The following is a 56,505-nucleotide window of genomic DNA, read 5'->3' on the forward strand; positions in this document are numbered from 1 at the left end:
CTGAAATAAACTGTGACAACCGAAGTTGTCTTGGTCACTTCACCAGACATTGAAAATCAACAAAATTGTTTGATGTTCGATGCTGCGAGTGCCCACACAGATTGCTTGATTCAAATTGTTAAAGAGCGATGCAACAGTGTGTTGCTGCGGGAGTGGAATTCTACTCAACCGCCTTCTCGAGTCAAGCCTTATTTTCAAAGGCTTTTCGAGGTTACCGACGAGGTTGTTTGCGTTGCCGCTTGCCCTGTCGATGGAGGCGCATTATAGGGAGCTGAAACTTTCTGGCAAGCAGATAATTGCAAAAAGATGGCTTTCACCAACCGTTCGCTCATAAAGCCACCAATGCGCGTATTAAGCGAACGAAATCAGCCCGCGACAGGCGCTGAAATAGCAAAATCGTGCAGATTGTCATAAACGGTATCAGCCAGCGTATTGCCCTCATCGGTCACTGCCTTGCCGGTGCGCACCATCACCTTGTGTCCGACCCCGGCATTGATGGCCGCTTTCAGGTCGGAAGGCTTGTCACCCACCATATAAGAATGTGCCATGTCGATGCCCAGCTCCTGCTGTGCCAACAGCAGCATACCGGGTGCAGGCTTGCGGCAATCGCAGGGTGCACCATGATCAGGATGATGAGGGCAGAAATAGATACCATCGAGATCCACATCCCGATCGGCCAGTGACCAGTCCATCCACTCCGTCAGGTTCATGAAGTCGTCTTCACTGAAGTAACCGCGGGCGATGCCGGATTGGTTGGTGACCACGATCAGCAGGTAGCCCTTCTTCTTCAACAGTTGCAGGGCTTCGATCACCCCGGGCAGGAAATGGAAGTCGTCTACCTGGCTGACATAACCTGTGTCTTCGTTGATGACACCGTCACGATCCAGAAAAATGGCGGGTTTGCTCACTGTGGACTACCTCAATAAATGATTTTGCAGAGTATCTCATAGGGCATAAGACCCAAAAAGAAAAAGGGGCAGCCGAAGCCACCCCTTTTATGTGTGCAGATAACGAATCGATTAAGCGATTACGCTAGCAACAACACCAGCACCTACGGTACGGCCACCTTCACGGATAGCGAAACGCAGGCCGTCGTCCATTGCGATCGGTGCAATCAGGGTAACAACCATTTTGATGTTGTCGCCTGGCATGACCATCTCTACGCCTTCCGGCAGTTCGATGGTACCGGTCACGTCGGTAGTACGGAAGTAGAACTGCGGACGGTAGCCCTTGAAGAACGGGGTATGACGACCACCTTCTTCTTTGGACAGTACGTACACTTCAGATTCAAACTTGGTGTGCGGCTTGATGGAGCCCGGCTTGGCCAGTACCTGACCACGCTCTACGTCTTCACGCTTCACGCCACGCAGCAGCGCGCCAACGTTCTCACCGGCACGACCTTCGTCCAGCAGTTTGCGGAACATTTCAACACCGGTACAGGTGGTAGAAACGGTGTCTTTGATACCGACGATTTCAACGGTCTCGCCAACTTTAACGATACCGCGCTCTACACGACCGGTAACTACGGTACCACGGCCAGCGATGGAGAAGACGTCTTCGATAGGCATCAGGAACGGCAGGTCAATTGCACGCTCCGGCTCCGGGATGTAGGTATCCAGGTGGTGAGCCAGCTCGATGATCTTCTCTTCCCATGCAGCGTCGCCTTCCAGCGCTTTCAGCGCGGAACCACGTACTACCGGCAGGTCATCACCCGGGAAGTCGTACTCGGTCAGCAGTTCACGAACTTCCATCTCGACCAGTTCGAGCAGCTCTTCGTCGTCTACCATGTCGCACTTGTTCATGAACACGATCATGTACGGGATACCAACCTGGCGACCCAGCAGGATGTGCTCACGAGTTTGCGGCATCGGGCCGTCAGTCGCGGCTACTACCAGGATCGCGCCGTCCATCTGGGCAGCACCGGTGATCATGTTCTTAACGTAGTCGGCGTGACCCGGGCAATCTACGTGGGCGTAGTGGCGGGTAGCAGTGTCGTATTCTACGTGGGAGGTGTTGATGGTGATACCACGCTCACGCTCTTCCGGTGCCTTGTCGATCTGGTCGAAGGCGAAAGCTTTACCACCGAAGTGCTTGGCCAGCACGTTGGTGATGGCGGCGGTCAGGGTGGTTTTACCGTGGTCAACGTGGCCGATGGTGCCGACGTTTACGTGCGGTTTATTACGCTCAAATTTTTCTTTAGACACGACGTAGTCCTTCTAGGTTAAACCCGCCTACCGTCGTAGGCGGGGAATCATAAATTACTTGGATTTGCGCTCTTCGATCACGGCCTGGGCGACGTTAGTCGGGGCATCGTGATACTTGGCGAATTCCATGGCGTAGGAAGCGCGACCCTGGGTAGCGGAACGCAGGGCAGTCGCATAACCGAACATCTCGGCCAGCGGCACGAGAGCACGAACGATCTTGCCGGACGGGCCGTCTTCCATACCTTCGATCAGGCCACGACGACGGTTCAGGTCACCGATGACGTCGCCCATGTAATCTTCCGGAGTCTCAACTTCTACTTTCATGATCGGTTCGAGCAGAACCGGGTTGGCTTTCATGAAGCCAGCCTTAAAGGCCATGGAAGCAGCGATTTTGAACGCCAGTTCGGAGGAGTCGACATCGTGGTAGGAACCGAAGTGCAGACGCACACCCAGATCCATGACCGGATAGCCTGCTAGCGGGCCGGACTTCAGCTGCTCACGGATACCCTTGTCAACACCCGGGATGAACTCACCTGGAATGACGCCGCCCTTGATGTCGTTAACGAACTCGTAGGCTTTGCCTTCTTCCAGCGGGTACATGTCGATCACAACATGACCGTACTGACCACGACCACCGGACTGCTTGGCATGCTTGCCTTCGATGTCCTTGACGGTATTGCGGATGGTTTCACGGTAGGCAACCTGCGGCTTACCTACGTTGGCTTCAACCTTGAACTCGCGACGCATACGGTCAACGATGATGTCCAGGTGCAGCTCACCCATACCGGCGATGATGGTTTGGCCAGATTCTTCGTCAGTCCATACGCGGAAAGACGGATCTTCCTGCGCCAGACGGCCGAGTGCCAGACCCATCTTCTCTTGGTCAGCCTTGGTTTTCGGCTCAACCGCGATGGAGATTACCGGCTCCGGGAATTCCATACGCTCGAGGATGATCGGCGCTTTTTCGTCACACAGGGTGTCACCAGTGGTCACGTCTTTCAGACCGATGGCAGCGGCGATGTCGCCTGCGCGAACTTCTTTGATCTCTTCACGCTTGTTGGCGTGCATCTGAACGATACGGCCAAAACGCTCGCGCTTCTCTTTGACAGAGTTCAGTACGGAGTCACCGGAGTTAACCACACCGGAGTAAACGCGGAAGAAGGTCAGGTTGCCTACGAACGGATCGGTAGCAATCTTGAATGCCAGAGCAGAGAACGGCTCGTCATCGGAAGCGTGACGCTCGTCCTTGGTCTCGCCATCCAGCTTCAGACCGTCGATGGCTGCTACGTCGGTCGGAGCCGGCAGATAGTCAACCACGGCATCCAGCATGGCCTGTACGCCCTTGTTCTTGAACGCAGAGCCACAGGTAACCAGGATGATTTCGTTGTTCAGAACACGCTGACGAAGAGCTTTCTTGATCTCTTCTTCGGTCAGTTCTTCACCACCCAAGTATTTTTCCATCAGATCTTCAGACGCTTCAGCAGCGGCTTCAACCAGGTTCATGCGCATTTCTTGCGCTTGTTCCAGCAGCTCGGCCGGGACGTCTTCGTAATCGAAAGACACACCCTGGTCAGCTTCGCTCCAGTTGATGGCTTTCATCTTGACCAGGTCGATAACGCCCTTGAAGTTCTCTTCTGCACCGATGTTCAGTTGCAGGGGAACCGGCACGCCTTTCAGACGGGTCTTGATGTGCTCAACGCAGCGCAGATAGTTGGCGCCGGTACGGTCCATCTTGTTGACGAACGCGATACGGGGAACCTTGTACTTGTTAGCCTGACGCCATACGGTTTCAGACTGTGGCTGTACGCCACCTACGGCACAGTACACCATCACGGCGCCGTCCAGAACACGCATTGAACGCTCTACTTCGATAGTAAAGTCAACGTGGCCCGGGGTATCGATGATGTTGATACGGTGCGGTTGGAACTGTTTACCCATACCGGACCAGAAAGCGGTGGTCGCGGCGGAGGTGATGGTGATACCACGCTCTTGTTCCTGTTCCATCCAGTCCATGGTGGCGGCGCCATCGTGAACTTCACCGATCTTGTGACTTACACCGGTGTAAAACAGAACGCGCTCGGTAGTAGTAGTCTTACCGGCGTCGATGTGAGCAGAGATACCGATGTTACGATAACGCTCAATGGGGGTTGTACGAGCCATTGTCATCCTCTTACTAGGAGCGTACCCCTAGATAACTGAAGGTGCGCAGAGCCTGAAGGCCCTGCGCAGGCGGATTACCAGCGGAAGTGAGCGAAAGCCTTGTTCGCTTCAGCCATACGGTGAACGTCTTCACGTTTCTTGACAGACGAACCCTTATTGTCAGCGGCATCCAGCAGCTCGCCAGCCAAACGCTGAGCCATTGATTTTTCACCACGTTTACGAGCGGCATCAACCAACCAGCGCATTGCCAGGGCATTGCGACGAACCGGACGAACTTCTACCGGTACCTGATAGGTTGCACCACCGACGCGACGAGATTTAACCTCGACCGCCGGACGAATGTTGTCCAGAGCGACTTCGAACAGGGCCAGGTGCTCTTTGCCAGATTTGGTGGCAATGATGTCCAGGGCGCCATAAACGATGGCTTCTGCAACAGATTTCTTACCGTCAACCATTACTACGTTGACAAATTTAGCCAGCAGCTCTGATCCGAACTTGGGATCCGGCAGGATTTTACGCTGACCAACAACACGACGTCTTGGCATTTCAAATTCTCCGTAACTTCAGGGGTTACCCAAAACTAGAAAGTTATCTAACTAGAAACGAATTAACGTTTGGCCTTACTTAACGGAGAACCATTAAGCTTTCGGACGCTTCACGCCATACTTGGAGCGAGCCTGCTTACGGTCTTTAACACCGGCACAGTCCAACGCACCACGAACGGTGTGATAACGAACACCTGGCAAATCCTTGACACGACCGCCACGGATCAGAACAACGGAGTGCTCCTGCAGGTTGTGACCTTCACCACCGATGTAGGAGGTGACTTCGAAGCCGTTGGTCAGACGTACACGGCACACTTTACGCAGTGCAGAGTTAGGCTTCTTGGGGGTGGTGGTGTATACACGGGTGCATACGCCACGCTTCTGAGGGCACGCTTCCAGCGCCGGCACGTTGCTTTTCACAACGAGCTTGATGCGTGGCTTGCGAACCAACTGGTTAATAGTTGCCATCAAAAGGCTCCTGATAATGACTTCATAAACGTGTGAAAAATCCTCCCCGCAGATACGGGGACGCGAAATTTTATGCCCTGTTGTCTAGGGAGTCAAGATTTATACAATTCGTGCGCCAAAAGGGCAAATGACATTCCGCCACTATTGTGATAATCGCCTGAGATAGCTGGTAAAAATCAAATTTAGCCGGCCCAGGTCTGTGGTGATCCCTGCTCGGCGATCAGCTTGATCAGGCCGGCCATGTCGAGTTCCATCCCGATCCTGGGGGACAAGCCCCTCGCCTTCAGGTCTTCCCCCATCACATAGAGCGGGATCCCGCTCAATCGCTCGCACCACTGCGGAGCCGTCGTCGCCACTACGGCGTCCTGCATCAGCACCAGCAGATCCGCGTCCTGACGATAACGCAACACCTGCTCGAGGTCCTGGCTGAGGAAAGGCGAGCTCAATACAAGCTGTATCATGAGTACCTCAAAAGCTGATGTGGGTGGTGAAGTTACCCCACTGGTGGCGGATCTCGGTCGGACTCACCACCGTCACGGGGATCAGCAGATCCTCGGCCGTCAGGCCACGTTCGGCCAGCGACGCCGCACAGACATAGACCTCCTCGATATCGTACAGTTCCAACATCTTGAAGGTCGGGGCGTAGTGGCGCTGCAATATCCCCTGTGGCGACTGCTCCCTGAGCAGTTGCAGCACGCCGTCACCGATGAGGAACAGCGCCAGGGATTCCGTCAACGCAGAGGTGGCCAGCAAGGCATCCAGGCCCTCTCGTCCACTCGCCGTACCGTGGGGGCCACGCCGGCAGATAAACGCTATCTTGGTCATTTCATCCCCCTAGAACTGGACGAAGCGGTCGGCAGTCAGGCTGGCCTCCGCCAGCTGACCCAGCCCGCTTAAGCGAAACGGGGCCTGCAGATTGAACTGGGTCTTGCCGATCCCCTTGGCCTCGGCTTCATCGAGCACCCCGCGGCGCATGGCGGCGGCGACACACACATCGATGGCAATACCCTGCGCCAGGGCCAGATCGCGCCACAGCGCCACCAGGTCGGTCTCATCGCTGGCCGGGGCATGCAGGCCATTGCCGTTATGGACCCCATCCTGATAGAAGAACAAATGGGACAGCTGATGCCCCTGCTCGATGAGGCTCAGGGCGAAGCGATAGGCGGTGCTGGCCGTCTGGGTGCCATAGGCTGGCCCGGTGACCAGCAGGGCAAAATTCAGACTCATGTCCGTACTCCTGCACAGATGTGTATCCATTCTATCTCAAAGACGAAAAAGCCCCTCCTGGGAGGGGCTTTTTCGCTGACGGTGACTCAGACGTAAGCAATGGCTTCGACTTCGACCAGCACATCTTTTGGCAGGCGAGCCACTTCCACGCAGGAGCGCGCCGGCGCAGCGTCACCGAAGTAACGGGCATAGACCTGATTGAAGGCCACGAAGTTGTTCATGTCGCTCAGGAAACAGGTAGTCTTCAACACTTTGCTGGTATCGGCACCCGCCGCCTTCAATACTGCAACCAGGTTCTTCATCACCTGCTCGGCCTGTGCCTCGATACCACCGGCAACTATGTCCATGGTGGCCGGATCGAGCGGGATCTGCCCGGAGGTGAACACCAGATCACCCAGCTTGGTAGCCTGAACATAAGGACCAATTGCGGCAGGCGCCTTGTCGGTTGCAATCACTTCTTTAGCCATTGTTATCTATCCCCTATCTATGGCGCTTACTCGCTCTCTTCTTCACCCTGCTTGCGCTGTCGGATGTAGAGATACACGGTATGTTTGGAAATATTCAGCTTGTCGGCGACCAGGTTGATCGAGTCCTTGATATCAAATATGCCCTTCTCGAACAACTGGGTCACGATAAAACGATTCTTGGCGTTGTTGGCCACGGAGGGATCGCGGTTGATCTCGTCGATGGTGTTGTCCACCGTCTGGGCAACCAGCTCCTCTACGCTGTTGGCGAAGGTCTCCGGCGATTGACGCTCCACTTGCTGGGGCGTCGGGAAGAATTCGGCCACGAACTCATGGAAAGGCGCATTGATGTGCAGGTTGATGCAGATAAGACCTATCACCTGCTTGTCGCGGTTGCGGATGGCGATGGTGCTCGACTTCATGAGCGCACCGGTCCGGCTGCGGGCAAAGTAGCTCTGGGTGTGATCCTGACCCGTGCTCTCTATGTCCTTGAGCATGCGCAGGGCCAGATCGGTGATCGGTGCTCCCAGAGTCCGCCCAGTGTTGAATCCGTTCGCTATCTTGATCACTGACTCATGCAGATTTTCCAGGGAATGCAGCACCACTTCGCAGTGCTTGCCGAACAGATCGGCCAGGCCCTCAATGAGGCCCTCATATGAACGCAACAATTCCCTGTCTTCGTCTGTAAAAGCGCGACCGCTCAGTTGCTCTTCGGGAAGCAGTACTTCCTCGATACCGACAGCCATGTTCTACCCCTGTAATAACCATTCAACTTTCCCGAGTTTTCAATTGCGGGGGATCAATGTCAACTTTTTTTGATTTTTTGCTCTATAACCTTGCACTGGATCATCCCCTGCCCCAGCCCGGTGCAGCGCACTGTTAGCAGTCAGGCAACAAAAAGGGCCCCTTGAAGGAGCCCTTTTTAATCACTGCAGCTGAAGATTACTCTTCGTCAAAACTGCCGGCTGCGTTGAGCAGATCCGCCAGATTTTGCTGAGCCTCATCGGCAGTCACCTGCGGCACACCGACAGCACGGGCTGCGGCGGCACGCTGGTTGATCCGGGCATGGTGGTAGGCAAAGCCGGTACCAGCCGGGATCAGGCGACCCACGATTACGTTCTCTTTCAGGCCACGCAGTTCATCACGCTTGCCGCCAACGGCCGCTTCGGTCAGAACACGAGTGGTTTCCTGGAAGGAAGCCGCGGAGATGAAGGACTCGGTGCTCAGAGATGCCTTGGTAATACCCATCAGGATATGACGGAAGGTGGCCGGAGTCTTACCCTCGGCAACCAGCTTACGGTTGGCAATCTTCACGCGAGCCACTTCAACCTGCTCGCCTTCGATCAGATCGGTGTCGCCAGCGCTCAGGATCTCGCACTTACGCAGCATCTGACGAACGATGACTTCGATGTGCTTGTCGTTGATCTTAACGCCTTGCAGACGGTAAACGTCCTGCACTTCGTTGGCGATGTAGTTGGCGACCGGGCTGATACCGCGCAGACGCAGGATGTCGTGAGCAGACTCAGGGCCATCTGCCAGTACTTCACCCTTCTCAACTTTTTCACCTTCGAACACGTTCAGGTGACGCCACTTCGGAATCATCTCTTCGTAGATGTCGCCACCGTCGGTCGGGGTGATGACCAGACGGCGTTTGCCCTTGGTCTCTTTCCCGAAGGAGATGGTACCGGAGATCTCGGCCAGGATAGCCGGTTCCTTCGGTTGACGTGCTTCGAACAGATCCGCAACGCGCGGCAGACCACCGGTGATGTCCTTGGTACCGCTGGACTCTTGCGGGATACGCGCGACCGCGTCACCCACGCCCACGTTGGCACCATCCTCCAGGTTCACGATCGCCTTGCCCGGCAGGAAGTACTGGGCTGCAACATCGGTACCCGGGATCATGACATCCTTGCCGTTCTGGTCGACCAGCTTCACGGTCGGACGCATCTCTTTACCGGCGCTCGGACGTTCATTGACATCCAGCACGACGATAGAGGAGAGACCGGTCAGCTCGTCGGTCTGACGAGTGATGGTCACACCGTCGATCATGTGTTCGAAGTCCAGACGACCTGCTACTTCGGTGATGATCGGGTGGGTGTGCGGATCCCAGTTGGCGACGGTATCACCGGCACTCACGGCCTGGCCATCTTTCACTTCCAGGACGGAACCGTAAGGCAGCTTGTGGCTTTCCTTGGTACGGCCCATCTCGTCCATGATGGTCAGTTCGGTAGAACGGGAGGTGATAACCAGCTTGTCGGCGCTGTTGGTAACAAACTTGGCGTTCTGCAGCTTGATGCTACCGGTGTTCTTGACCTGGATGCTGCTCTCGGCAGCAGCTCGGGATGCGGCACCACCGATGTGGAAGGTACGCATCGTCAGCTGGGTACCCGGCTCACCGATGGACTGGGCGGCGATAACACCGACAGCCTCACCCTTGTTCACCAGGTGACCACGGGCCAGATCACGGCCGTAGCAGTGAGCACAGTTACCGAAGTCGGTCTCACAGGTGATGGCAGAACGTACCTTCACGCGGTCGACGGAGTTACGCTCCAGCAGGTCACACAGATACTCGTCGAGCAGAGTATTGCGCGCGACCAGGATCTCGCTTTCAGTACCCGGCTTGATCACGTCTTCGGCGACCACACGACCCAGCACGCGCTCACGCAGCGGCTCGACCACGTCACCACCTTCGATCAGCGGAGTCATCCACAGACCTTCGGTCGTACCGCAATCGTCCTCGGTGATCACCATGTCCTGAGCCACGTCAACCAGACGACGAGTCAGGTAACCGGAGTTCGCTGTCTTCAGTGCGGTATCCGCCAGACCCTTACGAGCACCGTGAGTGGAGATGAAGTACTGCAGTACGTTCAGACCTTCACGGAAGTTCGCCACGATCGGCGTTTCGATGATGGAACCATCCGGCTTGGCCATCAGGCCACGCATACCGGCCAGCTGACGGATCTGGGCGGCGGAGCCCCGCGCACCAGAGTCGGCCATCATGAAGATGCTGTTGAAAGAGGCCTGCTCTTCTTCTTCACCCAGGGAGTTGACGTTCCGCTCCTTGGAGAGGTTATCCATCATGGCCTTGGAGACGCGATCGTTCGCGCTGGCCCAGATATCGATAACCTTGTTATAGCGTTCGCCAGCGGTCACCAGACCGGACAGGAACTGGTCCTGGATCTCGGCAACTTCGGCTTCGGCTGCCGCAATGATGTCTTTCTTGGCATCCGGGATGACCATGTCATCGATACCAACGGAAGCACCGGACAGGGCCGCGTAGTGGAAACCGGTATACATCAGCTGGTCAGCGAAGATGACGGTGTCCTTCAGGCCCTGCTTGCGATAGCAGGTGTTCAGCAGACGGGAGATGAGCTTTTTGCCCAGCGCCTTGTTGGATACGGATTTGATCCAGTTCTGCGGATTGGCATCCAGATCGGCCTGCTCGGCGGCAGTCAGCACCTTGGGTTCGTCGATCAGCGCGTATTCCATGCCTTTCGGCAGGATCAGGCTCAGGATCGCACGACCAACGGTGGTGTTCTTCATCTCGGTGTGCGGCAGCAGGGAACCGTCTTCCTGACGCAGGTATTCGGTAATGCGCACTTTCACACGAGCATGCAGATCGGCCAGACCGGCACGATAGACCTTCTCGGCTTCTTTCGGACCGGCCAGCACCATACCTTCGCCCTTGGCGTTGATACGGGCACGGGTCATGTAGTACAGACCCAAGACCACGTCCTGGGAAGGAACGATGATCGGCTCACCGGAGGCAGGCGACAGGATGTTGTTGGTAGACATCATCAGGGCGCGCGCTTCCAGCTGGGCTTCCAGGGTCAGCGGTACGTGGACCGCCATCTGGTCACCATCGAAGTCCGCGTTATAGGCGGCACAAACGAGCGGGTGCAGCTGGATGGCCTTGCCTTCGATCAGGGTCGGTTCAAACGCCTGGATACCCAGACGGTGCAGGGTCGGTGCACGGTTCAGCAGGACCGGGTGTTCGCGGATCACTTCGTCCAGGATATCCCAAACGACGGCTTCTTCGCGCTCCACCATTTTCTTGGCGGCCTTGATGGTGGTCGCCAGACCACGGGATTCCAGCTTGCCATAGATGAAGGGCTTGAACAGTTCCAGCGCCATCTTCTTCGGCAGACCGCACTGATGCAGACGCAGCGTCGGACCTACGGTGATAACGGAACGACCGGAGTAGTCGACACGTTTACCCAGCAAGTTCTGACGGAAACGACCTTGCTTACCCTTGATCATGTCGGCCAGGGATTTCAGCGGGCGCTTGTTGGAGCCAGTGATGGCACGACCACGACGGCCGTTATCCAGCAGGGCATCCACGGACTCTTGCAGCATGCGCTTTTCGTTGCGCACTATGATGTCCGGAGCCGCCAGATCCAGCAGACGCTTCAGGCGGTTGTTACGGTTGATCACGCGACGGTACAGATCGTTCAGATCGGAAGTCGCGAAACGGCCGCCGTCCAGCGGTACCAGCGGACGCAGGTCCGGCGGCAGCACAGGCAGCACTGTCATGATCATCCACTCCGGCTTGTTGCCGGACTGCAGGAAGGCTTCCATCAGCTTCAGACGCTTGGTGGTCTTCTTGCGCTTGGTCTCGGAGTTGGTTTGATCCAGCTCCTCGCGCATGGTCTTGACTTCACCTTCCAGATCGATGGCACGCAGCAATGCAAGGATCGCTTCGGCACCCATCTTGGCGTCGAATTCGTCGCCCCACTCTTCCAGCGCGTCCAGATAGTTCTCTTCGGACAGCATCTGGCTGCGCTCGAGGTTGGTCATGCCGGGTTCGATAACCACATAGGATTCGAAATACAGCACGCGCTCGATGTCACGCAGGGTCATGTCCAGCAGCAGACCGATACGGGACGGCAGGGACTTCAGGAACCAGATGTGGGCAGTCGGGCTGGCCAGCTCGATGTGGCCCATGCGCTCACGACGGACCTTGGTCTGGGTCACTTCTACGCCGCACTTCTCGCAGATCACACCACGGTGTTTCAGGCGCTTGTACTTGCCGCACAGACACTCGTAGTCCTTCACCGGTCCGAAGATACGGGCGCAGAACAGACCATCACGTTCCGGCTTGAAAGTCCGGTAGTTGATGGTCTCAGGCTTTTTGACCTCACCGAATGACCAGGAGCGGATCATGTCAGGAGAGGCCAGACCGATCTTGATACTGTCAAACTCTTCGGTCTTGGTCTGAGCCTTCAAAAACTTGAGTAAGTCTTTCACGTGTTTCCCCTGTCAGGAGTCTAACCTCGGCGCCCTGCTGCCAAAGCAGCAGGGCGCCCACGTCAATTCTCGAACAATAAGAGCGAGCTCTTACTCTTCGTCCAGCTCGATGTTGATACCCAGAGAGCGGATTTCCTTCAACAGTACGTTGAAGGATTCGGGCATGCCCGGCTCCATACGGTGGTCGCCATCCACGATGTTCTTGTACATCTTGGTACGGCCATTCACATCGTCAGACTTGACGGTCAGCATTTCCTGCAGGGTATATGCCGCACCGTAAGCCTCCAGGGCCCACACTTCCATCTCACCGAACCGCTGACCACCGAACTGTGCCTTACCACCCAGCGGCTGCTGGGTAACCAGGCTGTAGGAGCCGGTAGAACGCGCGTGCATCTTGTCGTCTACCAAGTGGTTCAGCTTCAGCATGTACATGTAACCCACGGTGACCTTACGCTCGAAGGCGTTGCCGGTACGACCGTCGAACAGGGAGATCTGACCGGATTCCGGCAGATCGGCCAGCTTCAGCAATGCCTTGATTTCGCGCTCTTTGGCACCATCAAAGACAGGTGTAGCAACCGGCAGACCCTTACGCAGGTTACCCGCAAGGGTACGTACGTCGTCATCAGACAGCTCGGCGATGTTCACTTGCTGGGTGTCTTTCTCGCCCAGGTCATAGACCTGTTGCAGGAAGTCACGCATCTCGTGCAGCTCGCGCTGATCCTTGATCATGCGGTCGATCTTCTCGCCGATACCCTTGGCCGCGAGGCCCAGGTGTACTTCGAGGATCTGACCGATGTTCATACGGGACGGTACGCCCAACGGGTTCAGTACGATGTCGACCGGACGGCCGAACTCGTCATGGGGCATGTCCTCGACCGGACAGATCTTGGAGATAACACCCTTGTTACCGTGACGGCCCGCCATCTTGTCACCCGGTTGGATGCGACGCTTGACTGCCAGGTAAACCTTGACGATTTTCAGTACGCCCGGCGCCAGATCATCACCCTGGATAATCTTGCGACGTTTGTTCTCAAACTTCTTGTCGAAGTCGGCTTTCAGCTCGATGTGCTGTTCGGCGATCTGCTCCAGCTCGATCTGCTTGGCTTCATCTTCGATGGCCAATTCAAACCACTTGGAACGATCCAGCTTGTTCAGACGATCTTCGCTGTAACCGGCGGCCAGCAGCAGGTTGCGGGAACGGCCGAAGATGCCGTCTTCCAGGATCTTGAACTCTTCGGTCAAGTCCTTCTTCGCTTCCTTCAACTGCATCTCTTCGATTTCTTTGGCGCGCTTGTCTTTTTCCACGCCATCGCGGGTAAAGACTTGCACGTCAACCACGGTACCGTACACACCGTTCGGCACACGCAGGGAGGAGTCCTTCACATCGGAGGCCTTCTCACCGAAGATGGCGCGCAGCAGCTTCTCTTCCGGGGTCAGCTGGGTTTCACCCTTGGGTGTTACCTTGCCGACCAGGATGTCGCCGCCCTTCACTTCGGCACCCACGTAGACGATACCGGACTCGTCCAGCTTGGACAGAGCGGCTTCACCCACGTTCGGAATGTCGGCAGTGATCTCTTCCGGACCCAGCTTGGTGTCACGGGAGATACAGGCCAGTTCCTGGATGTGGATGGTGGTCAGGCGATCTTCCTGTACCACGCGCTCATTCACCAGGATCGAGTCTTCGAAGTTGTAGCCGTTCCACGGCATGAAGGCGACACGCAGGTTTTGGCCCAGCGCCAGTTCGCCCAGGTCGGTAGACGGGCCGTCAGCCAGCACGTCACCCGCCATCACCGGCTCACCCAACATCACGCAAGGACGCTGGTTGATACAGGTGTTCTGGTTGGAACGGGTGTACTTGGTCAGGCTGTAGATGTCGATGCCGGCTTCGCCAGGCAGCAGCTCATCTTCATTGACCTTAATCACGATACGGGAGGCGTCGACGTAGTCGATCATGCCGCCACGCTTAGCCACTACGGTAACACCGGAGTCAACGGCCACGGCGCGTTCCATACCGGTACCTACCAGCGGCTTGTCAGCACGCAGAGTCGGTACGGCCTGACGTTGCATGTTCGAACCCATCAGGGCTCGGTTAGCATCATCGTGTTCCAGGAACGGGATCAGGGCCGCTGCCACAGATACGATCTGTTGCGGGCTCACGTCCATGTACTGGATCTGGTCGGCGTTCATAAAGGTGGATTCACCCTTGTGACGGCACGGGATCAACTCGTCTTTCAGACGGCCATCTTCGGTGGTCGCGGCGTTGGCCTGTGCGATCACGTACTTGCCTTCTTCAATGGCTGACAGGTAGTCCACTTCATCGGTGATCACACCATCGATGACCTTGCGGTACGGGGTCTCGAGGAAACCGTACTCGTTGGTGCGGGAATACACGGACAGCGAGTTGATCAGACCGATGTTCGGACCTTCCGGAGTCTCGATGGGGCACAGACGACCGTAGTGAGTCGGGTGTACATCTCGAACTTCGAAGCCGGCACGCTCACGGGTCAGACCGCCCGGGCCCAGCGCGGAAATACGACGCTTGTGGGTCACTTCGGACAGCGGGTTGTTCTGGTCCATGAACTGGGACAGCTGGCTGGAACCGAAGAACTCTTTGACCGCGGCGGAGATCGGCTTGGCGTTGATCAGATCCTGCGGCATCAGGGTGTCCAGGTCGCCCAGGGAGAGACGCTCCTTGACCGCACGCTCGACACGCACCAGACCGACGCGGAACTGGTTTTCTGCCATTTCACCGACAGAACGGATACGACGGTTACCCAGGTGGTCGATATCATCCACCTCGTCATTACCGTTACGGATGTCGATCAGGCGCTTCATTACTTCGACGATGTCGTCTTTGGTCAGCACGCCAACGCCGGTCTCGTCTTCACGACCCAGACGGCGGTTGAACTTCATCCGACCCACGGTAGACAGGTCGTAACGCTCGGAAGAGAAGAACAGGTTCTCGAACAGCTGCTCGGCCGCTTCGCGAGTGGGCGGCTCGCCCGGACGCATCATGCGGTAGATCTCGACCAGAGCTTCCAGGCGGCTGGAGCTGGAGTCGATGCGCAGGGTCTCGGACATGTAGGCACCGTGGTCCAGTTCGTTGGTGAACAGAACCTCGAAGTGCTTGAAGCCGGCTTGGGACAGATTGGCTACCGCTTCCAGGCTCAGAGCCTGGTTGGCAGTCACGACCATTTCACCAGTTTGTGGGTGCGCGTAGTTCTTGGCTGCAACTTTGCCAACAACATACTCTACCGGCACCTCGATCTGGGTGATGGCGTCTTTTTCCAACTGACGGATATGACGGGCAGTGACACGACGACCGGTCTCAACCACCACGGAGCCATTGGCAATGATGTCGAAGGTCGCAGTCTCACCACGCAGGCGCTCGGGCACCAGATCCATCATCAACTTGCCATCTTTGACCTCGAAACCAATGGTCTCAAAGAAGGTGGCCAGGATTTCTTCGGAACTGAAGTCCAGGGCGCGCAGAATAATGGAGGCCGGCAGTTTACGACGACGGTCGATACGGACAAACAGGTTGTCTTTCGCATCGAACTCGAAGTCCAGCCAGGAGCCACGGTAGGGGATAACGCGGGCGTTATACAGTACCTTACCGGATGAATGTGTTTTGCCTTTATCGTGGTCGAAGAAGACGCCCGGGCTGCGGTGCAGCTGGGAGACGATAACCCGTTCGGTACCATTGATGACAAAGGTGCCGTTCTCGGTCATGAGCGGAATTTCGCCCATGTACACTTCTTGTTCCTTGATATCTTTGACGGTGCCGGCAGCTGCTTCACGGTCGTACAGAACCATACGAAGCTTGACACGCAGCGGCGCGGAGTAGGTCACTCCACGGATCTGGCATTCTTTTACGTCAAATACCGGCTCACCCAGGCGATAGCTGACATACTGAAGCTCAGCACTACCGGAGTAACTGGTGATCGGGAAAACGCTACGGAAAGCGGCCTCTAGGCCATATTCACCTTCCGGGTCAGCCTCGATGAACTGCTTGAAGGAGTCCAGCTGAATGGACAACAGATAAGGCGTGTCCAGTACCTGGTCTCGCTTACCGAAGTCCTTACGAATGCGTTTTTTTTCGGTATAAGAGTAAACCATAGGGTTCCTCAGCTCGCTGATAAGTGACCCACTCTGTCCCGCGGGACAGCTCTGTCTCAACACCGTTTTGTGTTGGCCCGGACGATGAGGCGGTCCGGATTGCTGGTGCACCGAGAGTCGTAAACGGTGTGAAATGCTCTCAGTCTACAGCGCAAAAAGGCTGGTGAACAAACATTCACCAGCCCTAGCCTGTTTTATCAGGCTAATCTACATAAATGCAGATTATTTGATCTCAACAGAAGCACCGGCAGCTTCCAGCTCTTTCTTCAGAGCTTCAGCTTCGTCTTTGGAGACGGCTTCTTTCAGGTTGGTCGGAGCGGCTTCTACCAGGTCCTTGGCTTCTTTCAGGCCCAGGCCGGTGGCAGCACGAACGGCCTTGATGACGGCAACTTTGTTGGCGCCAGCAGCAGTCAGAACTACGTCGAACTCGGTCTTCTCTTCTACTGCTTCAGCGGCCGGACCGGCAGCTACAGCAACAGCGGCAGAAACACCGAACTTCTCTTCCATTGCTTCGATCAGCTCAACAACTTCCATTACGGACATGGAAGCAACGGCTTCGATGATTTGGTCTTTAGTGATAGACATGACAAAAATTCCTGATGTTGAATAAACTCAAACAGCCTAAATAGGCGAGAATCAAGCAGCAGCTTGTTTCTGGTCGCGAACAGCAGCGATAGTACGAACCAGCTTGCCAGCAGAGGCTTCCTTCATGGTAGCCATCAACTTCGCAATTGCTTCGTCGTAGGTCGGCAGCGTGGCCAGACGATCAATTTGTGCTGCGGCGATAAACTCACCGTTAAAAGCGCCAGCCTTGATTTCGAACTTTTGGTTCGCTTTGGCAAACTCTTTGAACAGACGAGCGGCAGCGCCCGGGTGTTCGTTAGAGAAAGCAATCAAGGTAGGACCAGTCAATACGTCGTTCAGGCAACCGAATTCGGTGCCCTCTACCGCGCGACGCAGCAGGGTGTTACGCACAACGCGCATGTACACACCGGCTTCACGAGCGGATTTACGCAGGACGGTCATCTTGTCAACAGTCACACCGCGAGAATCGGCTACAACTGCAGACAGAGCGCCTTTGGCAGCTTCGTTGACTTCAGCAACAATTGCCTTTTTGTCTTCGAGTCCCAATGCCATTGGCTTAACTCCTGGATTGAATCTGAGTCTCATGACTCAGTACTGACACATCCCCCCTACCTTCACAACAGAGGGGAACGATGCGGTAGCAGGATTCCAGAAGAGAAAGAAAACTTTCTCGCTGGGTTTCCGGCACCGTCTACGCAGGAAAGATTAAGGCCTTGCAGCCACCTGCGGTCTTGGACGGAGGTCGAAACCCCCAACCAATCAAGGCGCAAAATTATAGATTAAATTTTGCGCCTTGTAAAATCCATCAATTAGCCCTGAGCTTCCAAAGAAGCTTGGTCTACGGCAACACCGGCACCCATGGTGGTGGAGATGCTGACTTTCTTGATGAAGATGCCTTTGGCGGAAGAGGGTTTGCCCTTTTTCAGAGCAACCAGCAGAGCTTCCAAGTTTTCTTTCAGCTGAACTTCGTTGAAAGAAACCTTACCCAGAGTGGTATGGATGATACCATTCTTGTCATTGCGGTAACGAACCTGACCGGCTTTAGCATTCTTCACAGCTTCAGCAACGTTCGGGGTAACGGTACCCACTTTCGGGTTAGGCATCAGGCCGCGCGGGCCCAGGATCTGGCCCAGTTGACCAACAACGCGCATGGCATCCGGGGATGCGATAACGACGTCGAAGTTCATCTCGCCTTTCTTGACCAGCTCGGCCAGGTCATCCATACCAACCAGCTCAGCACCGGCAGCCTTGGCGGCTTCGGCGTTGGCGCCCTGGGTGAATACGGCGACACGGATGTCACGACCGGTACCGTGCGGCAGTACAGTAGCACCACGTACGTTCTGGTCAGATTTACGAGCATCGATACCCAGGTTAACGGCAACGTCAACGCTTTCAACGAACTTGGCGGTAGCCAGTTCTTTCAGCAGGGCAATGGCTTCGTTGATGGAGTACTCTTTGGTACCGTCAACTTTTTCGCGAATAACGCGCATACGCTTGGAAAGTTTTGCCATTGTCTTAATCCTCCACTACCAGGCCCATGGAACGAGCGGAGCCTGCGATGCAACGTACTTTTGCATCCAGATCGGCACCAGTCATATCCGGCTCTTTGGTCTTGGCGATTTCTTGCAGCTGAGCAACAGTCACCTTACCAACCTTGTCTTTGTTCGGCTTGGCGGAACCAGACTGGATACCAGCGGCTTTCTTCAGCAGGAAGGAAGCAGGCGGAGTCTTGGTTTCGAAGGTGAAGGAACGGTCGCTGTAAACGGTGATCACGACCGGAGTCGGTGAACCTTTTTCCAGCTTTTCTGTACGAGCGTTGAACGCCTTACAGAATTCCATGATGTTCACACCGTGCTGACCCAGAGCAGGACCAACGGGAGGGCTGGGGTTAGCACTGCCAGCCTTAACTTGCAGCTTGATATAAGCTGTGACTTTCTTAGCCATTACGAAAATACCTCAAAAATGGGTTCTAGCGCCTCGGAGACATGCTCCTGCAAACGGCTCCCCAACAAATAAAGGGGCAGCGAATTATAGAGATAATCGCTGCCCCTGACAACCGTTAAACGTATAGAGTTTAATCAGCCCTTTTCGACCTGACCAAAATCCAGTTCTACCGGCGTTGAGCGACCGAAGATCAATACGGAGACCTTCACGCGGCTCTTCTCGTAGTCCACTTCTTCAACGGTACCGTTGAAGTCAGCGAACGGACCATCGGCAACCCGCACCATTTCACCCGGTTCAAACAGGGTTTTCGGACGCGGCTTGTCATGGGCATCTTGCAGACGATTGAGGATGGCATCCGCTTCCTTATCGGAGATAGGAGCAGGACGATCGGAGGTGCCACCGATGAAGCCCATGACCCGTGGTACATTGCGTACCAGGTGCCATGTGGTCTCGTCCATCATCATCTGGACCAGGACATAACCCGGGAAAAATTTGCGCTCACTCTTGCGCTTCTGGCCGGCACGCATCTCGACCACTTCTTCGGTCGGGACCAGCACTTCGCCAAACAGCTCTTCCATGCCATGCATCTTGATATGTTCACGCAGGGATTTGGCAACCCGGCCTTCATAGCCGGAAAATGCCTGCACGACATACCATCTCATACGTTGTTCACGTTGTTCAGTCATGGCTTTTCCTTACACACCGGTAATCAGGTTGACCAACCAGACCAAGGCACCGTCCAGAACGAACAGCAACAGCCCCATCACGGCGGTCACCGCCAGCACAATCAGGGTTGTCTGAATGGCTTCCTGACGGGTTGGCCAAACGACCTTGCGGACTTCCAGGCGCGACTCACGAGCAAAAGCCAGTGTTGCCTTGCCCTTGGTGGTTTGCAGGGCTACTGCACCTGCAGCAGCGATGACAACGACCACACCCAGGGCGCGGACGGCTGCGACAACATCGGTGAGCAGGTAATTACCCACTACAGCGGCCGCCAGGATGATGAAAACCAGGCCCCAAAGAAGGGTATCCTTGCTTCCGCCCTGTCCCTCAGAACTAACACTCATACAACCCACCTGTATCTGACGTAACCAAAGACACAAAAGCCCCGTACGAGACGAGGTATATGGCAGGGGCGGCAGGACTCGAACCCGCAACCATCGGTTTTGGAGACCGCTGTTCTACCAATTCGAACTACGCCCCTGCATAAGAAAGCCCCTATTATAGGGGCTTTGCTTTATTTATGTAAGCCAAGATTAAGCGATAACTTTGGCTACAACACCAGCACCTACGGTACGGCCACCTTCACGGATAGCGAAACGCAGGCCGTCGTCCATCGCGATCGGCGCGATCAGGGTAACAACCATTTTGATGTTGTCGCCTGGCATGACCATCTCTACGCCTTCCGGCAGCTCGATGGTACCGGTCACGTCGGTAGTACGGAAGTAGAACTGCGGACGGTAGCCCTTGAAGAACGGGGTATGACGACCACCTTCTTCTTTGGACAGCACGTACACTTCAGATTCGAACTTGGTGTGCGGCTTGATGGAGCCCGGCTTGGCCAGTACCTGACCACGCTCAACTTCTTCACGCTTCACGCCACGCAGCAGCGCGCCAACGTTCTCACCGGCACGACCTTCGTCCAGCAGTTTGCGGAACATTTCAACACCGGTACAGGTGGTAGAAACGGTGTCTTTGATACCGACGATTTCTACAGTCTCACCTACCTTGACGATACCGCGCTCTACACGACCGGTAACTACGGTACCACGGCCAGCGATGGAGAAGACGTCTTCGATAGGCATCAGGAACGGCTGGTCAATGGCGCGCTCCGGCTCCGGGATGTAGGTATCCAGGTGGTGAGCCAGCTCGATGATCTTCTCTTCCCATGCAGCGTCGCCTTCCAGTGCTTTCAGCGCGGAACCACGTACTACCGGCAGGTCATCACCCGGGAAGTCGTACTCGGTCAGCAGTTCACGAACTTCCATCTCGACCAGTTCGAGCAGCTCTTCGTCGTCTACCATGTCGCACTTGTTCATGAACACGATCATGTACGGGATACCAACCTGGCGACCCAGCAGGATGTGCTCACGAGTTTGCGGCATCGGGCCGTCAGTCGCGGCTACTACCAGGATCGCGCCGTCCATCTGGGCAGCACCGGTGATCATGTTCTTAACGTAGTCGGCGTGACCCGGGCAATCTACGTGGGCGTAGTGACGGATCGCGGTGTCGTATTCTACGTGGGAGGTGTTGATGGTGATGCCACGCTCACGCTCTTCCGGTGCCTTGTCGATCTGGTCGAAGGCGAAAGCTTTACCACCGAAGTGCTTGGCCAGCACGTTGGTGATGGCGGCGGTCAGGGTGGTTTTACCGTGGTCAACGTGGCCGATGGTACCCACGTTAACGTGCGGTTTATTACGCTCAAATTTTTCTTTAGACATGATCGTCCCTCTAAACTAACGCTGAGTACGCGGTGGCAAGCTAACCACAGAACAGTTTATATGATGGATTTGAATCAGGGGGACAGAGAGGATGGTGCTGGCAGGCAGGTTCGATTGCCGAACTCACCCTAGGGTGTGGCTTTCAGAATTACCTGAGCCATATCAGCATCTTGGAGCGGGCAGCGGGAATCGAACCCGCATCATCAGCTTGGAAGGCTGAGGTAATAGCCATTATACGATGCCCGCATTTCTCTAACCCAAAGAACTCAAACCGCAGAGAAATATGGTGGAGGGAGAAGGATTCGAACCTTCGAAGGCAGAGCCGTCAGATTTACAGTCTGATCCCTTTGGCCGCTCGGGAACCCCTCCGATTGCACGAATGCCACAACGGTAATTCTGCTTGCACCCGTTGTTTTTGTCGCTTTTGCTGGGCAAATAGACGACAGACATCCAAGCGTCGCGCATTTTATGGTAAGGATTTTGGGGATGCAACCATTGCGCCCTGCAAAATGTGCATTATTGCCGGGATCTATGCAAAAAAACGCTCCGCCACCGCCCCAACCGGACGCGTCCCTTGTCGCTCCCGATCCCTTGGTGTATGGTCGCCCTGCCCAAGAAACAGTGATGACACCATGACGACAGAGCATAACCCCTATTTGCAATTCACCCGCGAACAATGGGCGTTATTGCGCGATGCGGTCCCCCTGACCCTGACAGAGACGGACCTGCACACCCTGCGTGGCATCAACGAGAAGGTGTCATTGCGCGAGGTGGAAGAGATCTATCTGCCCCTTTCCCGTTTGCTCAATCTCTACGTCAAGGCCAAGCAGCGCCGCAGTCGGGTGCTGGAGCAGTTTCTCGGCCAGTCCCGTGGCAAGGGCACCTATATCATCAGCATCGCCGGCAGCGTGGCAGGGGGAAAGAGCACCACGGCCCGCATCCTGCAAGCATTGCTGGAACGCTGGCCCGAACACCCGCGGGTAGAACTGGTTACCACGGATGGCTTCCTTTATCCCAACAAGGAGCTGGAAGAGCGTGGGCTGATGCGCCGCAAGGGTTTTCCGGAATCCTACGACATCCGCCATCTGGTGGAGTTTGTCGCTAACATCCGTGCGGGTCACGAGAAGGTCGAGGCCCCCGTCTATTCTCACCTCATCTACGACATCCAGCCCGATGAGAAGAAGGTGGTGGAACAGCCGGACATCCTGATACTGGAGGGGCTCAACGTGCTGCAGAGCGGCATGGATTACCCCCAGGATCCCCACAGAGTCTTCGTGTCGGATTTTGTCGACTTCTCCATCTATGTGGACGCCGACGCCGAGCTGCTGCGCGCCTGGTACATCGATCGCTTCCTCAAGTTCCGCAGCGGCGCCTTCTCGGATCCGGACTCCTACTTCCACCACTATGCCAAGCTCGCGGAAAGCGAGGCGACCGAGATTGCCAGCAACATATGGCAAGACATCAACTATCTGAATCTGCAAGAGAACATCTTGCCGACCCGGGAGCGAGCCAACCTGATCCTGACCAAGGGACAGGAGCACGCCATCGAGCAGATCAAGCTGCGCAAGTAATCGCAACGGCCGACGGATAACGAAGAGGGGGCCCGCAGGCCCCCTCTTCTATTGGATTCACATGAGCCGATCCCGCTCAATCCCCCCGGCGCAGGGAGATCTCCCCTCCCAGATAGACCTTGATCCCCTCGTCCGTCTCCAGCCGCAGGGCACCACGATCGTCGATGCCCCGGGCTATGCCGCGGATCACCTGCTCCCCCATCAGCAACTTCACCGGTTGGTCGGCAAAGTAGTCGAGCCGATTCCAGCTTTCGACGAAGCTCGCCAGACCACTCTGCTCGAAAGTCTGCATGGCCGCTTGCAGATGCAGGAGTACGCAGGCCGCCAACTGGTTGCGATCCACCAGTTCGGGCTGAACGTGGCGCAGCTCTGACCAGGCCTGATCGATCTTCTCTCCCTGCTGACTCGGCATCGCCAGATTGAGGCCAATGCCGATCACCAGATGGCAGCTGGCGCCGGCGCTGCCGCTCATCTCTACCAGTATGCCCGCCAGCTTGCGGCCCTGGTAATAGAGGTCGTTCGGCCACTTGAGCTCCACCCCGGGGTAACCGAGGGATTCCAGCGCCTCCACCACGGCCACCCCCACCGCCAGACTCAGCCCCATGGCCGCCGCCATGCCCTGCTCAAGCCGCCAGTACATGCTGAGGATCAGCTGACAGCCGAAGGGGGAGACCCAGGGCTTGCCACGGCGCCCTCGACCGGCGGTCTGACACTCCGCCAAGCAACTTTCGCCGGAGCTCAGCTGGTTGACCCGCTCAAACAGATACTGGTTGGTGGAGTCGATCACCGAGAAGCAGTGCACCGGCGCCATGGGGGCCAGTGCCTGCAGCTGCGCCTTGTCATAGAGTGCCATGGGAACTGCCAGGCGGTACCCCTTGCCGGTCAGGCTGAACAGATCCAGCCCGAGCTCCTTGAGGGCGGCCATGTGCTTGCTCACCGCAGCCCGGCTGATGCCAAGCTGCTCCCCCAGCTGTTCGCCGGAATGAAACTGGCCGTCGCTCAGCAAGGTGATCAGGGTCTGTCTGACGGGGGTGAGGGTCATGCCAGCACCTCGTCCAGCCAGGTCTCGCCGGTGAGCCCCATGAAACGTACCTCGTGCTCCAACACCACGCCGAACTTGTGCTCCACGCTGTCACGCACATGGGCCGCGAGGGCGATGAGCTCCATGGCGCTGGCGCCCCCGAGGTTGACCAGCACCAGCGCCTGCTCCTGATGCACGGCGGCGCGGCCGATGGCAAAGCCCTTGAGCCCGCACTGATCGATGAGCCAGCCCGCCGCCAGCTTGGCCTGCCCCTCCCCGGCCGGATAGCAGGGCATCAGTGGATACTGCTGTTTCAGGCTTCCTGCCAGTGCGGTGGGCACCACCGGGTTCTTGAAGAAGCTGCCGGCATTGCCGAGCACGGCCGGATCCGGCAGCTTGGCCATGCGGGTGGCACAGACGGTGTCGAAGATGGCCTGCGCCGAAGGCTGCTCACCGAGCGCGGCCAGCGGGCCATAACCCGCCACCGGCTGCCAGGCCTTGGGCAGGCGCAAGCCAACGGCGGTGATGAAGTGGGAGTCCTGATAATCGTGCTTGAAGATGCTGTCGCGATAGCCGAACCGGCAGTCGGCCGCCGCGATGCGCTCCACCTCGCCGCTCTGCCAGTTGAATGCCTCCACATAGGCACAGAAATGGGCCAGCTCGACCCCGTAGGCGCCTATGTTCTGCACCGGGGCCGCACCGACGGTACCCGGGATCAGCGCCAGATTCTCCAGCCCGTGCCAACCCTGTTGCAGGGCATGGCGCACCAGCTGGTGCCACTCCTCCCCCGCCGCCACATGCAGCAACCAGTGGCTGCCGTCATCCTGCAGTTCGATGCCTTTCATTCGGTTGAGCACGATCAGACCGGAAAAATCATTGCAGAACAAGATGTTGCTCCCACCACCCAGCACCAGGCGTGGCAGGGCACTCAACTCTGGATTGGCCCGCAACTGGCAGAGATCATCCAACTTGGCGACTTCGGCAAGCCAGAGGCAGTGTGCGTCCAAGCCCAGGGTATTGAGGGCCGACAGGGGGGCATGGGGAGTGAGTTTCATCTGCGTGTTCCGACAAGGGCAAGGGCGCAGTTTACCCCAGATCCCCGGGACGAAAAACCCGGGTACTGTTCGGACTCAAACCGCTGGAGTAGAGTAGCCCCTTCAGTCCGTTGAGGAAGCATGAATGAACAATCAATTCGCCGTCATCGGCCTCGGCCTGTTCGGCAGCGCACTGTGTGAAGAGCTGCAGTTGCAGAATGCCGAGGTGCTGGCCATCGATATCGACGAGAGCAAGACCCGTCAGATCGCAACCCTGTGCAACCACGTCATCGTCGCCGATGCCACCGATGAGGCCACGGTCGCCGAGCTGGGACTGGCCAACTTCGACATCGTCTTCGTGGCCATCGGCGACAACCTCGAGACCAGCATTCTCACCACGCTGGTGCTGAAAGAAGCGGGAGTGAAGAAGGTGTGGGTCAAGGCGCGCGACAAGTTCCACGCCAAGATCCTGCAGAAGGTGGGGGCCGACAAGGTGATCAACCCGGAGTGGGACATGGGCCGCCGGGTCGCTCAGAGCATGCTGGACAACCGCCTGTTCGACTACCTGGAGCTGGGGCACGAGATGGTGCTGACCGAGTTTGTAATCGGCCTGCAACAGAATGGTCGCACCCTGGCCGATCTCAATCTGCTGCAACAGAACGACTTCCAGTTGCTGGCCATCAAGCGCGGCGAGGTATTGCACAACGTGCTGACCGGCAAGATGGAGCTGCAACTCGGTGACATCCTGATCCTCGCCGGCAACAAGCACGCCATCGATCACTGGCTCGACACCCTATGATCAACTGGCGCAGCAACTACGCCTTCGCCCTGCATCGGGATACCGAGTCCCGCTGGAGTGAAGCCAGGCTGATCTTGGGCAGCTTTCTCATCATCCTCCTGATCGGAACCCTGTTTCTGGTGCAGCCCTCGAGTCACAAGGGCGAGGTCACCTTCATCAATGCCCTGTTCACCGCGACCTCGGCCATCAGTGTGACCGGTCTCGGGGTGGTGGATACCGGTACCGCCTTTACTCTTCAAGGACAGATCATCCTGCTGATACTGATGGAGATAGGGGGCCTCGGTCAGATGACCATGACCCTGCTGCTCATCGCCATGTTCAGCAAGCGGGTCGGCCTGCGCCAACAGATACTGGCGAAGGAGGCGCTGGGCCAGGAGGGATCGGTCAACATCATCCAGCTGGTGAAGCGCATCGTGCTGTTCGCCCTGATAGCCCAACTGATCGGCACCGCCATCATGGCCATTCGCTGGGTACCGGAGATGGGCTGGGGCCATGGTCTCTACGTCAGCTTTTTCCACGCGGTCTCGGCCTTCAACAACGCCGGCTTCTCGCTGTTTGCCAACAACCTCATCGACTACAGAGACGACCCCATCATCAGCCTGACCATACCGGCCCTGCTCATCCTCGGCGGGATAGGTTTCACCGTCATCGTCGATCTTGTGCGCAACCATCGCTGGCGCAAGATGAAGCTGCACAGCAAGCTGATGCTGCTGATGACCCCCGCCCTGCTGCTGCTGGGCACCCTGATGTTCTGGCTGCTGGAGCACAACAATCCCGCCACGCTCGGCAACGCCGGGCCCGGTGGCCAACTGCTGGCGGCCTTCTTCCAGTCGGCCACGGCGCGCACGGCCGGCTTCAACACGGTGGACATCGGTCAGATGGTGCCGGCCTCCCTGCTGTTCATGATGATGTTGATGTTCATCGGTGCCGGTGCCACCTCGACGGGGGGCGGTATCAAGGTCACCACCTTCGCCGTGGTGTTGCTGGCCACCAGGGCCTTCCTGACCAAACGACCCCATGTCACCGCGTTTGGCCGTACCCTGTCGCCCCAGATAGTGACCCGTTCACTCGCCATCATCATCGTCAGCGTCATGGTATTGATGCTGGCCATGTTCCTGTTGATGCTCACAGAGTCGCAACCCTTCGACAAGATCATGTTCGAGACCGTCTCGGCCTTTGCCACCGTCGGCCTCTCGACCGGCATCACCGCCTCCCTGAGCGAGCCGGGCAAGCTCATCCTGGTGCTGGTAATGATCTGCGGCCGTCTCGGTCCGCTGACCCTGGCCATCATGCTCTCCAGACCGAGCGAGACCCGGATCCGCTACCCGGAAGAGAACGTCTACACCGGCTGATTGCCGCCAGATAGAGAGAGGGGCCAATGGCCCCTCTCTCTTTACCGCCGCAACTAACCGCCAAGCGCTCAGATCGCTCATGCCGCCTTGCTTCTGGCCGGGCGCTTGCCCGTCCCCTTGCGGGGCGCCGCACCTTTACCACTGGCCGCCGCACTCTTGCGGCTGAAGCGCCGCTTGCTGGCCCCCGGCACCTCCCTGGGCAGGGCGCTGAAGCTGGCTCCCGAATCCTGTCTGGCACCATCGATCAAGGCATTCAACTGATCCGTCAGCGGCCCCATAAATTGCTGGTAACCGGTTTGACGCTCGGCGATCCGACCCAGGTGTTGCTCCCACAGCGCCGTCATGTCCGGCGTGGTGGCGGTGGCGGGCAGCGCCAGGATCAGGGCCCGTCCGGTCGGGGTCGCCTTGATGCTCTTGCCCTGCCGCACCAGGAAGCGCCGCTTGAACAGCAGGTCTATGATGCCAGCCCGGGTCGCCTCGGTGCCCAGGCCATCGGTCTCGCGCAGGATCTTGCGGATCTCGGGATCCTGCACATGACGGGCTATGCCCGTCATGGCAGCCAGCAGGGTGGCATCGGTGAATGCCTTGGGTGCCTGGGTCATCTTCTCCAGCAGCTCGCCCCGCTCGCACGACAGTTGCTCCCCTTCTCGCAGCGCAGGCAGGGTGCCGGCCTCCTCCTCATCGTCCTCTTCGACCCCGAGCAGCGCCTTCCAGCCCGCCTTGAGGATGCGCCTCGCCTTGGCCTGGAACAGGCCGCCCGCGATACGCAGCAACACCCGGCTGTCGTTGTACTCGAACGGGGGATAGAACTGCAGCAGGTACTGACGGGCTACCAGGCCATAGAGCTTGCCCTCGTCGGCGGAGAGGCTGGCCAGGTTGCCATGTTTCTCGGTGGGGATGATGGCGTGATGGGCATCCACCTTGCCGTCATTCCACGCCTTGCTGCGGATCTTGCCATCCGCCTCGGCCACGGCGCGGGCCAGCGTCGGGGCCGTAGCGGCGATGGCATCCCGCACCTGGGGCGCCCTGTTGAAGTGATCGCTTGGCAGATAACGGCTGTCGGATCTGGGGTAGGTGATGAGCTTGTGGCGCTCGTAGAGGCTCTGGCAGACATCCAGCACCCGTTTGGCATCCATGCCAAACCGCTTGGCGGCATCGATCTGCAGGCTGGAGAGGTTGTAAGGCAGTGGCGCCGCCTGTTTCCGGGCTTGCTCTTCCACCTCCTCCACCTGGGCTGGCTGGCCCTGGATCCGCTCCACTACCTTGGCGGCCAGCGCCCGGTTGAGCACCCGTCCCTCCTCGTCCTGCCAGGGCGCACAGGCTTCGGAGGGCAGCCACTTGGCGCTGAACCTTTCGTTGCGCTCCGTCATCACATGGGCCAGTACCTCGTAGAAGGGTTTGGGCACGAAGGCGTCTATCTCGAGATCCCGCCGCACCACCAGCCCCAGCAGCGGCGTCTGCACCCGACCGACCGACAGCAGCTCGCTGCAGCCGGCCTTGCGCCCAAGCAGGGTGTAGGCGCGGGTCATGTTGATGCCATAGAGCCAGTCTGCGCGGCTGCGGGCCAGCGCCGACACCGCCAGCGGCACGAACTCCTTGTTGTCCCGCAGCTTGTCGAGGGCGCGGCGCACCGCGGGAGGATTGAGATCACTGATGAGGCAGCGCTGCACCGGCTTGGTCTTGGGATAGCCGAGGAAGTCGATCACCTCGTCCACCAGCAGCTGCCCTTCCCTGTCCGGGTCACCGGCATTGACCACGCAGTCGGCCTGCTTGATGAGCCGCTTGATCACGGCAAGCTGGCTCTTGGTCTTGGGCTTGGCCACCAGCTGCCACTGGGCAGGAACGATGGGAAGGTGCTCCATCCGCCACTGCTTGTAGGTGGTGTCATAAGCATCGGGCTCCGCCTGCTCCAGCAGGTGGCCGATACACCAGGTCACTACGTCTCCCTGTGCCGTCTCGATGAAACCCTCACCCTTCTTGTGAGGCTTGGGTAGAACATCGGCGATGGCACGGCCAAGGCTGGGCTTTTCGGCGATAAAGAGTCGCATGACGGAGACACCTGAATACTGTATATGCGAACAGTATACATTGCTCCCTCCACAAACCCCAAATCCTGCGGCGGGCCATATGACAGGAGCACGCCAGGGCCTGGACTGGCGTTCAACCTTTCCCCGCCTGAGCCTGGTTCAGTGCGGACCTGAGCTCATCTCGAGATTGGATTTTGATTTAAATTCACATAATGAACATGAGGCGAAATTTAAATCCATAAGTTGCACCATATCAAAATATAAACCATGACTGAGGTCAATCTCTCGAGTCTCAAGACTACTACTATATTGGTAATATCCGATTCGAAGGACACCGCCACCATGCTTGGAAAAATGTTGAGAAAGACCTGGTTCTGGCTCCTGCTGCTTGGAGCCCTGCTGGGCGTCGCGGCACTGGGAGTGACAGTCACAGTGCTGCACAAGACCAGCTCCACCGAATTTTGCGTCTCCTGCCACTCCATGCAGACACCGCTCGCCGAGTATCAGGGCAGCGTCCACTTCCAGAATGTGAAGGGGATCCGCGCAGAGTGCGCCGACTGCCACATTCCCAATGAGCCAGCCTCCTACCTCTGGACCAAGATCCGCGCCGTGAAGGACATCTATCACGAGGCGATCGGCACGCTCGACACTCCCGAAAAATACGAAGCCCACAAGCTGCGCATGGCCCAGACGGTCTGGGATCAGCTCAAGGCCAATGACTCCGCCACCTGCCGCAGCTGCCACAGCTACGTCGCCATGGACATTCTGGCCCAGCGCCCCAACGCCCGCACCGAACACCCGGTCGCCATCAAGGAGGGGCAGACCTGCATCGACTGTCACCGTGGTGTCGCCCACATCATTCCCGACATGAGCGAGCTGGCAGCCGCCGGCGCGAGCGAACTGGCCGCCGCCGCCGCCCAGACTCCGGCCAGCGTCACCACCCGTTACGCCATCGCCACCACGCCCCTGTTCCTCGATGCCAAGGCCACCACGGACGAGGGTACCCTGATGCCGTCGACCCAGGTCGAGGTCCTAGCCAACGACAACGGCCGCGCCCAGGTGCAGATCGAGGGCTGGCAGCAGGACGGCGTGAGCGAGGTGTTCTACGCCGCCCCCGGCAAGCGCATCCTGAGCGTGCTGGTCGGCGATGCCGCCAAGCAGGCACTGATCACCGGCAAGAGCGAGACCGACGGCGCCACCAACCTCACCTGGCACCAGGTCAAGCTGACCGCCTGGGTGGCTCAGGCCCAGCTCATCGGCGATCAGGGCAAGCTGTGGCAATACGCCTCCACCCTGATGTCCAACAACTGTACCGGCTGCCACGGCCTGACCGCGCTGGATCACTTCAATGCCAACCAGTGGATCGGCGTCATCAAGGGCATGGAGTCCCGCACCTCCCTCACCCCGGAGCAGGCGCGCATGCTGACCCAATACGTGCAGAAACACGCCAGTGACATGAGCGCGGCACACTAAGGCTGGAACAGAGGAATTCGATATGACTTTTTTCAATGATCAACAGACCAATCTGTCCCGCCGCAGCCTGCTCAAGGGCCTGGGGGCCTGCGCCGCCCTGCCCCTGCTTGGTGCCCTGTTCCCGAAGCACGCCCTGGCCCAGGCCATCAGCACAGCGCTGGAGCAGTTCCCCACCCTGGTCCCCGCCCAGAAGGGCATACTGACCGGCGCCCACTGGGGAGCCTTCGAGGCCATCGTCGCCGATGGCCGCATGGTGCGGGTCCAGCCGGTGGCCGACGATCCGGCACCGAATGACCTCATCGACATGGCGCCCTTCCAGGTCCATGCCAAGAACCGTATCAAGTACCCCATGGTGCGCAAGAGCTGGCTGGAGCACGGCCCGGGCGCCAAGCCCGAGCTGCGCGGCGCCGACGAGTGGGTGCGGGTGAGCTGGGAGCAGGCCATCGAACTGGTGGCCGGCGAGATCCAGCGGGTCCAGCGCGACGCCGGCCCCCAGGCGATCCACGCCGGCTCCTACGGCTGGAAGAGTGTGGGCATGTTCCACAACAGCCGCACCCTGCTGCACCGCCTGATGAACCTCGCCGGGGGCTTCACCGGCTATGCCGGGGACTACTCCACCGGTGCGGCTCAGGTGATCATGTCCCACGTGATGGGCTCCATCGAGGTGTACGAGCAGCAGACCGCCTGGCCGAACGTGGTGGAACACGCCGAACTGGTGGTGCTCTGGGGGGTCAATGCCCAGGTCACCCTGAAGAACAGCTGGAACATGCCGGATCACGAGGGTCAGGCAGGCTTCAAGGCGCTGAAAGAGAAAGGCACCCGGGTCATCAGCATCGATCCCGTCTACAACGAGACCGCCAAGCTGGCCAACGCCGAGTGGATTGCGCCGAACGCCTACACTGACGTGGCCATGATGCTGGGGGTGGCCCACACCCTCTATAGCGAGAAGAAGCACGATCAGGCCTTCCTCGACCGCTACGCCGTCGGCTTCGACAAGTTCCTCGCCTACCTGCTTGGCCAGGACGACGGACAGCCTAAGAGCGCCGAGTGGGCGAGTACCGTCTGCGGCGTCGAGGCCAAGGTGATTCGCCAGCTGGCTCTCGACATGGCGGCCAAGCGCACCATGATCATGGCCGGCTGGGGCATGCAGAGACAGCACCACGGGGAGCAGCCAAACTGGATGCTGGTCACCCTGGCGGCCATGCTGGGCCAGATCGGCCTGCCGGGCGGCGGTTACGGCTTCAGCTACCACTACTCTTCCGGTGGCAGTCCCACCGCCAAGGGGGGGATCCTGGCGGGTATCTCCGCCGGCAACGCGCCCAAGAACAGCCCGGCCCCCATTCCGGTGGCCCGCATCGCCGACTGTCTCGCCAATCCGGGCAAAACCATCGACTTCAACGGTCGCAAGGTGACCTATCCGGACATCAAGCTGGTCTATGTGGCGGGTGGCAACCCCTTCCACCACCATCAGGACACCAACAACCTGCTGCAGGCCTGGCGCAAGCCGCAGACCGTGATCGTTCACGAACCCTACTGGACCGCCACCGCCAAGCACGCCGACATAGTGCTGCCGGTCACCACCAGCTACGAGCGCAACGATCTGGAGATGGGGGGCGACTACTCCCAGCGCTATGTGTTTCCCATGCACCAGTGCGTGCCGCCCCAGCACGAGGCCCGCAACGACTTCGACATCTTCAGCGCCATCGCCGCCAAGCTGGGCCTGCAAGAGGCCTATACCGAGGGCAAGGACGAGATGCTGTGGCTCAAGCAGATGTACGACGGCATGGCCGCCCAGGCCCGGGGTGCCCGGGTCGCGCTGCCGCCGTTCAGCATGTTCTGGGAATCCAACAACTACATCCGTTTCCCGATCCCCGAGGCGAACCGCCAGTGGATCCGTCACGCCGATTTTCGCGAGAACCCGCTGCTCAACCCGCTCGGTACCCCGTCCGGCAAGATAGAGATCTTCTCCAACACGGTGGCGGGCATGAACTATGCCGATTGCGCCGGTCATGCCAAATGGTTTGAGCCCAAGGAGTGGATCAAGAGCGAGGTAGCCGCGCGCTATCCGCTGTCGCTCAACACCTCGCACCCGACCCAGCGGCTGCACTCCCAGCTGGACAACACCCCGCTGCGGGACAAGTTCGCCATCGCCGATCGAGAGGCCATCCTGATCCACCCGGACGACGCCAAGGCACGCGGCATCCAGGATGGGGACCTGGTGCGCGCCTTCAACGAGCGCGGCCAGATCCTGGTGGGGGCGTTGCTCTCGAAAGACATTCGCCCCGGCGTGGTGCGGATCTGCGAAGGAGCCTGGTTCGATCCGGCCAAACCGGGCGAGGTGGGCGCCATCTGCAAGAACGGCAACGTCAACTGCCTCACCTTCGACGAGGGCTCTTCCAGCCTGGCGCAAGGCAACTGCGGTCACATGGCCCAGTTGCAGATCGAGAAATACAGCGGGCCAGAACTCGTCAACACAGCCCATGAGGTACCGGCCAACGCCTGAGTGATCGATTGACCAACCAAAACGGCGCCCTCGAGGCGCCGTTTTTTATTGCTGATAGTGAGTCCTTCAACTGCACATTCCACCCTGGGTGACCGGTGACGTGGCTTAGAAATCGCCCTCCACCATGTACTCTTCAGCACACTCCACCAACTGTGGCCAGAGATCTTCCGGCACCCAGGCCTCGGGGTCATCCTCGTCCCCATCATACTGGGTCCAGAAGAAGGCACGCAGACCACTCGCGAAGTCATCGCTGATCTCGGCCAGCTCCGAGAGCGGCCCCAGCCAGGCGATGCGGCGCAGGCCGGAGGCGAGATCGTTGATGGCATCCATCAGGGTGCGATCGTCCTGACTCTGCTCCACCAGCAGGGTGAAGCGCTCGCGGGCGCTCTCGGTCTGATCCTCATCCAGTTCGCCCACATCGGCCAACAGATCGACAAAGTCCTCCAGCAAGAACTCGATCAGGGACTCCCTGTCCTCAAACCACTGGATCTGGGCCCCCTTGGTACCCAGTACGGAGGCATCGAACGAATCATCGAGATGGCACAGCGCCCATGGATCGTCAGTCATTGCTACCCTTCCTACCGCTTGAAATAAGGACCTTATCTTATGCCTGGTGCGTCCCCCATGCTACCTCGGAGGACGAGACAGGCCCAAGCGTCCCAAGATGGAACCAAACCGCCCATTGGGGCGCTAACCGTCGACCCTGGCCACCTTGGGCAGGGAGAGCGAGGCGGCCAGCCCGCCCAGCTCGGCACGCCCCATGATGAGGCTGCCACGATAGGCTTCGGCCAGGTCTGACACTATGTTGAGGCCAAGCCCGGAGCCCGGCACCTTCTCGTCGAGGCGCACCCCGCGCAGCACCGCCTTGGCGATCTGATCCTCGCTCATGCCGGGGCCGTCGTCCTCGATACGCAGGGTGATCCAGCCCCCCAGCTCGGCGCTGGAGATGCGCAGCTCGCTGGCCGACCATTTGAAGGCGTTCTCCAGCAGGTTGCCCACCATCTCGTCGAAGTCCTGCTCCTCCACCCCGACCGCCAGGTTGGCTGGCACCTGCAGGTCCACCGTCTTGCCCGGGTAGAGCCGGGAAAAGGCACGGCAGATGTACTCCACCCGTGCCCGCACCGGGGTCGAGACCCCGAGGATCTTGGCGGCCCCGGTGACCCGCGCCTTGCCGAGGTGATAATCGATGTGGCGCTGGATCTTATCGAGCTGCTCGCCGATGGCGGCCTGATCCTCGGGGGGCAGCTGGGCCACTTGATTGCGCATGATGCTGAGCGGTGTCTTGAGGGCGTGAGCCAGGTTGCCGGTGTGGGAGCGGGCCCGCTGCAGCAGCTCACCGTAGTGGTGCAGCAGGCGGTTGATGTCTTCCACCAGCGGCTGGATCTCCAGCGGATATCGCAGCCTGAACCCCTCCTGATGGCCCTGATGGACCCGGCCCAGCTCGCGGCGCAGCAGGTGGAGCGGCCGCAGGCCGTAGACGATCTGGAACATGAAGCCCAGCACCAGGCCGGCAGCCGCGAAGCCGAGACCGAGGAAGAGGCTGATCCGGGTCTTCTTCAGGGTCTGGGTCAGGGCGCTGCTGTCCTTGGCCATCACCAGGGTAAACACCTTGTCAGAGCCCGGCAGCAGCACTGTGCGGGTCATGATCAGCAGGGGCTCCTTGTTGGGCCCCTTGCCGACGAAGAGATCCGGATCCCCGAAGGCCGATTTCAGGCCGTGGGCGCTCAGGTGCACATCCCACAGGGAGCGGGAGCGGCTGACCACGGCATCCCCCAGCTCAAGCTGCCAGTAGTACCCGGAATAGGGCTGGCGGAAACGGGGATCCGCCATGGGCTCGGTGACGACGGGCAGGCCGTCGGGCTGGATCTCGAGACGGGAGAGCAGATCGTAGAGCTGCAACCGCAGGCCGTCGGCTTCCGCCTCCTGCCAGTAGTTGCGCATCATGGTCTGCAGGCTGAAACCTGTGGCAAACAGGAAGAGCCCGCACCAGACGAGGGCGATGACCACCAGCCGTCCCCGCAGGGTACGCACCAGTCTCATTCAGTCCACCCTGTCATCGGTTGCGATGGCGTCATTCGTTGATCCGGTAGCCGAGACCGCGCACCGTCTCGATCAGATCGGCGTGGGTCTTCTTGCGGATCCGGCCGATGAACACCTCGACCGTGTTGGAGTCGCGATCAAAATCCTGGGCATAGATGTGGTCGATCAGCTCGCTGCGCGACACCACCTTGCCCCTGTGCTGCATCAGGTAACCCAGCACCCGGAACTCGTGGGCGGTGAGCTTGATGGGGGTTCCTTCGTACCATACCTGAGACGCCGCCATGTCGAGCCGTACCCCGCCAATCTCCAGGATGGAGCTGGCGTTGCCCGCCGCCCGGCGCACCAGCGCCTGTACCCGGGCCACCAGCTCGGCGACCTGGAACGGCTTGGTGAGGTAGTCATCGGCCCCGGCGTTGAGCCCCTCAATCTTCTCGTGCAACTGACCGCGGGCGGTCAGCACCAGCACAGGGGTGTCCATCCCCTTGCTGCGCCACTCCTTGAGCACGCTCAGACCATCGCGACCCGGCAGGCCGAGATCCAGAATGATGGCATCATAGGGCTCGGTCTCGCCGAGAAAACCCGCCTCGTTGCCATCGTGGCAGAGATCGGTCACAAATCCGGACAGGCGCAGCTGTTCCGCCAGCTGGCCTGCCAGGATCTTTTCATCTTCAACTATCAGAATTCGCATAAATGGGTATCCAAAGCAGAGTTGCGCCTGTACCGGCGGCGATTGGGGGACGAATCATCAGGGCGGGGAACATCCGGTTGATCACTCCTCTTCCGGGGGTGAGCGAGGCTCGAACAAGCGTTCCAGGTGATGGCCCTTGAGCCACACCATCTCCAGGTTGTCGGCGCGATAGCCTACCTTGATGACGCTGTTCTCGTCGTCGATGAGCCGAAGCTCATAGAGCCAGACCCCGTCCTCCTCCCCCAGATCGACGCGCAGTACGCGCACCGGCAGGCGGGAAGCCACCTCCATCAGCTCATGAAAAGGCCGGATCCGCCCCTCGCTGACCGCCTGTTGCAGCAAGGCCTCGTTCGGCTGGGCCGACTGGACCAGCATCGGCAGCAGCAATCCCAACAGGGGCAGCACGCTATTCATGGGTGATTCATCTCTCAAAACCTAACATAATGCCGTTTATAGTGTGCCAGCCATGAATCCGGAATGAATATGATCCCACGCAGTATCCTGCTGATCCTCTACCTTTTTTCCACCCTTGGCTGGGCGGCTCAGGCGCGTCTCGACATGCCGGCCCTGGTCAAGCTGTTGCTGGCACAAGGGTACCACGACATTCGGGAAGTCGAGCTGGAAGGGGACAAATTCGAGGTGGAAACCCTGGACGCCGACGATAGGCGAGTGCAACTGCAGGTCGATGCCTACAGCGGAGAGATCACCAAAAAAGAGGCCGATTAGGCCTCTTTTGTCAGGTGCACTATGCGGGGATGAGGGCGTGACCAGTCACGCCTCTTTCAGTTTCTGGCGTTGCTGCCGGCGCTGGCGCCAGGGGCGCAGCAGCTTCTCCCGCCGCGGCCACAACAGCCCCCCCGCCAGCAACAGGTAGATGAGGGGCTCCTGCCAGCCACTCTTGACCGACCACCAGTAGTGCACCGGCACCAGCAGGGCCACCGCATAGATCCAGTTGTGCAGCTTCTGCCAGGCCGGCCCCATGCGCCGCAGCAGGGCCGGGATCGAGGTGATGCTCAGCGCCAGCAACAGCAGCAAGGCCAGCGCCCCGACCACTATGTAGCTGCGCTTCACCAGCTCGCCGCCGATCAGCCCCCAGTCAAACTGCAGATCCAGCCCCAGCCACACCATGAAGTGCAAGCCGGCCCAGGCCGCGCACCAGAGCCCGAGGGGACGGCGCAGCTTGATGAGCTGACCCTGGCGCCAGCGTTTGGCCAGCGGCGACACCAGCAGGGTGAGCAGCAACAGGTGCAGTGCCCCCTTCCCGAGGTAGTGGGTCAGCCCCTGAACCGGATCCCCCCCCAGCAGCCCGGCCGGCACCGCATAGCCCAGCCAGAGCAGGCACCCCAGCGCCCCCAGATGCACCAGGGCCCGCAGCAGGGTGATATGGCGCGTGGTCAGTCTCATTGTCATGCGTCGGCTCCCCGTCTCAATACCATTTGCGCAGATCCATCCCCTGATAGAGGGAGGCCACTTCGTCGCCATAGCCGTTGAACATCAGGGTCGGCTGGCGCTTGGCGCCGAAGATGCCCCCCTCACCGATGAAGCGCTCACTCGCCTGGCTCCAGCGCGGATGATCCACTTGCGGATTGACGTTGGCATAGAAACCATATTCGTTCGGTGCCAGCAGGTTCCAGGTGGTGGGCGGCATCTCCTCCACCAGACGGATGGAGACGATGCTCTTGATGCTCTTGAAGCCGTACTTCCAAGGCACCACCAGCCGGATGGGCGCCCCGTTCTGGGCGGGCAGCGTCTTGCCGTAGAGCCCCATCGCCAGGAAGGCGAGCGGGTGCATGGCCTCGTCGAGGCGCAAGCCCTCCACATAGGGGTAATCGATGCCGCCGCCGAGGGAGCGAGAGGCCTGTCCCGGCAGCTGCTCGGGATCATAGAGGGTCTCGAACGCCACGAACTTGGCGCGACTGTTGGGCTCGGCCCGGCGGATCAGATCCGCCAGCGGGATGCCGCTCCAGGGCAGCACCATGGACCAGGCCTCCACGCAGCGCAGCCGGTAGATCCGCTCCTCCAGGGTACTCTTGTTGATGAGATCCCACACATCCAGGGTAAAGGGGTTGGCCACCTCCCCCTCGACCTTGAGCGTCCAGGGCTCGGGCTTGAGGTAGTGGGCGTTGCGGGCCGGATCCCCCTTGTCGGTGCCGAGCTCATAGAAGTTGTTGTGGCTGGTCGCCTTCTCCAGCGGCGTCAGGGTCAATCCGTCCGGCCGGGTCGCAGCCTTGTAATTGAGTGGTTTACTGGCAGGCGCCGGGGTCGACTCCTCGGCGGAGAAGAGATCCAGCAGGCTGGCCTGGGTGGGAAACGCCAGGGTGGCGGCACTCAGTCCCAACCCTTTCAGAATGAGTCGGCGATCCTGATAGACGGCTTCCGGCGTGACATCCTGTTCGGTGAGGTGATGAGAGGAACGGCGCTTGATCAACATGAAAAACTCCCGGGGCGATGAGGCTGACAACCATAAGACCCGCCCCGGCCGAGTTTTATTTCACACAAATTTACATGGGCTGGTAAAGAGGCAGCGCCTTGGCCATGGTGCCGACCAGGAACAGCAGAATGAATACCAGCAGGGGGACGATCACGTTTGGCGCCATCAGACTCACTCCATGAGCGGGACAGGGCCTCTAACTATGGGCTAAGGCCAAGGACGCCTCCAGTGAATTTTTTTTCGCGAGCGCAAGCGTATTCCCGAGTTGAAAAGAGTGACGGAGATCACACACAATCCGGCCCCTGCTTGCCGCCCCCTTGCCGAAGGGTAGGCTGCCTCCTTTTCCGGATTCAACCACTGAGAGTCATGCCATGAGCCCATTGATCGCCATCGCCATCACGACCGGGATCCTCTCCGCCGTCTGGGGCGGACTGGCCGCCGCCCTCGGCCTCATCTCCTGGGTCGGCTTCCTCGGTTGTACCAGCTATTTCGCCTCGAGCGGCGGTTACAAGGCGCTGCTGCAGACCCTGCTGTGCAACGCCACCGGCATGCTGTGGGCACTGCTGCTGATCCACGGCGAAGGTTGGTGGGGTGCGGGCATGGCGGGCTATCTGATGACGGGGGTGGTGGCGACCCTGATGTGCGTGCAGGCCAGGCAGCAGTGGCTGGGGTACATTCCGGGCACCTTCGCCGGTTGCTGCGCCACCTTCGGGGCGGCGGGAGAGTGGCGGCTCATCCTGCCCTCCCTGGTGATAGGCGCGCTCTTTGGCTATCTGATGAAGGCGAGCGGTCTCTGGCTATCCAGCAAGACCCAGGCCACGGCGAACGCGGCCGATCCCGCCCGCTCCTGAAACCCGGCGCGACATGGCAAAACGGCCTGACCACCACAGTGGTCAGGCCGTTTTCATTTTGCCCTTGGGATCAGCTCTTCAGCTTGAAGTTGGCCGCCTCGATACCGTGCCGATTCAACAGCTTGTAAAAATCGGTGCGGTTTCTTCCCGCCATGTTGGCCGCCAGGGTCACATTCCCCTCCGTGGTGCGCAGCAAGCGGATCAGATACTCCTTCTCGAACTCGGCACGCGCCTCGTTGAACGAGGGTATGCCGCCGACACCACCGCTCAGGGCCGACTCCACCATGGCGGCGCCGATCACCGGGCTACAGCAGAGGCTGGCGAGCTGTTCCACCACCCCATAGAGCTGACGGACGTTGCCGGGCCAGGCCGCCGCCGCCAGCAGGGCCAGCGCCTCCGGCGAAAACCCGAGAGCCGCGCAGTTGTCGTGGCGACTGCGATAGTCGTCCAGCGCCTGACGTGCCAGCAGGGGGATATCCTCGCTGCGGGCGCTGAGGGGCGGCAGTGTGATGTTGGCCACATTGAGGCGGTAGAAGAGATCTTCCCGAAAACGCCCCTCCTCCATAGCGGTGACCAGATCCTGGTGGCTGGAGCTGATGACCCGCACCTCGGGGGTGCCCTGACCATATTCCGCCAGCACCTGCAGCAACTTGGCCTGCAACGACTCCGACAGATTCCCTATCTCGTCGAGAAACAGGGTCGCCCCCTTGGCCTGCTCGAACAGGCCGGACTGCCCATCCTCGCCAAACAGCTGCAAATCCAGCGCCGCCCACGGCAAGGCAGCGCAGTTGATGGTGTGCAGCGGCTGGTCACGGCGGCTGCTTGCCTGGTGCAGCGCCTGGGTCATCACCCCCTTGCCGGAACCTGACGGCCCCATGATCAGCACGGGCACCTCCATGGCGGCGATGCTGCTCGCCTGGATCAGCAACTGCTCCATCTGGGGGTTGCGGGTCTGGATGAGGGACTGCCACTCATGCTGCTGTTTCGGACGGGTCAGGCTCAGGGCGTGCTCTATGGTGACGAGCAGCTCGTCCTTGTCGATGGGCTTGGTGAGAAAGCTGAACACCCCGGAGCGGGTCGCCTGGATGGCGTCGGGAATGGTGCCGTGGGCGGTCATGATGATGACCGGCATGCCGAGCCACTGGGACTGGATCCGCTCGAACAGCGCCAGTCCGTCCATGCCCCCCATCCGCAGGTCGCTCAGCACCAGATCGGCCCGTTGTTGACGCAGCCTGTCCAGCGCCCCCTCGGCGCTGTCGGCGGTATCCACCTCGTAACCCTGACTGCGCAGGCGCATGCTCATCAGCTTGAGCAGGCTGGCATCATCGTCCACCAGCAGAATGCGACTCATGCTCTCACCCCTTTACCGTGAAGACTTGTTGTTCTCCCCTGCCCGGCATGCCCTCGGCGCATCATGGCTGGGCGCCCCCATTGAGCTTGCGCTGGTTGAGTTGTTCATCGATGGCGGAGAGCTGCTCGATCTGGCGGCGCAGACGCTGTACCTCCTGGCTCTGATCGTCGCGGCGACTGTCACGGGCCAGCAGCTCCTCACCGAGGGCTATCCAGCTGCGCAGAAAGGCCTGGGCATCCAGGCCGAGCTCGGGCAGCAGGGCCTTGAGCTTGTCCAGCCCAGCCCGGCGACTCGCCACCGACTCGGACGGATGGGTGTTGACCATGGCCAGGCTGACCCGGCTCTCGAGATCGGTGGCTCCGGCCAGCCGCTCGCGCTCCTGTATCCGCTGCTGGGGACGGCTGGCCAGCAACCAGTCCGAGTACTGCAGGCGCACCTGCATCTCTTTATTGGCGAACTCCATCCGCTTGGCGAGGACCTGCTCCGAGGGCTCTGTCAGGCTGCGCGATGGCAGCAGGGAGCAGCCTGCGAGCAGGCTCATCATCAATACGGGTACAACGAATCGTTTCATCTTGAATTTCACTTAAGATCCAACCGGAAACAGACATCAGCCTGTTCATCCTCAATTAATTTAAGCTCGCCCCCCAGGCTCATCGCCGACTCGCGGGCAATGGAGAGGCCCATCCCGGATCCTTTCAACAACCCCTGGCGCACTATGCTGCCCTGCTCGAACGGCTCGAAGATCCGTTCCCGCTCGTCCAGCGGGATGACGGGCCCTTCATTGGCCACCTCCAGCCAGCCGCCATTGGCATCCTGGCCGGCACGGATCCAGATCTGGCCACCCTTGGCGCCATAACTGACCGCGTTGGAAAACAGGTTGTCGAGGATGAGTCGCAGGCGATAAGGCTCTGCCTGCAAGCTGATGGGCTCGGGCGGCCAGTGTACACTGATTTGTTTGGATTCCAGCGCCAGCCGGTACTCTGCAGACAATTCTGACAACAGGGGGGCCAGCGGCACCGCCATCAGGCTGAACACCTCCTGCTGGCTGAGGCGATTGAAGTCGAGCAGCCGCTCGATCAGGGTCTGCAGCCGGCGGCTGTTCTCCTCCAGCATCTGGCAGATCTCCTGCTGATCCCCATTGAGCGGCCCCACCAGTTGCTCGGAGAGCAGATCCGCCCCCTCCCGCAACACGGCGAGGGGCGTCTTCAACTCGTGGGAGACATGGCGCAGGAACTGGTACTTCTGCTGTTCCAGCTCCTTGAGCTTGTCGTGTAGCCAGCCGATCCGCTCTCCCAGCAACACCAGTTCGGCAGGGCCATCCACCGGGCGCGTGTCCGGCTCGACACCGGCCCCCAGGCTCAGGATCCGCGACTCAATCTGACGCACGGGGTGGATGATGAGGTAGGTAAACAGCAGTACCAGCAACAGACTGAGTCCCACCACGAAGCCACTGACCCACCAGATCTCCTTCCTCAGCTCGGCAATGGCCGCCCGCATCCCCGCCACATGCTCGTCAACCTGACTGCGGGTGACCACTTCCAGCTGCTGGTTGAGTTCATTGAACTGGGTGAAATTGGGACTGGTCGCCTCCATCCTGGCCTTGCGCAGATCCTGCAAGCCATCCAGCCAGGCCAGGGTGGCCTCGAGATCGGAGTAGACGGCGGCATCCGGGATGGATTGCCGATGAGTGGCGAGCAGCTCGCGATAGCGGGCCAACTGCTGCTGATAACTGCCGAGAATGCGCTCGTCCCCCAGCACCGCATAGCGGCGCAAGGTGCGCTCCAGATCGATGGCCTGGGCGGTGAGCAGGGTAGCCCGGCGGGTATCCCGCACCGCACGTTCCATCTCGTCGCTGGTCAGTTGGCCCAGATGGGAGAGCGCCTGACTGTCGTGCCAGATCATGCCCCCCAGGGGCATCAACACCAGCACGAAGCCCATCAATACCACCTGGAGCAGGGAACGAGGCCGAACCTTGGTCATCTTCTGCTGTCTCGATTCGTCATGGGGGGGCCAGCATATCCGCACTCCATGAAAAAGCAAAACCGGCCAGGGGGCCGGTTTGATTGCACTCGGAACTCGGATTTACGCCAGACCGACGGATGCCAGGCAGATGATCAGGATCACGGCCAAGGCTCCTGAGGCGGTCAACAGCGCCCATTTCATCTCCACACTCATGCAAACCTCCTTTCTGCCAATCAGAGTTGGATCACAACAGATAACAATATGTTAATTCATAGTGAATCCGATAACCGTGAGCTGCGTATATATTTCAGACGAGCCCAATCCAAGGAATGGCAACCATGTTTTACCTCTGCAGCATTGGATCCAATCTAGACCCTGCCCAGCATGTCAGCCAGGCCGTGGAAGAGCTGCTGGCCCGCTTCGGCCAGCTGCGTCTGAGCTCGGTGATCCAGACCACACCGGTGGGGATGTGCTCGCACCATGACTTTCTCAACTGCCTGTTCGTCGTCCAGAGCGAGCTCTCCGCCGCCCAGCTGAAGGCCGAATTCGTGACCATGGAGCTGGCCCATGGGCGGGATCGCGGCAATCCCCTGTGCAAGGTGACGGACAGACCCCTCGACATCGACATCCTGGCCAGCCACGAGAGGGATGCCTTCGCCGGGGTCGGGGTGGATGCCTATCTCGGGGATCTGCTGGCCGAGATGTATGAGGGGGGACGGGTTGGCGCCCACAAGGTGACGCTGCGTCTGCGCACCAGCAAGGTGTTTGCACAGCAGGCCTTCGGCCAGCAGCCCGTCGCCCTCCGACAGCCGGTCGATGAGCGCCAGGAGCTGTCCGCCGTGCCCCCGGATATGCCTGCCCATCAGGCAACCATTCGCCACCACTAGTCGCCCTGCTGGATCACCACGACGGGAGCCCGATCAGACTCCCGCCATCGCTTCATTCAACGACGCGCCATGACGTCTAGATGACGGCGAGGGCCCGACCACCATCCACCCGGATGCTGGCTCCCGTCATATAGTCGTTTGCCATCAAGAGCGTGACTGCCTGCCAGATGGGTTCCAGCCCCCCCTCCCTCGCCAACGGCGTCCGGGCCAGCACCTGCTGGCGCCAGGCGTCGCCATGCTCATCGAGAAACAGGATGGGGCCGGGCTCAATGGTGTTGACCCGCACCTCGGGTGCCAGCTCCCGGGCAAAGCTCATGGCCAGCGAATGGGCGCCCGCCTTGGTGGCCACATAAGCGGCGAACTGGGGCGCCGGGGCGTGAATGTAGATGTCGGTGATGTGGATGATGCTGGCGTTGTGCTGGCGCGCCAGCTGGGGTGCCAGCGCGCGATTCAGCTGAAATGGCGCCGCCATGTGCACCCGGTAAAACTGCTCGAACTGTTCCAGTTGTGCCGCCGGCTCGTCAGCCTCTGGCTCGAAGGCCGAGGCGTTGTGGATGATCAACGCCAGATCATCATGGGCACCCAGTGCCGTGGCAAGCCGTGCGACCTCCTCTTCCACGGCAAAATCCGCCTGCACCAGCTCAACGCCCAGGGCCCGCAGGTGGGCCAGCTCGGCTCGCTCGCTGCGATAGCTGCCCGTCACCTGCCAGCCAGCGGCCACCAGCTGCTCGCATAAATAGAACCCCAGCCGACGGCCGCAGCCCGTTACCAATGCACGCATACCCTCTCCTTTTGTCGTTGCTTGCCGGCCCAGGGCCGTGCCTATCAATCTCAACGGTACAAGCCATTGGCCCCGAGCACCGTCCAGCGGACATAGTGACACCACTTTAACCCTTTTGGAGCCACACGCATGCTGCAGATCCGCGATCACATGAGCCGCCTGACCCACTCCCTCAGCCCGCAACTCGGCCTGGCCGAGGCACTCGACAGGCTCCATCAGGCAGACTCGAGCGGCCTGCCGGTGCTGGACGACCAAAAACGACTGATCGGATTTCTCTCCGAGCAGGACTGCATCCCGAGTCTGCTCACCGGCAGCTACCACTGCGACAGCCGTACCCAGGTGGAGGATCTGATGAGCCGTACCCCGCTGTTCGTCAGCCCGGACGACAGCATCCTGGATCTCGCCCGCCAGATGACCGGGGCCAAGCCCAAGATCTATCCGGTGCGGGAAGGGGACAAGGTGGTCGGCATCATCAACCGCCGGCAGGTGATGCAGGCCCTCAACGCTCAGATGAAGCAGTGTCAGGCCACCTAGAGCTGGTAGCGTCCCCGATCGCCGATATCGAAATGCAGCGGCATGCGCCACTTGGCCAGACTGAGCAGGCCGAGCAGCAGGCCGCTCGCCAAGGCAACCAGGGCCGCAGCCCAGGCAACGCGGGTCCACTCCAGCAACCACAGCAAGGGCAACAACAGCGGCAGAAGCCTGATGCCCGGGATGGCGAAACAGAACTGCTCCTTGAACGCCAGGCCACAGAGGGTGGCCAGGGCCGCCCCCAGCACCAGGATGGCGGGGGCACCACAGGCGGCCAGCATCAACCCGCCCCAAGCCAGCCCCTGCAGTAAAAACCGCACCCGCTTGTCATATAGGTGCAGACAGAATCCACACAGGCCGCTCGCCACCACCAGCATGGTCAGCCACTGAGACGGCGACAACGGCACCAGCCACCCCAGCACACCTGCCCCTCGACACAACAGCAGCAAAGCTGTCAGACTCAGTCCGAGACGATAGAGACAGACAGAAAGCCTGTCGATGCCATCCAGTTCACTTTCTATTTCAGGGTTTGCCATCCGGGGTCGTCTCTAGTGAGATATCTGCCGGTCACTATACCCCGTGGATCGTGAACCCGCCCCGAGTGTTCAGGAGATGTGATTTGCGAAGCTTGCTCGTGCTCTGCTTGCTGCTGCCCTGCTGGCTGTCGGCCAGAGAGCTGATCATTGGCGGCATCCTGGAACCCCCTCTGAAATGGCTGGATCACAGCGGCCAGCCACGGGGCCTGGATGTGGATCTGGTCACCACCATCTTCGGTGGCCTCAAGGTCCCCATCAGGATAGAGCTGCTCGACTCCGGCGCCAGGCTCACCCGCAATGCCGAGGGCGGCGTCTATGACCTGCTGCTGAGCCACTCCTACAAGCTGGAGCGGGAGTCCTACCTGCTCTACCCCAAACAGGCCCATATCCGCCACAGCTGGCACTTCTTCGTGCGCAAGGATGACCTGGGGAAGATCCGCTACCGCACCCTGGCCGATCTCGAACCCTGGCGCATCGGCGTCACCAAAGACTTCTCCTACACCCCGGAACTGACGGCAGCCATGGCCGATCCGGCCTATCGCTTCCAGGTGATCCCCATCAACCAGCTGCAACTGCGCAAGCTGATCGCCGGGCGCATCGATGTGGTCCCCATGTCTCTGGTCACCGCCTTCGCCCAGATAAGGGAAGAGGGACTTGAGGGCAAGCTCGACTACCTGCCCAAGCCGCTCAAGAGCAGCCCCTACTACCATGTGTGGTGCAAGGCTCGGGCCGATGCCGACACCCCGGCGCTGATGGCAGCCTATGATGCAGAGCTGCTGCACATGAAGCGCGACGGCCGTCTCAAGGCCCTCTACGACAAGTACGGCATCCCCTACCTCGAGCCCTGAGCCCGCCATGCCGGAGCCGGCGGCGAGAACAGGGCTTCACATCGCTCCATATCAGAAGCTACAGCAAAATCAGGGGCTCGTGTGGAAGGCGCTACTCAGGGCTTCACGTCCCGCAGGATGGGATTTTGCAGTGAAATCAGCGTCTCGGTGGACTGGATCTCGTCTATGGTCTGGATCTTGTGGATCAGCACCGTCTGCAACTCGTCGATGGAGCGGGTCATCACCTTCATGAAGATGCTGTAGTGACCTGTGGTGTAGTAGGCCTCCACCACTTCGTCCAGCGCCTGCAGCTTGGCCAGGGCCGAGGGGTAATCCTTGGCGCTCTTGAGATTGATCCCGATGAAGCAGCAGACATCGTAACCCAGCTTCTTCGCGTTCACCTGCACCCGCGTCCCCTCGATGATCCCCGCCTGCTTCATCTTCTCCACCCGCACATGGATGGTGCCCGGGCTGACCGCCAGTTGCTTGGCAAGCTCGGCGTAAGGGAGCCGCGCATTGTCCATCAGAGCGGTGAGGATGGCCTGATCGAGATTATCGATCCGATAATTTTCCGACACTTTTTCGCACTCCCGTTGATGATATCTCAGTAACAACCCTGATATTTTGAACAAAAAAATACGTAAAGCCTATTTCTATTATCGAATATTGAATTTGTTACTCATTCTGTTGAAGAATCGCCATATCCAACGAGTTTGAAACAGGTATTCAGCATGAAACAGCACTACATTCGCAGCCAACAACAGATCAGCTTCGTCAAAGAGATGTTCTCCCGCCAACTCGCCCAGCAACTGGGTCTGATGGAGGTACAAGCCCCCATCCTGAGCCGAGTCGGTGATGGCACTCAAGACAACCTGTCCGGTCACGAGAATGCGGTGCAGGTCAAGGTGAAGACACTCCCCGAACACAGCTACGAAGTGGTTCACTCCCTGGCCAAGTGGAAGCGCCAGACGCTCGGCCGCTTCGGCTTCGGCCCGGGCGAAGGCATCTACACCCACATGAAGGCACTGCGCCCGGACGAAGACAGACTGACCCCCATCCACTCCGTCTATGTGGATCAGTGGGACTGGGAGAAGGTGATGCCGGGCGAGCGCCGGGATCTGGCCTACCTGCAGGAGACGGTGCGCGGCATCTGGGCCGCCATCAAGGCCACCGAGCGCGCGGTCTGCGCCGAACACGCGCTGACCCCCTTCCTGCCAAGCGAGATCCAGTTCCTGCACAGCGAAGAGCTGCTGACCCGCTACCCGGACCTCGATGCCAAGGGGCGCGAGCGAGCCATCGCCAAGGAGCTGGGTGCCGTGTTCCTCATCGGCATCGGCGGCGCCCTCTCCCACGGCGAGCGCCACGACGTGCGCGCCCCGGACTATGACGACTGGAGCAGCGAGAGCGAGCTGGGTCTGGCGGGTCTGAACGGCGACATCCTGGTGTGGAACCCGGTGCTGGAAGACAGCTTCGAGATCTCCTCCATGGGGATCCGGGTGGACGCCAAGGCGCTGCGCCGCCAGCTGGCTATCACAGGTGACGAGGATCGCCTGCAGTATGACTGGCACCAGGATCTGCTGGCCGCACGGATGCCGCAGACCATAGGCGGCGGCATAGGCCAATCCCGTCTGGCCATGCTGTTACTGCAAAAAGAGCACATAGGTCAGGTACAGGTCGGCGTCTGGCCATCCGAGATGAAGGCTGCCATCCCGGGCATGTTGTAAGCAAATCTAGGCATCCGGCAACCCATGCCGGATGCAGAAGGTGTGTAGCCGTGCGGACTGAAAGAGCGCAGTCCGGACAGGCTGTAAGCCGTGTGGTCATCCCTGATGATCCGCTGCGAAACCGGGGCTTGCCCCTGCGACCCGCTCAACCCACGCCAGGTCGCATCGAATACATTCCTCCCGGCAATCTTCGGATTGCCGTTTTTTTTGCCTCCGAATCACCGCCACCAGATATGACAACGCCAGCCCGAGGGCTGGCGTTGTGGGCACCGACACGAGATCGGTTACTGGGTCATGGTCAGGCCGTTGCTGTCGGCTCCCAACAGCAGCTTCTTGCCGGGGATGACCCGACCGCTGAGCAGGGCCTGGGCCAGCGGGTTCTCCACCTTCTGCTGAATGGCCCGCTTGAGGGGGCGCGCCCCGTAGACAGGGTCGAAGCCGGCGTGGACCAGCTTGGTCAGCAGCTCCTCGCTCACCTCCACCTCGAAGCCCTGGGACTCCAGACGGCCCATCAGGCTCTTGAGCTGGATGCGGGCGATGGACTTGATGTGATCTTCGCCCAGCGGGTGGAACACCACAGTCTCGTCGATCCGGTTGATGAACTCCGGGCGGAAGCTGCGGGTCAGCAGCTCCATCAGCAGGGACTTCATCTCCTCGTAGTCCTTCTCGGCGTAGTGCTCCTGGATCAGATCCGAGCCGAGGTTGGATGTCATGATCACCACTGTGTTGCGAAAATCGACGGTGCGGCCCTGACCATCGGTCAGGCGGCCATCGTCCAGCACCTGCAACAGGATGTTGAACACGTCCGGGTGCGCCTTCTCAACCTCGTCCAGCAGGATCACCGAGTAGGGGCGACGGCGTACCGCCTCGGTGAGATAACCCCCCTCCTCGTAGCCCACGTATCCCGGAGGCGCCCCCACCAGCCGCGCCACGCTGTGCTTCTCCATGAACTCGGACATGTCGATCCGCACCATGGCGTCCTGGGTATCGAACAGGAACTCCGCCAACGCCTTGCACAGCTCTGTCTTGCCCACCCCGGTGGGCCCCAGGAACAGGAAGGAGCCGATGGGGCGGTTCGGATCGGACAGTCCGGCCCGGGAGCGCCGGATGGCGTTGGAGACGGCGTCCACCGCCTCTTCCTGGCCGATCACCCGGCTGTGCAGCTGATCTTCCATCCGCAGCAGCTTGTCGCGCTCCCCTTCCAGCATCCGCGCCACCGGAATGCCGGTCCAGCGCGCCAAGACGTCTGCGATCTCCACGTCGGTGACACGGTTGCGCAGCAGGCTGGTCTCCTGCATCTCCGCCTGGGTGGCGAGATCCAGCTGTTTCTCCAGCTCGGGGATGCGGCCATATTGCAGCTCGGACATGCGGCCGAGATCCCCGGCACGGCGGGCCACCTCGAGATCCTGGCGGGCCTGCTCCAGCGCTGCCTTGATGTGCTGGGTACCAGCAAGGGCGGCTTTCTCGGCCTTCCACACCTCTTCCAGCTCGTTGTATTCCCGCTCCTTCTCGGCCAGCTCGTGATTGAGCAGATCGAGGCGCTTGCGGCTGGCGTCGTCATCCTCCTTCATCAGCGCCTGCTGCTCCAACTTGAGCTGGATGATGCGCCGCTCAAGGCGGTCCAGGGATTCCGGCTTGGAGTCGATCTGCAGCCGTATGCTGGCCGCCGCCTCGTCGATGAGGTCGATGGCCTTGTCAGGCAGCTGGCGATCCGCGATGTAGCGGTGGGACAGCTGGGCCGCCGCCACAATCGCCGGGTCGGTGATCTGCACATGGTGGTGCAACTCATAGCGCTCCTTCAGGCCGCGCAGGATGGCGATGGTATCCTCCACCGAGGGCTCCTCCACCAGCACTTTCTGGAAGCGGCGCTCCAGGGCGGCATCCTTCTCCACATACTGCCGATATTCATCGAGCGTGGTGGCGCCGACGCAGTGCAGCTCACCCCGCGCCAGGGCGGGTTTGAGCATGTTGCCCGCATCCATGGCCCCCTCGCCCTTGCCGGCGCCGACCATGGTGTGCAGCTCGTCCACGAAGAGGATGACGTTGCCCTCCTCCTTGGCCAGATCGCTGAGCACCGCCTTGAGCCGCTCCTCGAACTCGCCGCGATACTTGGCACCGGCCACCAGGGCCCCCATGTCCAGAGAGAGCACCCGCTTGTTCTTGAGCCCTTCCGGCACCTCGCCGTTGATGATGCGCTGGGCCAGCCCCTCGACGATGGCGGTCTTGCCGACGCCGGGGGCGCCGATCAGCACAGGGTTGTTCTTGGTACGGCGTTGCAGCACCTGGATGGTACGGCGGATCTCTTCATCCCGGCCGATCACCGGGTCAAGTTTGCCGAGTTCGGCCCGCTCGGTCAGATCGATGGTGTACTTCTCCAGCGCCTGGCGGTTCTCCTCGGCGTTGGCATCATCGATCTTCTTGCCGCCACGCACCTTGTCGATGGCCGCTTCCAATTTCTCCTTGGTAAGACCCTGGACGCGCAGCAGCTCCCCCAGGTTGCCCTTCTCGTCGAGGGCTGCCAGCACGAACAGCTCGGACGAGATGAACTGATCCTTGCGCTGCTGGGCCAGCTTGTCGCAGACATTGAGCAGGCGACCGAGGCCGTTGGAAAGTTGCACGTCCCCCTCGACGCCGCTCACCTTGGGCAGGCGATCGAGCTCCTCGCCGAGTCGGGAGCGCAGGGTGTTGATGTCCATCCCGGTCAGGGTCAGCAGCGGACGGATGGAGCCGCCATCCTGATTGAGCAGGGCTGTCATCAGATGGACGGGTTCGATGAATTGGTGGTCACGCCCCAGTGCGAGAGACTGGGCATCGGAAATAGCGACTTGGAATTTGCTGGTCAGGCGATCGAGGCGCATTGCACTCCCCCTTTGAAACAGACACGCCGCTTGCGCGGCAAACAACATAACTTTCTGAGATGAAAGATGAGGCCCGTGCGGGCTATTTCAAGGGGCAAGCCTGGTTATTTTTTCTGCAGCGAGGGTCGCTGGCAGGATCCCCGCCCTTGCCAGATGCAGGGCGGGAGATTCGTCAAGGCGCCAGCCAGATGATGGAGGCCATGCGGCCGGTCTGGCCGTCGCGACGACATGGGCAGTAGAACTGCTCGCTGTATGGGGGAACGTCCCCAGACATTTACTCAGCCAACCAGATAATCGAGGCCATGCGGCCGGTCTGGCCGTTGCGACGATAAGAGTAGAACTGCTCGCTGTCGCTAAAGGTGCAGTATTCGCCACCATAGACAGCATTCACACCGGCGCGGGCCAGGCGTAATCGGGCCAGCTGGTAGATGTCTGCCAACCATTTCCCCTCATTGGACGAAGGGATGAAGGCCGTAGCCGCCTCCGACTGTTCCGCCATAAAGGCATCGCGCACCTCGCCCCCCACTTCAAAGGCCGTGGGGCCGATGGCGGGACCGAGCCAGGCCAGGATCTCCCCCGGTTCGCAGCCCATGGCGGCGATACTGGCTTCCAGTACCCCCTCCTTCAGCCCACGCCAGCCGGCATGAGCGGCAGCCACCACAGTGCCGGCCCGATCGCAGAACAGCACCGGCAGGCAGTCGGCTGTCATCACTATGCAGGCCTGCCCGGCCTCGTGGGCGCAGGCCGCATCGGCATCCGGCGCCACATCGTACTGGTCGCTGACGGAGTGGACGGCAGTGCCGTGCACCTGATTGAGCCAGTTGAGGGGCCCGGGGATCTGCGCCGCCTGCAGCAGTCGAGCGCGGTTCGCCTCGACCCGTGCAGGCTCGTCCCCCACATGGGCACCCAGGTTGAGGCTGGCGAAGACCCCTTCGCTCAGGCCACCATCCCGGGTGGTCGACAGGGCCCTGACATTGCCAGGAGCGGGCCAGTCGGGTTCAATCCAGTTCATCTGTGACTCCTTCCATTCACGGATATAGAAACGGGGCTCCTGAAAGGGAACCCCGTTTGTCATCTCTTCGGACCAGACGACGGCAGAAACCGACGCAGGCCCTATTGCATCAACTCCAGACCAAATCGTCCGGATTGGCGAGCGTATCGGCACGCAGCACTTCCATCAGGTCCAGCATGTCTTGCGGCGTGGCAGAGTGCCACTCCATGACTTCGCCGGTGATGGGGTGAGCCAGCTTCAGCATGGTGGCATGCAGCGCCTGGCGATTGAAGTTGCGCAGGGCCAGAGTCAGCTCAGGGGTCGCATTGCGCAGCAGGCGCAGACGACCACCGTAAGCGGGATCCCCCACCAGCGGATGCTTGATGTGAGCCATGTGGACACGGATCTGGTGGGTACGACCGGTTTCCAGACGCAGACGCAGACGGGTGTGGCCACGGAACTTCTCGTGCACCCGGTAGTGGGTCACGGAAGGACGGCCATTGGGCACCACAGCCATGTGGGTACGCTGGGTCGGGTGACGACCGATGGGGGCATCCACAGTGCCGCCAGCGGTCATGTGACCGATGGCGACGGCCTCGTATTCACGGGTGATCTGACGCGCCTGCAGCGCCTCCACCAGATGGGTCTGGGCCGGGATCGTCTTGGCAACCACCATCAGGCCAGTGGTGTCTTTATCCAGACGGTGCACTATGCCGGCACGGGGTACCTCGGCGATGCCGGGGTAGCGGTGCAGCAGGGCGTTCAGTATGGTGCCGTCCGGCGTACCGGCGCCCGGGTGGACTACCAGACCGGCCGGCTTGTCGATCACCAGAATGTGTTCATCTTCATAGACGATGTTGAGGTCGATGTTCTGGGCATCCCAGCGGGTATCATCTTCCAACTCGACATCTACATGTACCTGCTGCCCGGCCACCACTTTCTCGCGCGGGGTATTGGCAACCTGACCGTCCAGGGTCACTCTGTCCTGTAAAATCCACTCCTTGATGCGGGTGCGGGAGTAGTCTGGAAACAATTCGGCCAGGGCCTGGTCGAGTCGCTGCCCGAATTGGTGATCCTGAAATTCGCCTGTCAGTTCAATATGCTGGCTCATGTATGGTCTCTTGAGCGGGGGTATCAATTCGAAATAATCCGGGTATTCTAGCTTTTCTTTTAGCCAAGCATAACGGATACTTTGCCAATTTCGTGGAAATGGACCGGATGTTGTTGATGGGAAAGAAGTCTCGCCTGCTGATGTCGCTCGCCTTGGTCGCTACGCTGATCACTGGCTGTTCCAGCACCAAACCCAAGGTTCCCGACGAACCGCCGGAAGTCCTGTACCAGAAAGCCCGTCTCAAACTGGACACAGGCAACTACCTGAATGCCATCGAATTGCTGGAAGCTCTGGACTCTCGTTATCCGTTCGGTGCCTACTCAAGTCAGGTGCAGCTCGATCTCATCTACGCCTACTACAAGCAGGATGATACCGCCCAGGCGATCGCCAATATCGACCGCTTCATCCGCCTCAACCCGGCGCACAAGAACATCGATTACGTGTTCTACATGCGCGGCCTGACCAACATGGCGGCAGATTACAACTTCTTCCAGGACTTCCTGGGCATCGATCGGGACGACAAGGATCCTTCCTATGCCCGTCAGGCCTTCCAGGACTTCAAGACCCTGCTGCAGAACTACCCGAACAGCCAGTATGCGGCCGATGCCCGTGCCCGCATGGTCGGTCTGAAGACCCGCCTCGCCCGCTACGATCTGGGGGTGGCCGAGTATTACGTGAAGCGTGATGCCCTGATCGCCGCCGCCAACCGCGCCAAGCTGGTAGTCGAGACCTATCCCGACACAGTGGAGACAGAGAAGGCACTGGAGATCATGGTCAACGCCTACGATACCCTGAAGATGCCGACCCTGGCCCGCCACGCCCGCGAAGTGCTGGCCAAGAACTACCCGGACAATCGCCTCGGCCGCGGCTGAGCATGACGGGGACAAAAAACCGATGCCAAGGCATCGGTTTTTTTATGGCTGCAATTTCCCTGCAGAGTGCGACCCCCATGGCGGCGCCCTGTATGCACCGTCATCTTCATTCAGCTACTTGGCGACGTTGCCCGCCACGTTGAGCACGTCCCAGGTGCGGGAGAAGGGCGGCGCGTAGGCAAAGTCCAGCATGCCGAGCTGATCCGTGGTCACCCCCATGGTGATGGCCACCGCCAGGGCGTCGATGCGGTGTACCGCCCCCTTGCGACCCAGGATCTGCCCCCCCAGCAGCCGCTTGCTACCCGCCTCATAGACCAGCTTGACGTGAATGTCAGACTGACCCGGGCAGTAGTTGGTGTGGCACTTGTCCTTGATCACCACAGTGCGATAGTCAATGCCCATCGCTTTGGCTTCCTGCTCGGAAAGACCGGTACGGCCCGCCTCCAGCCCCAGCACCTTGAGTGCCGCCGAGCCGAGCGTGCCCGGGAATTCCTGTTCGGCCCCCGCCAGGTTCTCTCCCACCATGCGCCCCAGCTTGTTGGCTATGGTGGCAAGCGGCACATAGACCTGCTGCTGCTTGACGCTGTGCCAGACGCTGGCGCAATCCCCCGCCGACCAGACGTTGGCCAGCGAGCTGCGCCCCTGACGGTCGACCTTGATGGCGCCGTTGCCGAGCCGCGCTATGCCGCTGTCGGCCAGGAACTCGGTGTTGGGCCTGACCCCGGTGCAGACCACGACGATATCGGCCTCGTACTCCCCCTGGTCGGTGCGCACGCCGCTGACCCGGCCCTCCCCCAGCAGAGCCTGGACCCGCTCGCCGAGATGAAGGGAGACCCCCTGCTCGCGCAGTTCGGTTTCGATGTGCTGGGTGAGCTCGCTATCAAACGCCTCGGGGATGACCCTGTCCGCCAGCTCGATGAGACGCACCTCCTTGCCCTGATGGACCAGGGCCTCGACCACCTCCAGCCCGATAAAGCCGGAACCGATCACCACCGCCTTCTTGCTGCGCGGATCCTGCACAGCAGTCTTGAGCGCCAACCCATCGCTCATGCGGCGCAGGCCGAACACCCCCTGCTGCTGCAGGCCGGGGATGGGGGGCATCTGTTCGCGGGCACCGGTGGCGATCATCAGCCGATCGTAGCGATCGCTGAAGCTGTCGCCCTTGTGCTCGACGACCAGGGTCTGGGCGGCCGCATCCAGACTCAGCACCCTGTGGCCAATCTTCACCTCGATCCCCTTGGCAGCGAACTGCTCCGGGGTGAACTCGGCCATGTAGCCGGGCTCCTGGAAATCGTCCCCCACGAAGTAGGGCAGACCGCAGGCGCCGAAGGAGATCACCTCTGAGGCTTCATACACCACAATCTCGGCGTCCCTGGCCAGACGGCGCGCCTTGGCCGCCGCACTCATGCCGGCGGCTTCGCCACCGATGATCACAATACGCATAGCTTGACTCCAGTCACGACTGGGGAGGCTTCGCCCCCCCTTTTCATATACAAATCAGAAGATGAGGCCCGGTCAGACCGCGGACTCTTCCCCGTCCAGGCTGACCTCGGCATCGCCGTTGAAGACGGCCATGTCGGTCTGTCCCATCAGCCGGCTGGTGAGGGTGCCGGCCGTGATGGAGCCGGAGACGTTGAGGGCGGTACGACCCATGTCGATGAGGGGCTCGATGGAGATGAGCAGTCCCGCCAGGGCCACCGGGAAGTCCAGGGCGGAGAGCACGATCAGCGCCGCGAAGGTGGCGCCGCCCCCCACACCGGCCACCCCGAAAGAGCTGACGGTGATGATGGCGATGAGCGTCATGATGAAGCCGGGATCCAGGGGATTGACCCCCACGGTCGGGGCTATCATCACCGCCAGCATGGCCGGGTAGATGCCGGCACAGCCGTTCTGGCCTATGGTGGCGCCGAAGGAGGCGGCGAAGTTGGCGATGCCCGCCGGGATGCCGAGGGCCCGGGTCTGGGTCTGCACGTTCATGGGAATGGAGCCCGCACTGGTGCGCGAGGTGAAGGCGAAGGCCAGTACCGGCATGATCTTCTTCAGGAAGCGCAGCGGGTTGATGCCCACCAGGCTCACCAGCAGCAGATGCACCAGGAACATGATGGCGATGGCACCGTAAGAGGCCAGCACAAAGTTCAGCAGGTTGATGATGTCCGCGTAGTTGGAGCCGGACACCACCTTGGCCATCAGCGCCAGCACGCCATAGGGAGTGAGGCGCAGCACCAGGGTCACCATCCGCATGACGATGGCGTGGGCGACCCCCATGAAGCGCTCGAAGCTGGCAAAGATCTCGGGCTGCTTGCGGGCGATGCCGGTGGCAGAGAGGCCGATGAAGATGGAGAAGATCACCACGGCGATGGTGGAGGTCTTGCGTGAACCCGTCATGTCGAGGAAGGGGTTGGCCGGGATGAACTCCAGCACCATCTTGGCGAGGGACATGCTCTCGACGCTGCCGAGGCTGGTCTGCAGGGCCGCACCACGGGCCGTCTCGGCGGCGCCAGCGGTGAGCCCCTCGGCACTCAGACCGAACAGGTTGGACATCAGTATGCCCGCCCCGGCGGCGATCATGGTGGTGAAGATCAGCACCCCTATGGTCAGGGCGCTGATCTTGCCGAGGGCGCTGCCGCCGGAGAGCTTGAGGATGGCGCCTATGATGGAGACCATGATGAGCGGGATGATGATCATCTGCAGCAGTTTCACGTAACCGCTGCCGACCAGATCCAGGTAGTCGCCGGTCTGGACCAGCACTTCGGAGCCGACACCGTACAGCAGTTGCAAGGCCCAGCCGAACAGGACCCCGAGCCCGAGCCCCGAGAAGACGCGGCGGGTGAAACTGACGTGGGTCTGCTGCAAGCGGTAGAGAAACAGCAGCAACATGAC

General features: G+C 60.0%; 52 protein-coding genes and 3 tRNA genes (1 of these 55 only partly in view). 12 read left to right on the forward strand and 43 right to left on the reverse strand.

Annotated elements, in window-relative coordinates; genetic code table 11:
• Positions 1-365: 365 nt before the first annotated feature.
• From gmhB to KW824_RS15990, 22 genes are all read right to left on the reverse strand, one after another.
• Positions 366-908 (reverse strand): D-glycero-beta-D-manno-heptose 1,7-bisphosphate 7-phosphatase, encoded by a 543-nt coding sequence (gene gmhB, locus KW824_RS15885; RefSeq protein WP_182787294.1) that lies wholly within the window; start codon positions 906-908, stop codon positions 366-368.
• Positions 909-1,019: 111 nt separating this feature from the next.
• A complete protein-coding gene (tuf, locus tag KW824_RS15890; protein ID WP_041206539.1) occupies positions 1,020-2,204 on the reverse strand; it encodes an elongation factor Tu in 1,185 nt (394 codons plus the stop codon).
• A gap of 54 nt (positions 2,205-2,258) precedes the next feature.
• Positions 2,259-4,364, reverse strand: coding sequence for an elongation factor G (fusA, locus tag KW824_RS15895; protein WP_005325033.1), 2,106 nt, complete (start codon positions 4,362-4,364; stop codon positions 2,259-2,261).
• Positions 4,365-4,438: 74 nt separating this feature from the next.
• Complete coding sequence (rpsG, locus tag KW824_RS15900) at positions 4,439-4,909, reverse strand: 30S ribosomal protein S7 (protein ID WP_010675949.1); 471 nt, start codon at positions 4,907-4,909, stop codon at positions 4,439-4,441.
• A gap of 93 nt (positions 4,910-5,002) precedes the next feature.
• Positions 5,003-5,377 (reverse strand): 30S ribosomal protein S12, encoded by a 375-nt coding sequence (gene rpsL, locus KW824_RS15905; protein ID WP_005306278.1) that lies wholly within the window; start codon positions 5,375-5,377, stop codon positions 5,003-5,005.
• Between the two features lie 182 nt (positions 5,378-5,559).
• A complete protein-coding gene (tusB, locus tag KW824_RS15910; protein WP_182787292.1) occupies positions 5,560-5,838 on the reverse strand; it encodes a sulfurtransferase complex subunit TusB in 279 nt (92 codons plus the stop codon).
• A gap of 7 nt (positions 5,839-5,845) precedes the next feature.
• Complete coding sequence (gene tusC, locus KW824_RS15915; protein ID WP_182787290.1) at positions 5,846-6,202, reverse strand: sulfurtransferase complex subunit TusC; 357 nt, start codon at positions 6,200-6,202, stop codon at positions 5,846-5,848.
• 9 nt (positions 6,203-6,211) lie between these two features.
• Complete coding sequence (gene tusD / locus KW824_RS15920; protein WP_163149481.1) at positions 6,212-6,604, reverse strand: sulfurtransferase complex subunit TusD; 393 nt, start codon at positions 6,602-6,604, stop codon at positions 6,212-6,214.
• Between the two features lie 86 nt (positions 6,605-6,690).
• A complete protein-coding gene (locus KW824_RS15925; protein ID WP_041206542.1) occupies positions 6,691-7,071 on the reverse strand; it encodes a RidA family protein in 381 nt (126 codons plus the stop codon).
• Between the two features lie 26 nt (positions 7,072-7,097).
• Positions 7,098-7,814, reverse strand: coding sequence for a transcriptional regulator (locus KW824_RS15930; RefSeq protein ID WP_025328613.1), 717 nt, complete (start codon positions 7,812-7,814; stop codon positions 7,098-7,100).
• 196 nt (positions 7,815-8,010) lie between these two features.
• Complete coding sequence (gene rpoC, locus KW824_RS15935) at positions 8,011-12,315, reverse strand: DNA-directed RNA polymerase subunit beta' (protein WP_005325063.1); 4,305 nt, start codon at positions 12,313-12,315, stop codon at positions 8,011-8,013.
• 90 nt (positions 12,316-12,405) lie between these two features.
• Entirely contained in the window at positions 12,406-16,434 is a 4,029-nt protein-coding gene (rpoB, locus tag KW824_RS15940) for a DNA-directed RNA polymerase subunit beta (RefSeq protein ID WP_218410297.1), read from the reverse strand.
• A gap of 222 nt (positions 16,435-16,656) precedes the next feature.
• Entirely contained in the window at positions 16,657-17,019 is a 363-nt protein-coding gene (gene rplL, locus KW824_RS15945; protein WP_025328616.1) for a 50S ribosomal protein L7/L12, read from the reverse strand.
• Positions 17,020-17,070: 51 nt separating this feature from the next.
• Positions 17,071-17,571 (reverse strand): 50S ribosomal protein L10, encoded by a 501-nt coding sequence (rplJ, locus tag KW824_RS15950; RefSeq protein ID WP_025328617.1) that lies wholly within the window; start codon positions 17,569-17,571, stop codon positions 17,071-17,073.
• A gap of 257 nt (positions 17,572-17,828) precedes the next feature.
• Positions 17,829-18,530 (reverse strand): 50S ribosomal protein L1, encoded by a 702-nt coding sequence (rplA, locus tag KW824_RS15955; protein ID WP_041206544.1) that lies wholly within the window; start codon positions 18,528-18,530, stop codon positions 17,829-17,831.
• 4 nt (positions 18,531-18,534) lie between these two features.
• Positions 18,535-18,963 carry a 50S ribosomal protein L11 gene (rplK, locus tag KW824_RS15960; protein ID WP_016352267.1) on the reverse strand — a complete coding sequence of 143 codons (429 nt, stop codon included), beginning with the start codon at positions 18,961-18,963 and terminating at the stop codon, positions 18,535-18,537.
• A gap of 134 nt (positions 18,964-19,097) precedes the next feature.
• Positions 19,098-19,649 (reverse strand): transcription termination/antitermination protein NusG, encoded by a 552-nt coding sequence (gene nusG / locus KW824_RS15965; protein WP_005323644.1) that lies wholly within the window; start codon positions 19,647-19,649, stop codon positions 19,098-19,100.
• Positions 19,650-19,658: 9 nt separating this feature from the next.
• Positions 19,659-20,030, reverse strand: a complete 372-nt coding sequence (gene secE, locus KW824_RS15970; protein WP_025328619.1) for a preprotein translocase subunit SecE — start codon at positions 20,028-20,030, stop codon at positions 19,659-19,661.
• Between the two features lie 60 nt (positions 20,031-20,090).
• Positions 20,091-20,167 (reverse strand) — tRNA-Trp (locus tag KW824_RS15975).
• Positions 20,168-20,219: 52 nt separating this feature from the next.
• Positions 20,220-21,404: an elongation factor Tu gene (gene tuf / locus KW824_RS15980; protein ID WP_025328607.1), complete on the reverse strand. Its 1,185-nt coding sequence runs from the start codon at positions 21,402-21,404 to the stop codon at positions 20,220-20,222.
• A 171-nt stretch (positions 21,405-21,575) separates the two neighbouring features.
• Positions 21,576-21,650 (reverse strand) — tRNA-Gly (locus KW824_RS15985).
• Between the two features lie 38 nt (positions 21,651-21,688).
• Positions 21,689-21,773 (reverse strand) — tRNA-Tyr (locus KW824_RS15990).
• A 263-nt stretch (positions 21,774-22,036) separates the two neighbouring features.
• Between KW824_RS15990 and coaA the strand changes: the two genes are divergently transcribed.
• Positions 22,037-22,975, forward strand: a complete 939-nt coding sequence (coaA, locus tag KW824_RS15995; RefSeq protein WP_182787284.1) for a type I pantothenate kinase — start codon at positions 22,037-22,039, stop codon at positions 22,973-22,975.
• A gap of 76 nt (positions 22,976-23,051) precedes the next feature.
• Here coaA and birA read toward each other — a convergent pair whose 3' ends face one another.
• Both birA and murB read right to left on the reverse strand, forming a co-directional pair.
• Entirely contained in the window at positions 23,052-24,017 is a 966-nt protein-coding gene (birA, locus tag KW824_RS16000; protein WP_182787283.1) for a bifunctional biotin--[acetyl-CoA-carboxylase] ligase/biotin operon repressor BirA, read from the reverse strand.
• Positions 24,014-25,051: a UDP-N-acetylmuramate dehydrogenase gene (gene murB / locus KW824_RS16005; RefSeq protein ID WP_218410298.1), complete on the reverse strand. Its 1,038-nt coding sequence runs from the start codon at positions 25,049-25,051 to the stop codon at positions 24,014-24,016. The genes birA and murB overlap by 4 nt, the downstream gene beginning before the upstream one ends.
• A 124-nt stretch (positions 25,052-25,175) precedes the next feature.
• On the opposite strand from murB, the gene KW824_RS16010 reads away from it, so the two are divergent.
• Positions 25,176-25,829, forward strand: coding sequence for a TrkA family potassium uptake protein (locus KW824_RS16010; RefSeq protein ID WP_042650608.1), 654 nt, complete (start codon positions 25,176-25,178; stop codon positions 25,827-25,829).
• Positions 25,826-27,181 (forward strand): TrkH family potassium uptake protein, encoded by a 1,356-nt coding sequence (locus KW824_RS16015; RefSeq protein WP_218410299.1) that lies wholly within the window; start codon positions 25,826-25,828, stop codon positions 27,179-27,181. The genes KW824_RS16010 and KW824_RS16015 overlap by 4 nt, the downstream gene beginning before the upstream one ends.
• Before the next feature lie 77 nt (positions 27,182-27,258).
• Here KW824_RS16015 and KW824_RS16020 read toward each other — a convergent pair whose 3' ends face one another.
• Entirely contained in the window at positions 27,259-29,229 is a 1,971-nt protein-coding gene (locus KW824_RS16020) for a DNA topoisomerase III (protein ID WP_218410300.1), read from the reverse strand.
• Between the two features lie 321 nt (positions 29,230-29,550).
• On the opposite strand from KW824_RS16020, the gene KW824_RS16025 reads away from it, so the two are divergent.
• Both KW824_RS16025 and torA read left to right on the forward strand, forming a co-directional pair.
• Complete coding sequence (locus KW824_RS16025) at positions 29,551-30,681, forward strand: NapC/NirT family cytochrome c (RefSeq protein WP_218410301.1); 1,131 nt, start codon at positions 29,551-29,553, stop codon at positions 30,679-30,681.
• A 22-nt stretch (positions 30,682-30,703) separates the two neighbouring features.
• The gene (torA, locus tag KW824_RS16030) at positions 30,704-33,184 is read left to right on the forward strand and encodes a trimethylamine-N-oxide reductase TorA (protein WP_218410302.1); all 2,481 of its coding nucleotides are present in this window, start codon (positions 30,704-30,706) and stop codon (positions 33,182-33,184) included.
• A 105-nt stretch (positions 33,185-33,289) separates the two neighbouring features.
• Here torA and KW824_RS16035 read toward each other — a convergent pair whose 3' ends face one another.
• The 4 genes from KW824_RS16035 to KW824_RS16050 all read right to left on the reverse strand — a co-directional run bounded on the left by KW824_RS16035 (position 33,290) and on the right by KW824_RS16050 (position 36,326).
• Positions 33,290-33,751 carry a hypothetical protein gene (locus KW824_RS16035; protein ID WP_005332664.1) on the reverse strand — a complete coding sequence of 154 codons (462 nt, stop codon included), beginning with the start codon at positions 33,749-33,751 and terminating at the stop codon, positions 33,290-33,292.
• A 123-nt stretch (positions 33,752-33,874) separates the two neighbouring features.
• On the reverse strand, positions 33,875-35,224 hold the full coding sequence (locus KW824_RS16040) for a sensor histidine kinase (protein WP_005332665.1): 1,350 nt from the start codon (positions 35,222-35,224) through the stop codon (positions 33,875-33,877).
• Between the two features lie 31 nt (positions 35,225-35,255).
• Positions 35,256-35,912, reverse strand: coding sequence for a response regulator transcription factor (locus tag KW824_RS16045; RefSeq protein WP_005332666.1), 657 nt, complete (start codon positions 35,910-35,912; stop codon positions 35,256-35,258).
• 81 nt (positions 35,913-35,993) lie between these two features.
• Positions 35,994-36,326 (reverse strand): PepSY domain-containing protein, encoded by a 333-nt coding sequence (locus tag KW824_RS16050; RefSeq protein WP_218410303.1) that lies wholly within the window; start codon positions 36,324-36,326, stop codon positions 35,994-35,996.
• 63 nt (positions 36,327-36,389) lie between these two features.
• On the opposite strand from KW824_RS16050, the gene KW824_RS16055 reads away from it, so the two are divergent.
• Positions 36,390-36,638: a PepSY domain-containing protein gene (locus KW824_RS16055; protein ID WP_218410304.1), complete on the forward strand. Its 249-nt coding sequence runs from the start codon at positions 36,390-36,392 to the stop codon at positions 36,636-36,638.
• A gap of 45 nt (positions 36,639-36,683) precedes the next feature.
• On the opposite strand, the gene msrQ is transcribed toward KW824_RS16055, so the two are convergent.
• On the reverse strand, positions 36,684-37,322 hold the full coding sequence (gene msrQ / locus KW824_RS16060) for a protein-methionine-sulfoxide reductase heme-binding subunit MsrQ (RefSeq protein WP_218410305.1): 639 nt from the start codon (positions 37,320-37,322) through the stop codon (positions 36,684-36,686).
• Between the two features lie 16 nt (positions 37,323-37,338).
• Positions 37,339-38,343, reverse strand: coding sequence for a protein-methionine-sulfoxide reductase catalytic subunit MsrP (gene msrP / locus KW824_RS16065; RefSeq protein WP_218410306.1), 1,005 nt, complete (start codon positions 38,341-38,343; stop codon positions 37,339-37,341).
• Positions 38,344-38,714: 371 nt separating this feature from the next.
• Here msrP and KW824_RS16070 point away from each other — a divergent pair, with 371 nt between their 5' ends.
• The gene (locus tag KW824_RS16070) at positions 38,715-39,194 is read left to right on the forward strand and encodes a DUF1097 domain-containing protein (protein ID WP_041206550.1); all 480 of its coding nucleotides are present in this window, start codon (positions 38,715-38,717) and stop codon (positions 39,192-39,194) included.
• Positions 39,195-39,264: 70 nt separating this feature from the next.
• On the opposite strand, the gene KW824_RS16075 is transcribed toward KW824_RS16070, so the two are convergent.
• From KW824_RS16075 to KW824_RS16090, 4 genes are all read right to left on the reverse strand, one after another.
• Positions 39,265-40,545 (reverse strand): sigma 54-interacting transcriptional regulator, encoded by a 1,281-nt coding sequence (locus KW824_RS16075; RefSeq protein ID WP_171272829.1) that lies wholly within the window; start codon positions 40,543-40,545, stop codon positions 39,265-39,267.
• A 61-nt stretch (positions 40,546-40,606) separates the two neighbouring features.
• The gene (locus KW824_RS16080; protein ID WP_041207108.1) at positions 40,607-41,116 is read right to left on the reverse strand and encodes a hypothetical protein; all 510 of its coding nucleotides are present in this window, start codon (positions 41,114-41,116) and stop codon (positions 40,607-40,609) included.
• A gap of 8 nt (positions 41,117-41,124) precedes the next feature.
• Positions 41,125-42,525 (reverse strand): sensor histidine kinase KdpD, encoded by a 1,401-nt coding sequence (locus KW824_RS16085; protein WP_041206551.1) that lies wholly within the window; start codon positions 42,523-42,525, stop codon positions 41,125-41,127.
• A 102-nt stretch (positions 42,526-42,627) separates the two neighbouring features.
• A complete protein-coding gene (locus KW824_RS16090) occupies positions 42,628-42,720 on the reverse strand; it encodes a YnhF family membrane protein (protein WP_106885551.1) in 93 nt (30 codons plus the stop codon).
• A gap of 125 nt (positions 42,721-42,845) precedes the next feature.
• Between KW824_RS16090 and KW824_RS16095 the strand changes: the two genes are divergently transcribed.
• Positions 42,846-43,394: a 2-amino-4-hydroxy-6-hydroxymethyldihydropteridine diphosphokinase gene (locus tag KW824_RS16095; protein WP_218410307.1), complete on the forward strand. Its 549-nt coding sequence runs from the start codon at positions 42,846-42,848 to the stop codon at positions 43,392-43,394.
• Positions 43,395-43,470: 76 nt separating this feature from the next.
• On the opposite strand, the gene KW824_RS16100 is transcribed toward KW824_RS16095, so the two are convergent.
• Positions 43,471-44,175 (reverse strand): SDR family oxidoreductase, encoded by a 705-nt coding sequence (locus KW824_RS16100; protein ID WP_218410308.1) that lies wholly within the window; start codon positions 44,173-44,175, stop codon positions 43,471-43,473.
• Positions 44,176-44,304: 129 nt separating this feature from the next.
• Between KW824_RS16100 and KW824_RS16105 the strand changes: the two genes are divergently transcribed.
• Positions 44,305-44,709 carry a CBS domain-containing protein gene (locus KW824_RS16105; RefSeq protein WP_171269332.1) on the forward strand — a complete coding sequence of 135 codons (405 nt, stop codon included), beginning with the start codon at positions 44,305-44,307 and terminating at the stop codon, positions 44,707-44,709.
• Here the strand turns inward: KW824_RS16105 and KW824_RS16110 are convergent.
• Entirely contained in the window at positions 44,706-45,242 is a 537-nt protein-coding gene (locus tag KW824_RS16110; protein WP_218410309.1) for a DUF2301 domain-containing membrane protein, read from the reverse strand. The genes KW824_RS16105 and KW824_RS16110 overlap by 4 nt on opposite strands.
• 83 nt (positions 45,243-45,325) lie before the next feature.
• Here KW824_RS16110 and KW824_RS16115 point away from each other — a divergent pair, with 83 nt between their 5' ends.
• Positions 45,326-46,090, forward strand: a complete 765-nt coding sequence (locus tag KW824_RS16115; RefSeq protein ID WP_218410310.1) for an ABC transporter substrate-binding protein — start codon at positions 45,326-45,328, stop codon at positions 46,088-46,090.
• A 95-nt stretch (positions 46,091-46,185) separates the two neighbouring features.
• Here the strand turns inward: KW824_RS16115 and asnC are convergent, their stop codons facing one another.
• Positions 46,186-46,647: a transcriptional regulator AsnC gene (asnC, locus tag KW824_RS16120; protein ID WP_043132833.1), complete on the reverse strand. Its 462-nt coding sequence runs from the start codon at positions 46,645-46,647 to the stop codon at positions 46,186-46,188.
• A 153-nt stretch (positions 46,648-46,800) separates the two neighbouring features.
• Here asnC and asnA point away from each other — a divergent pair, with 153 nt between their 5' ends.
• Positions 46,801-47,793 (forward strand): aspartate--ammonia ligase, encoded by a 993-nt coding sequence (gene asnA, locus KW824_RS16125; RefSeq protein ID WP_218410311.1) that lies wholly within the window; start codon positions 46,801-46,803, stop codon positions 47,791-47,793.
• Between the two features lie 284 nt (positions 47,794-48,077).
• Here the strand turns inward: asnA and clpB are convergent, their stop codons facing one another.
• The 3 genes from clpB to rluD form a co-directional block, all read right to left on the reverse strand.
• Complete coding sequence (clpB, locus tag KW824_RS16130) at positions 48,078-50,651, reverse strand: ATP-dependent chaperone ClpB (RefSeq protein WP_218410312.1); 2,574 nt, start codon at positions 50,649-50,651, stop codon at positions 48,078-48,080.
• A 274-nt stretch (positions 50,652-50,925) separates the two neighbouring features.
• The gene (pgeF, locus tag KW824_RS16135; RefSeq protein ID WP_218410313.1) at positions 50,926-51,663 is read right to left on the reverse strand and encodes a peptidoglycan editing factor PgeF; all 738 of its coding nucleotides are present in this window, start codon (positions 51,661-51,663) and stop codon (positions 50,926-50,928) included.
• A 109-nt stretch (positions 51,664-51,772) separates the two neighbouring features.
• Entirely contained in the window at positions 51,773-52,753 is a 981-nt protein-coding gene (gene rluD / locus KW824_RS16140; RefSeq protein ID WP_005324417.1) for a 23S rRNA pseudouridine(1911/1915/1917) synthase RluD, read from the reverse strand.
• A gap of 116 nt (positions 52,754-52,869) precedes the next feature.
• On the opposite strand from rluD, the gene KW824_RS16145 reads away from it, so the two are divergent.
• Positions 52,870-53,625 carry an outer membrane protein assembly factor BamD gene (locus KW824_RS16145; protein ID WP_041207111.1) on the forward strand — a complete coding sequence of 252 codons (756 nt, stop codon included), beginning with the start codon at positions 52,870-52,872 and terminating at the stop codon, positions 53,623-53,625.
• 114 nt (positions 53,626-53,739) lie between these two features.
• Here the strand turns inward: KW824_RS16145 and KW824_RS16150 are convergent, their stop codons facing one another.
• Complete coding sequence (locus tag KW824_RS16150; RefSeq protein ID WP_218410314.1) at positions 53,740-55,068, reverse strand: CoA-disulfide reductase; 1,329 nt, start codon at positions 55,066-55,068, stop codon at positions 53,740-53,742.
• A 72-nt stretch (positions 55,069-55,140) separates the two neighbouring features.
• A protein-coding gene (locus KW824_RS16155; protein ID WP_218410315.1) for an L-cystine transporter crosses the window boundary here: on the reverse strand, positions 55,141-56,505 show its 3' portion. 36 nt of this gene lie beyond the right edge of the window; the window shows 1,365 of its 1,401 coding nt (coding positions 37-1,401); its start codon lies off the right edge, out of view — the gene reads right to left on this strand; its stop codon occupies positions 55,141-55,143.

The organism is Aeromonas sp. sif0611 (assembly GCF_019218845.1).
GTDB lineage: Bacteria > Pseudomonadota > Gammaproteobacteria > Enterobacterales > Aeromonadaceae > Aeromonas > Aeromonas media.

What these genes read in the sequence shown, in the direction of transcription:
- KW824_RS16070 (WP_041206550.1), top strand. Translation starts at nt 38,715, where the DNA reads ATGAGCCCATTGATCGCCATCGCCATCACGACCGGGATCCTCTCCGCC.
- fusA (WP_005325033.1), bottom strand. Translation starts at nt 4,364, where the DNA reads ATGGCTCGTACAACCCCCATTGAGCGTTATCGTAACATCGGTATCTCT.
- torA (WP_218410302.1), top strand. Translation starts at nt 30,704, where the DNA reads ATGACTTTTTTCAATGATCAACAGACCAATCTGTCCCGCCGCAGCCTG.
- rplJ (WP_025328617.1), bottom strand. Translation starts at nt 17,571, where the DNA reads ATGGCATTGGGACTCGAAGACAAAAAGGCAATTGTTGCTGAAGTCAAC.
- KW824_RS16145 (WP_041207111.1), top strand. Translation starts at nt 52,870, where the DNA reads ATGGGAAAGAAGTCTCGCCTGCTGATGTCGCTCGCCTTGGTCGCTACG.
- tusD (WP_163149481.1), bottom strand. Translation starts at nt 6,604, where the DNA reads ATGAGTCTGAATTTTGCCCTGCTGGTCACCGGGCCAGCCTATGGCACC.
- rluD (WP_005324417.1), bottom strand. Translation starts at nt 52,753, where the DNA reads ATGAGCCAGCATATTGAACTGACAGGCGAATTTCAGGATCACCAATTC.
- KW824_RS15925 (WP_041206542.1), bottom strand. Translation starts at nt 7,071, where the DNA reads ATGGCTAAAGAAGTGATTGCAACCGACAAGGCGCCTGCCGCAATTGGT.
- KW824_RS16050 (WP_218410303.1), bottom strand. Translation starts at nt 36,326, where the DNA reads ATGAATAGCGTGCTGCCCCTGTTGGGATTGCTGCTGCCGATGCTGGTC.
- KW824_RS16025 (WP_218410301.1), top strand. Translation starts at nt 29,551, where the DNA reads ATGCTTGGAAAAATGTTGAGAAAGACCTGGTTCTGGCTCCTGCTGCTT.
- KW824_RS16055 (WP_218410304.1), top strand. Translation starts at nt 36,390, where the DNA reads ATGAATATGATCCCACGCAGTATCCTGCTGATCCTCTACCTTTTTTCC.
- KW824_RS16010 (WP_042650608.1), top strand. Translation starts at nt 25,176, where the DNA reads ATGAACAATCAATTCGCCGTCATCGGCCTCGGCCTGTTCGGCAGCGCA.
- KW824_RS16105 (WP_171269332.1), top strand. Translation starts at nt 44,305, where the DNA reads ATGCTGCAGATCCGCGATCACATGAGCCGCCTGACCCACTCCCTCAGC.
- KW824_RS16015 (WP_218410299.1), top strand. Translation starts at nt 25,826, where the DNA reads ATGATCAACTGGCGCAGCAACTACGCCTTCGCCCTGCATCGGGATACC.
- rpsG (WP_010675949.1), bottom strand. Translation starts at nt 4,909, where the DNA reads ATGCCAAGACGTCGTGTTGTTGGTCAGCGTAAAATCCTGCCGGATCCC.
- msrQ (WP_218410305.1), bottom strand. Translation starts at nt 37,322, where the DNA reads ATGACAATGAGACTGACCACGCGCCATATCACCCTGCTGCGGGCCCTG.
- tusB (WP_182787292.1), bottom strand. Translation starts at nt 5,838, where the DNA reads ATGATACAGCTTGTATTGAGCTCGCCTTTCCTCAGCCAGGACCTCGAG.
- tusC (WP_182787290.1), bottom strand. Translation starts at nt 6,202, where the DNA reads ATGACCAAGATAGCGTTTATCTGCCGGCGTGGCCCCCACGGTACGGCG.
- murB (WP_218410298.1), bottom strand. Translation starts at nt 25,051, where the DNA reads ATGAAACTCACTCCCCATGCCCCCCTGTCGGCCCTCAATACCCTGGGC.
- birA (WP_182787283.1), bottom strand. Translation starts at nt 24,017, where the DNA reads ATGACCCTCACCCCCGTCAGACAGACCCTGATCACCTTGCTGAGCGAC.
- KW824_RS16035 (WP_005332664.1), bottom strand. Translation starts at nt 33,751, where the DNA reads ATGACTGACGATCCATGGGCGCTGTGCCATCTCGATGATTCGTTCGAT.
- secE (WP_025328619.1), bottom strand. Translation starts at nt 20,030, where the DNA reads ATGAGTGTTAGTTCTGAGGGACAGGGCGGAAGCAAGGATACCCTTCTT.
- rplK (WP_016352267.1), bottom strand. Translation starts at nt 18,963, where the DNA reads ATGGCTAAGAAAGTCACAGCTTATATCAAGCTGCAAGTTAAGGCTGGC.
- coaA (WP_182787284.1), top strand. Translation starts at nt 22,037, where the DNA reads ATGACGACAGAGCATAACCCCTATTTGCAATTCACCCGCGAACAATGG.
- KW824_RS16090 (WP_106885551.1), bottom strand. Translation starts at nt 42,720, where the DNA reads ATGAGTGTGGAGATGAAATGGGCGCTGTTGACCGCCTCAGGAGCCTTG.
- KW824_RS16045 (WP_005332666.1), bottom strand. Translation starts at nt 35,912, where the DNA reads ATGCGAATTCTGATAGTTGAAGATGAAAAGATCCTGGCAGGCCAGCTG.
- rplA (WP_041206544.1), bottom strand. Translation starts at nt 18,530, where the DNA reads ATGGCAAAACTTTCCAAGCGTATGCGCGTTATTCGCGAAAAAGTTGAC.
- nusG (WP_005323644.1), bottom strand. Translation starts at nt 19,649, where the DNA reads ATGACTGAACAACGTGAACAACGTATGAGATGGTATGTCGTGCAGGCA.
- msrP (WP_218410306.1), bottom strand. Translation starts at nt 38,343, where the DNA reads ATGTTGATCAAGCGCCGTTCCTCTCATCACCTCACCGAACAGGATGTC.
- tuf (WP_025328607.1), bottom strand. Translation starts at nt 21,404, where the DNA reads ATGTCTAAAGAAAAATTTGAGCGTAATAAACCGCACGTTAACGTGGGT.
- KW824_RS16110 (WP_218410309.1), bottom strand. Translation starts at nt 45,242, where the DNA reads ATGGCAAACCCTGAAATAGAAAGTGAACTGGATGGCATCGACAGGCTT.
- asnA (WP_218410311.1), top strand. Translation starts at nt 46,801, where the DNA reads ATGAAACAGCACTACATTCGCAGCCAACAACAGATCAGCTTCGTCAAA.
- KW824_RS16080 (WP_041207108.1), bottom strand. Translation starts at nt 41,116, where the DNA reads ATGAAACGATTCGTTGTACCCGTATTGATGATGAGCCTGCTCGCAGGC.
- KW824_RS16100 (WP_218410308.1), bottom strand. Translation starts at nt 44,175, where the DNA reads ATGCGTGCATTGGTAACGGGCTGCGGCCGTCGGCTGGGGTTCTATTTA.
- rplL (WP_025328616.1), bottom strand. Translation starts at nt 17,019, where the DNA reads ATGTCTATCACTAAAGACCAAATCATCGAAGCCGTTGCTTCCATGTCC.
- KW824_RS16020 (WP_218410300.1), bottom strand. Translation starts at nt 29,229, where the DNA reads ATGCGACTCTTTATCGCCGAAAAGCCCAGCCTTGGCCGTGCCATCGCC.
- rpsL (WP_005306278.1), bottom strand. Translation starts at nt 5,377, where the DNA reads ATGGCAACTATTAACCAGTTGGTTCGCAAGCCACGCATCAAGCTCGTT.
- KW824_RS16040 (WP_005332665.1), bottom strand. Translation starts at nt 35,224, where the DNA reads ATGAGACTGGTGCGTACCCTGCGGGGACGGCTGGTGGTCATCGCCCTC.
- KW824_RS16075 (WP_171272829.1), bottom strand. Translation starts at nt 40,545, where the DNA reads ATGAGTCGCATTCTGCTGGTGGACGATGATGCCAGCCTGCTCAAGCTG.
- KW824_RS16095 (WP_218410307.1), top strand. Translation starts at nt 42,846, where the DNA reads ATGTTTTACCTCTGCAGCATTGGATCCAATCTAGACCCTGCCCAGCAT.
- KW824_RS16085 (WP_041206551.1), bottom strand. Translation starts at nt 42,525, where the DNA reads ATGACCAAGGTTCGGCCTCGTTCCCTGCTCCAGGTGGTATTGATGGGC.
- rpoB (WP_218410297.1), bottom strand. Translation starts at nt 16,434, where the DNA reads ATGGTTTACTCTTATACCGAAAAAAAACGCATTCGTAAGGACTTCGGT.
- pgeF (WP_218410313.1), bottom strand. Translation starts at nt 51,663, where the DNA reads ATGAACTGGATTGAACCCGACTGGCCCGCTCCTGGCAATGTCAGGGCC.
- KW824_RS15930 (WP_025328613.1), bottom strand. Translation starts at nt 7,814, where the DNA reads ATGGCTGTCGGTATCGAGGAAGTACTGCTTCCCGAAGAGCAACTGAGC.
- clpB (WP_218410312.1), bottom strand. Translation starts at nt 50,651, where the DNA reads ATGCGCCTCGATCGCCTGACCAGCAAATTCCAAGTCGCTATTTCCGAT.
- KW824_RS16150 (WP_218410314.1), bottom strand. Translation starts at nt 55,068, where the DNA reads ATGCGTATTGTGATCATCGGTGGCGAAGCCGCCGGCATGAGTGCGGCG.